The organism is Stenotrophomonas sp. 62841_Sma (assembly GCF_056482945.1).
In genome coordinates this window covers 873,248-930,918 of the sequence record NZ_CM151224.1, presented here as the reverse complement: position 1 = coordinate 930,918, position 57,671 = coordinate 873,248, and the positions used below count along the sequence as shown (strand labels likewise).

The 57,671-nt window shown below is 66.1% G+C and carries 51 protein-coding genes (2 of these 51 running past the window's edge); 18 read left to right on the top strand and 33 right to left on the bottom strand.

Annotated features, from left to right (window positions below):
• The 5 genes from ACZK5G_RS04240 to lpxH form a co-directional block, all read left to right on the top strand.
• On the top strand, positions 1-1,302 hold the 3' end of the coding sequence (locus ACZK5G_RS04240; protein WP_285303135.1) for a TonB-dependent receptor domain-containing protein. 1,668 nt of this gene lie to the left of the window's left edge; the window shows 1,302 of its 2,970 coding nt (coding positions 1,669-2,970); its start codon lies off the left edge, out of view; it ends in the stop codon at positions 1,300-1,302.
• A 337-nt stretch (positions 1,303-1,639) separates the two neighbouring features.
• Positions 1,640-4,564, top strand: coding sequence for a TonB-dependent receptor domain-containing protein (locus ACZK5G_RS04235; RefSeq protein ID WP_032129075.1), 2,925 nt, complete (start codon positions 1,640-1,642; stop codon positions 4,562-4,564).
• 145 nt (positions 4,565-4,709) lie between these two features.
• Positions 4,710-5,855 carry a glycosyltransferase family 4 protein gene (locus tag ACZK5G_RS04230; protein ID WP_478465422.1) on the top strand — a complete coding sequence of 382 codons (1,146 nt, stop codon included), beginning with the start codon at positions 4,710-4,712 and terminating at the stop codon, positions 5,853-5,855.
• A complete protein-coding gene (locus ACZK5G_RS04225) occupies positions 5,836-6,375 on the top strand; it encodes a phosphatase PAP2 family protein (RefSeq protein WP_049400923.1) in 540 nt (179 codons plus the stop codon). Before ACZK5G_RS04230 ends, ACZK5G_RS04225 begins: the two co-directional genes overlap by 20 nt.
• 67 nt (positions 6,376-6,442) lie before the next feature.
• Complete coding sequence (gene lpxH, locus ACZK5G_RS04220; RefSeq protein ID WP_253143531.1) at positions 6,443-7,189, top strand: UDP-2,3-diacylglucosamine diphosphatase; 747 nt, start codon at positions 6,443-6,445, stop codon at positions 7,187-7,189.
• A gap of 87 nt (positions 7,190-7,276) precedes the next feature.
• Here the strand turns inward: lpxH and ACZK5G_RS04215 are convergent, their stop codons facing one another.
• Complete coding sequence (locus ACZK5G_RS04215; RefSeq protein ID WP_032129071.1) at positions 7,277-8,530, bottom strand: zinc-dependent metalloprotease; 1,254 nt, start codon at positions 8,528-8,530, stop codon at positions 7,277-7,279.
• A 225-nt stretch (positions 8,531-8,755) separates the two neighbouring features.
• Between ACZK5G_RS04215 and ACZK5G_RS04210 the strand changes: the two genes are divergently transcribed.
• Complete coding sequence (locus ACZK5G_RS04210; protein WP_049400930.1) at positions 8,756-10,213, top strand: DUF2235 domain-containing protein; 1,458 nt, start codon at positions 8,756-8,758, stop codon at positions 10,211-10,213.
• Between the two features lie 68 nt (positions 10,214-10,281).
• Here the strand turns inward: ACZK5G_RS04210 and ACZK5G_RS04205 are convergent, their stop codons facing one another.
• The 7 genes from ACZK5G_RS04205 to ACZK5G_RS04175 form a co-directional block, all read right to left on the bottom strand.
• Positions 10,282-11,106 carry a ferritin-like domain-containing protein gene (locus ACZK5G_RS04205; RefSeq protein ID WP_121504057.1) on the bottom strand — a complete coding sequence of 275 codons (825 nt, stop codon included), beginning with the start codon at positions 11,104-11,106 and terminating at the stop codon, positions 10,282-10,284.
• 9 nt (positions 11,107-11,115) lie between these two features.
• Positions 11,116-12,582 carry an amidophosphoribosyltransferase gene (gene purF, locus ACZK5G_RS04200; RefSeq protein WP_032129068.1) on the bottom strand — a complete coding sequence of 489 codons (1,467 nt, stop codon included), beginning with the start codon at positions 12,580-12,582 and terminating at the stop codon, positions 11,116-11,118.
• Positions 12,583-12,612: 30 nt separating this feature from the next.
• Positions 12,613-13,392, bottom strand: coding sequence for a CvpA family protein (locus tag ACZK5G_RS04195; RefSeq protein ID WP_049400926.1), 780 nt, complete (start codon positions 13,390-13,392; stop codon positions 12,613-12,615).
• A 46-nt stretch (positions 13,393-13,438) separates the two neighbouring features.
• Entirely contained in the window at positions 13,439-14,467 is a 1,029-nt protein-coding gene (locus tag ACZK5G_RS04190) for an SPOR domain-containing protein (RefSeq protein ID WP_049400927.1), read from the bottom strand.
• An 81-nt stretch (positions 14,468-14,548) separates the two neighbouring features.
• Positions 14,549-15,820 carry a bifunctional tetrahydrofolate synthase/dihydrofolate synthase gene (gene folC / locus ACZK5G_RS04185; protein ID WP_049400928.1) on the bottom strand — a complete coding sequence of 424 codons (1,272 nt, stop codon included), beginning with the start codon at positions 15,818-15,820 and terminating at the stop codon, positions 14,549-14,551.
• A gap of 41 nt (positions 15,821-15,861) precedes the next feature.
• On the bottom strand, positions 15,862-16,506 hold the full coding sequence (locus tag ACZK5G_RS04180) for a histidine phosphatase family protein (RefSeq protein WP_010483945.1): 645 nt from the start codon (positions 16,504-16,506) through the stop codon (positions 15,862-15,864).
• A gap of 249 nt (positions 16,507-16,755) precedes the next feature.
• Positions 16,756-18,918, bottom strand: a complete 2,163-nt coding sequence (locus tag ACZK5G_RS04175; protein WP_478465419.1) for a S46 family peptidase — start codon at positions 18,916-18,918, stop codon at positions 16,756-16,758.
• 398 nt (positions 18,919-19,316) lie between these two features.
• Here ACZK5G_RS04175 and tdh point away from each other — a divergent pair, with 398 nt between their 5' ends.
• Entirely contained in the window at positions 19,317-20,339 is a 1,023-nt protein-coding gene (gene tdh / locus ACZK5G_RS04170) for an L-threonine 3-dehydrogenase (protein ID WP_010483949.1), read from the top strand.
• Between the two features lie 160 nt (positions 20,340-20,499).
• Here tdh and ACZK5G_RS04165 read toward each other — a convergent pair whose 3' ends face one another.
• Positions 20,500-21,195: a TorF family putative porin gene (locus ACZK5G_RS04165; RefSeq protein ID WP_423163956.1), complete on the bottom strand. Its 696-nt coding sequence runs from the start codon at positions 21,193-21,195 to the stop codon at positions 20,500-20,502.
• Between the two features lie 206 nt (positions 21,196-21,401).
• Here ACZK5G_RS04165 and kbl point away from each other — a divergent pair, with 206 nt between their 5' ends.
• Positions 21,402-22,610, top strand: a complete 1,209-nt coding sequence (gene kbl / locus ACZK5G_RS04160) for a glycine C-acetyltransferase (RefSeq protein WP_005408238.1) — start codon at positions 21,402-21,404, stop codon at positions 22,608-22,610.
• Positions 22,611-22,694: 84 nt separating this feature from the next.
• Here kbl and ACZK5G_RS04155 read toward each other — a convergent pair whose 3' ends face one another.
• From ACZK5G_RS04155 to ACZK5G_RS04140, 4 genes are all read right to left on the bottom strand, one after another.
• Entirely contained in the window at positions 22,695-23,030 is a 336-nt protein-coding gene (locus ACZK5G_RS04155) for a hypothetical protein (protein ID WP_049463434.1), read from the bottom strand.
• An 85-nt stretch (positions 23,031-23,115) separates the two neighbouring features.
• A complete protein-coding gene (locus ACZK5G_RS04150) occupies positions 23,116-23,925 on the bottom strand; it encodes a pseudouridine synthase (protein ID WP_197616478.1) in 810 nt (269 codons plus the stop codon).
• 20 nt (positions 23,926-23,945) lie between these two features.
• Positions 23,946-24,452 carry a hypothetical protein gene (locus tag ACZK5G_RS04145; protein WP_010483956.1) on the bottom strand — a complete coding sequence of 169 codons (507 nt, stop codon included), beginning with the start codon at positions 24,450-24,452 and terminating at the stop codon, positions 23,946-23,948.
• Positions 24,453-24,672: 220 nt separating this feature from the next.
• Positions 24,673-25,764, bottom strand: coding sequence for an OmpA family protein (locus ACZK5G_RS04140; protein ID WP_010483958.1), 1,092 nt, complete (start codon positions 25,762-25,764; stop codon positions 24,673-24,675).
• A 357-nt stretch (positions 25,765-26,121) separates the two neighbouring features.
• Here ACZK5G_RS04140 and ACZK5G_RS04135 point away from each other — a divergent pair, with 357 nt between their 5' ends.
• The 5 genes from ACZK5G_RS04135 to ACZK5G_RS04115 all read left to right on the top strand — a co-directional run bounded on the left by ACZK5G_RS04135 (position 26,122) and on the right by ACZK5G_RS04115 (position 31,989).
• A complete protein-coding gene (locus ACZK5G_RS04135) occupies positions 26,122-27,141 on the top strand; it encodes a zinc-binding alcohol dehydrogenase family protein (protein WP_071229155.1) in 1,020 nt (339 codons plus the stop codon).
• Between the two features lie 223 nt (positions 27,142-27,364).
• Positions 27,365-27,994: a membrane protein YczE gene (gene yczE / locus ACZK5G_RS04130; protein WP_478465416.1), complete on the top strand. Its 630-nt coding sequence runs from the start codon at positions 27,365-27,367 to the stop codon at positions 27,992-27,994.
• A gap of 512 nt (positions 27,995-28,506) precedes the next feature.
• A complete protein-coding gene (locus tag ACZK5G_RS04125; RefSeq protein ID WP_478465414.1) occupies positions 28,507-30,537 on the top strand; it encodes an FAD-dependent oxidoreductase in 2,031 nt (676 codons plus the stop codon).
• Positions 30,538-30,834: 297 nt separating this feature from the next.
• Positions 30,835-31,293, top strand: coding sequence for a cell wall hydrolase (locus ACZK5G_RS04120; RefSeq protein ID WP_004154513.1), 459 nt, complete (start codon positions 30,835-30,837; stop codon positions 31,291-31,293).
• A gap of 84 nt (positions 31,294-31,377) precedes the next feature.
• Positions 31,378-31,989: a glutathione S-transferase N-terminal domain-containing protein gene (locus tag ACZK5G_RS04115; protein WP_189720615.1), complete on the top strand. Its 612-nt coding sequence runs from the start codon at positions 31,378-31,380 to the stop codon at positions 31,987-31,989.
• Positions 31,990-32,056: 67 nt separating this feature from the next.
• On the opposite strand, the gene ACZK5G_RS04110 is transcribed toward ACZK5G_RS04115, so the two are convergent.
• From ACZK5G_RS04110 to ACZK5G_RS04085, 6 genes are all read right to left on the bottom strand, one after another.
• Positions 32,057-33,112 (bottom strand): suppressor of fused domain protein, encoded by a 1,056-nt coding sequence (locus ACZK5G_RS04110; protein ID WP_478465412.1) that lies wholly within the window; start codon positions 33,110-33,112, stop codon positions 32,057-32,059.
• A 46-nt stretch (positions 33,113-33,158) separates the two neighbouring features.
• On the bottom strand, positions 33,159-33,662 hold the full coding sequence (locus tag ACZK5G_RS04105; protein WP_478465410.1) for a hypothetical protein: 504 nt from the start codon (positions 33,660-33,662) through the stop codon (positions 33,159-33,161).
• Between the two features lie 217 nt (positions 33,663-33,879).
• Positions 33,880-35,760 carry a propionate--CoA ligase gene (gene prpE / locus ACZK5G_RS04100; protein WP_478465408.1) on the bottom strand — a complete coding sequence of 627 codons (1,881 nt, stop codon included), beginning with the start codon at positions 35,758-35,760 and terminating at the stop codon, positions 33,880-33,882.
• A 651-nt stretch (positions 35,761-36,411) separates the two neighbouring features.
• The gene (locus ACZK5G_RS04095) at positions 36,412-37,026 is read right to left on the bottom strand and encodes an RluA family pseudouridine synthase (protein ID WP_100437384.1); all 615 of its coding nucleotides are present in this window, start codon (positions 37,024-37,026) and stop codon (positions 36,412-36,414) included.
• 121 nt (positions 37,027-37,147) lie between these two features.
• Complete coding sequence (locus ACZK5G_RS04090; RefSeq protein WP_478465405.1) at positions 37,148-38,134, bottom strand: malate dehydrogenase; 987 nt, start codon at positions 38,132-38,134, stop codon at positions 37,148-37,150.
• Positions 38,135-38,252: 118 nt separating this feature from the next.
• A complete protein-coding gene (locus ACZK5G_RS04085; protein WP_004153629.1) occupies positions 38,253-38,744 on the bottom strand; it encodes a peptidylprolyl isomerase in 492 nt (163 codons plus the stop codon).
• Positions 38,745-39,016: 272 nt separating this feature from the next.
• Between ACZK5G_RS04085 and typA the strand changes: the two genes are divergently transcribed.
• Genes typA through ACZK5G_RS04070 form a run of 3 tightly spaced genes read left to right on the top strand, consistent with a single transcriptional unit; the run spans position 39,017 to position 43,007 of the window.
• The gene (gene typA / locus ACZK5G_RS04080; protein ID WP_032129766.1) at positions 39,017-40,864 is read left to right on the top strand and encodes a translational GTPase TypA; all 1,848 of its coding nucleotides are present in this window, start codon (positions 39,017-39,019) and stop codon (positions 40,862-40,864) included.
• Between the two features lie 11 nt (positions 40,865-40,875).
• A complete protein-coding gene (locus ACZK5G_RS04075) occupies positions 40,876-41,343 on the top strand; it encodes a DUF2127 domain-containing protein (protein WP_049422416.1) in 468 nt (155 codons plus the stop codon).
• A gap of 41 nt (positions 41,344-41,384) precedes the next feature.
• A complete protein-coding gene (locus ACZK5G_RS04070) occupies positions 41,385-43,007 on the top strand; it encodes an amidase (protein ID WP_478465403.1) in 1,623 nt (540 codons plus the stop codon).
• A gap of 56 nt (positions 43,008-43,063) precedes the next feature.
• Here the strand turns inward: ACZK5G_RS04070 and ACZK5G_RS04065 are convergent, their stop codons facing one another.
• Entirely contained in the window at positions 43,064-44,251 is a 1,188-nt protein-coding gene (locus tag ACZK5G_RS04065) for a mechanosensitive ion channel family protein (protein ID WP_329914167.1), read from the bottom strand.
• A 524-nt stretch (positions 44,252-44,775) separates the two neighbouring features.
• On the opposite strand from ACZK5G_RS04065, the gene ACZK5G_RS04060 reads away from it, so the two are divergent.
• Positions 44,776-46,127, top strand: a protein-coding gene (locus tag ACZK5G_RS04060) for an IS3-like element ISStma2 family transposase (RefSeq protein ID WP_478463888.1) whose coding sequence is annotated in 2 segments (ribosomal slippage) — positions 44,776-45,223 and positions 45,223-46,127 — 1,353 coding nt in all. Because the reading frame shifts where the segments join, the coding sequence is not laid out codon by codon here.
• Positions 46,128-46,275: 148 nt separating this feature from the next.
• On the opposite strand, the gene ACZK5G_RS04055 is transcribed toward ACZK5G_RS04060, so the two are convergent.
• Positions 46,276-47,667 (bottom strand): class II 3-deoxy-7-phosphoheptulonate synthase, encoded by a 1,392-nt coding sequence (locus tag ACZK5G_RS04055; RefSeq protein ID WP_032129763.1) that lies wholly within the window; start codon positions 47,665-47,667, stop codon positions 46,276-46,278.
• Between the two features lie 221 nt (positions 47,668-47,888).
• Between ACZK5G_RS04055 and ACZK5G_RS04050 the strand changes: the two genes are divergently transcribed.
• Entirely contained in the window at positions 47,889-50,015 is a 2,127-nt protein-coding gene (locus ACZK5G_RS04050) for a TonB-dependent receptor (protein ID WP_478465401.1), read from the top strand.
• A 64-nt stretch (positions 50,016-50,079) separates the two neighbouring features.
• On the opposite strand, the gene ACZK5G_RS04045 is transcribed toward ACZK5G_RS04050, so the two are convergent.
• From ACZK5G_RS04045 to rplF, 12 genes are all read right to left on the bottom strand, one after another.
• Entirely contained in the window at positions 50,080-50,586 is a 507-nt protein-coding gene (locus ACZK5G_RS04045) for a disulfide bond formation protein B (protein WP_010483974.1), read from the bottom strand.
• Between the two features lie 185 nt (positions 50,587-50,771).
• The gene (gene rplQ, locus ACZK5G_RS04040; protein ID WP_005408217.1) at positions 50,772-51,155 is read right to left on the bottom strand and encodes a 50S ribosomal protein L17; all 384 of its coding nucleotides are present in this window, start codon (positions 51,153-51,155) and stop codon (positions 50,772-50,774) included.
• Between the two features lie 191 nt (positions 51,156-51,346).
• A complete protein-coding gene (locus ACZK5G_RS04035; RefSeq protein ID WP_010483975.1) occupies positions 51,347-52,345 on the bottom strand; it encodes a DNA-directed RNA polymerase subunit alpha in 999 nt (332 codons plus the stop codon).
• 55 nt (positions 52,346-52,400) lie between these two features.
• Positions 52,401-53,030: a 30S ribosomal protein S4 gene (gene rpsD, locus ACZK5G_RS04030; RefSeq protein ID WP_004145446.1), complete on the bottom strand. Its 630-nt coding sequence runs from the start codon at positions 53,028-53,030 to the stop codon at positions 52,401-52,403.
• Positions 53,031-53,045: 15 nt separating this feature from the next.
• Positions 53,046-53,435, bottom strand: a complete 390-nt coding sequence (gene rpsK, locus ACZK5G_RS04025; RefSeq protein ID WP_004145443.1) for a 30S ribosomal protein S11 — start codon at positions 53,433-53,435, stop codon at positions 53,046-53,048.
• Between the two features lie 11 nt (positions 53,436-53,446).
• On the bottom strand, positions 53,447-53,803 hold the full coding sequence (gene rpsM / locus ACZK5G_RS04020; RefSeq protein ID WP_004154500.1) for a 30S ribosomal protein S13: 357 nt from the start codon (positions 53,801-53,803) through the stop codon (positions 53,447-53,449).
• A gap of 347 nt (positions 53,804-54,150) precedes the next feature.
• The gene (gene secY / locus ACZK5G_RS04015) at positions 54,151-55,518 is read right to left on the bottom strand and encodes a preprotein translocase subunit SecY (RefSeq protein WP_005408215.1); all 1,368 of its coding nucleotides are present in this window, start codon (positions 55,516-55,518) and stop codon (positions 54,151-54,153) included.
• Between the two features lie 7 nt (positions 55,519-55,525).
• The gene (gene rplO / locus ACZK5G_RS04010) at positions 55,526-55,969 is read right to left on the bottom strand and encodes a 50S ribosomal protein L15 (protein ID WP_004154498.1); all 444 of its coding nucleotides are present in this window, start codon (positions 55,967-55,969) and stop codon (positions 55,526-55,528) included.
• Between the two features lie 6 nt (positions 55,970-55,975).
• Complete coding sequence (gene rpmD / locus ACZK5G_RS04005) at positions 55,976-56,167, bottom strand: 50S ribosomal protein L30 (RefSeq protein WP_005408214.1); 192 nt, start codon at positions 56,165-56,167, stop codon at positions 55,976-55,978.
• The gene (gene rpsE, locus ACZK5G_RS04000; RefSeq protein ID WP_005408213.1) at positions 56,160-56,702 is read right to left on the bottom strand and encodes a 30S ribosomal protein S5; all 543 of its coding nucleotides are present in this window, start codon (positions 56,700-56,702) and stop codon (positions 56,160-56,162) included. Before rpsE ends, rpmD begins: the two co-directional genes overlap by 8 nt.
• 161 nt (positions 56,703-56,863) lie before the next feature.
• Complete coding sequence (gene rplR / locus ACZK5G_RS03995; protein WP_024957318.1) at positions 56,864-57,223, bottom strand: 50S ribosomal protein L18; 360 nt, start codon at positions 57,221-57,223, stop codon at positions 56,864-56,866.
• An 80-nt stretch (positions 57,224-57,303) separates the two neighbouring features.
• A protein-coding gene (gene rplF, locus ACZK5G_RS03990) for a 50S ribosomal protein L6 (protein ID WP_049401434.1) crosses the window boundary here: on the bottom strand, positions 57,304-57,671 show its 3' portion. 157 nt of this gene lie beyond the right edge of the window; only the last 368 of its 525 coding nucleotides appear in the window; the start codon falls outside the window, past its right edge; the stop codon is at positions 57,304-57,306.

Sequence of the window (57,671 nt, the reverse complement as noted above, 5' to 3'; positions counted from 1 at the left end):
GATGCCCTGGCCCAGACCGGCGCCACCACCAACCTGGCCGCAGGCCCGACCGGTGGCAGCTACAACGTGAAGGAAGCCTACCTGGAGCTCAGCGTGCCGGTGCTGGCCGACCTGCCCGGTGCGCGTGAGCTGAGCTTCAGTGCCGCCACCCGTTACTCCAAGTACAACACCTTCGGCAACACGCTCAACAGCAAGTTCGGCTTCAAGTGGAAGCCGATCGACCAGCTGCTGGTCCGTGGTACCTGGGCAGAAGGCTTCCGCGCCCCGACCATCAACGACCTGTACGGTGGTGGTTCGGAAACCTTCGCGCAGTTCAGCGATCCGTGCGACACCGTGTTCGGCTCGGCCAAGGGCAGTGCTGAAGTCCGCGCGCGATGCGCACGTGACATCGCCGATGCCGGCAACTTCCGCCAGCTGAAGCAGGGCAACACCCCGGTGACCACGGCGCAGGATGCGACCCCGACGCCGTTCGTGTCCGGTTCCAACCCGCTGCTGGTTCCGGAAACCTCGACCAGCAAGACGCTGGGCCTGGTGTGGAGCCCGACCTTCATCAGCAACTTCAACGTGGCGCTGGACTGGTGGAAGATCCGCATCGACAACACCATCGTCGGTGACAGCCCGAACCAGATCCTGAGGGACTGCTACGAGCAGGGCATCGAATCGCGCTGCAGCCGCTTCAGCCGTGACCCGTCCAACGGCATCGTCACCGGCCTGAAGTTCGGCAACCGCAATGCCGGCTTTGCCGAGACCGAAGGTTACGACCTGGATGTCAGCTACCGCGTCGACACCAGCTACGGCAAGCTGAGCGCAGGCTGGACCAGCACCTACGTCAGCAAGAACGTCTACCGCTCCACCAACGATGTCCGCGAAGCGATCACGCCGATCAACGGCGTTGCCAACACCATCGGCACCGCCACCAGCCTTGCGTTCCGCGTGCGCTCGAACCTGGTGCTGGGCTGGGATGTGGGTGACTTCGGCGTCAGCTGGACGGCACGCTACTACTCCGGTGTGAAGGAGCGCTGCCTCAACGCCTCGCGGTATGCGGACGAATGCTCCGATCCGACCTTCCTGGCTCCGTGGCTGAAGTCGCCGACCGCGTACAACGAGCGCGGTGCGGTGACCTTCCACGACGTGCAGTTCCGCTACAACCTGCCGTGGGATGCCACCGTTTCGGTGGGCGCGAACAATGTGTTCGGCAAGGAAGCGCCGGTGATGTACAGCAAGCCGAACTCGTCGTTCTCCTACTACGGTGGCTACGACATCGGTCGTTTCATGTACATGAAGTACCAGCAGCGCTTCTGATCCATCCGCGCTGTTGAAGCTCGACGACCACGGCCCTTCGGGGCCGTGGTTTTTTTCTGCCTCCGCGCAGAGTGTCGCTTTCCACATTGACCGTGATGCGTTCAATCAGGGACACGGCCCTCTGCGCTGCGTCCGCCGCGATGCCACAGGTTGGAGCAATCGATTGATTTGCTTCCGCTTTGTGCAGAAGCGTCACGGCCGTCTGCAGCGCTTTCGTCGCTTGCCCATACGTCTCCCCATCCATCTTCACTAGGTTCGAACATCCACCGCCGCGGTGGAGTTGACGCAGCCCCGCTTGGCTGTGTTCCGAAGACTTCGAAGACTGAGAGAGAGACCCATGACCATCCGTATTCCCGAGCTCGGGTTGGCGATCCGTCGTGCACTGGCGATGACGGCCACCACCGCACTGGCCGCCCCCGCATTCGCCCAGCACGCACCGGAAGCCACCACACTGGACCGTATCGAGATCACCGGTTCGCGCATCCGCCAGGTCGACCTGGAAACCGCGCAGCCGGTGCTGACCATCAGCCGCGCCGACATCGAGCGGCAGGGCTTCAATTCCGTTGCCGACATCCTGCAGAATCTGACCGCGACCGGCAGCCCGGCCTTGAGCCGTGCCAGCCCACTCAGTGCGGGCGAGGCCGCAGGCGGCAGCTACGTGGACATGCGCGGCCTCGGTGCACAGCGCACCCTGGTGCTGGTCAACGGCAAGCGCCTGGGCATGACCACTTCGGGTTACCAGGATATATCCAGCATTCCCGCCGCTGCCGTGGAACGCATGGAAGTGCTGAAGGACGGCGCCTCGGCCATCTACGGTTCCGACGCGATGGCCGGCGTGGTCAACATCATCACCCGGCGCAACGTCCAGGGCGTGACCGCCAACGTCTACCACGGGCAGTTCAGCGAAGGCGATGGTGCCCGCACCCAGTACGACGTGGTTGCCGGCTGGTCGAATGACCGCGCTTCGATCAGTGTCGCCGCCGAGCATGTCGAAGAAAAGGGCGTTTGGGCGAAGGACCGCGGCTTCAGCGCCTACACCTATACCGATCGTCATCCGGACGATGGCTGGACCACGGTCGGGCAGTGGGGGCGCATCGTCGGCTTCAAGGGCCCGGGCTGCAGCAGCGCCCGTGGCTGCAGCTATTCGCTCGATCGCGGCAGCCAGCCGGGCGGGCCGGACAGCTTCCACCTCAGTGACAACACACCGTTCACCGGTGATGTCAGCAACAGCAATGAACAGATGCACGTGCAGACGCCGATCAAGCGCGATTCGCTCTTCGTCGATGCACGCATGGATCTGAACGACCAGATCCGCTTCAACACCCAGCTGGCCTACAACCGACGCACCACCACGCGCCAGATTGCCGGCTATCCGTTCCAGTCCGGTGCGGCCGGCATCACGCCGATGTCCGCCGACAGCTGGTTCAATCCGTTCGGCCGCCACCACGGCTATGAACGCCCAAGCGACGTGCACTGGAACCGCCGCACCTGGGAGATTCCACGCGTCAGCACCAGTGAACTGACCACCTGGCAGGGTGTTGCAGCGTTTGAAGGCAGCTTCCAGTTCGCCGGTCGCGACTTCGATTGGGAAGCCGGCTACCAGTACAACCGCAGCGAGCTGGAGCAGCGTGCCACCGGCAACCTGCACAAGCAGCGCGTTGCCGATTCCACCGGTCCTTCGTTCTACAACCCGGCCACCGGCAAGGTGGAATGCGGTACACCGGATGCACCGATTGCCGGCTGCAAGCCCTGGAATCCACTGGTGCCGTATGGCCAGGATGACCCGTACGGCCTGACCGGCAATGGCGAACTGCAGGACTGGCTGTTCCCCGAGGAACTCACCCGTGGCCGCAACACCACCCGCAACCTGTTCGCCAGCCTCAGTGGCGGCCTTGCCACGCTGCCTGCCGGGGAACTGGGCTTCGCCCTGGGTGTGGAGAGCCGCCGCGAGGAGGGTCGCTTCATTCCCGATGCGCTGGCCCAGACCGGCGCCACCACCAATCTGGCGGCGGGCCCCACCGGCGGTGGCTACCGTGTCGACGAGGCCTATCTGGAGCTGAGCGTGCCGGTGCTGAGCGACCTCCCCGGTGCACGCCAGCTGACCCTGGACATGGCAACGCGCTACTCGGACTACACCACCTTCGGCGGAACCCTCAACAGCAAGTTCGGCATCTCGTGGAAGCCGATCGACCAGCTGCTGGTCCGTGGCACCTGGGCCCAGGGTTTCCGTGCGCCGACCATCTCGAATCTGTACGGCGGCGGCTCGCAGACCTTCACCACCGGCTTCCGTGACCCCTGCGATACGGTCTATGGCGCCGCCGCCAGCAGCCCGGAGGTACGTGCACGCTGCGCCGCCGACATCGCCAACGCGGACAGCTACCGCCAGCTCGGCCAGGGCAACGAGCCGATCACCGGCAGCAGTGGGCAGACGCCCCTGCCCTTCACCAACGGCTCCAATCCCGACCTGAAGCCGGAAACCTCGACCAGCCGCACGCTGGGCCTGGTCTGGAGCCCGACGTTTGCCGAAGGACTGAACATCGCGCTGGACTGGTGGAAGATCCGTATCGACAACACCATCGTCGCCGACCATCCCAACGACATCCTCCGCGACTGCTACGAACTGGGCATCGCCGAGCGCTGCGGCAGTTTCACCCGCGACCCGGAACTGGGCATCGTCAACACGCTCAACTATGGCAGCCGCAACAGCGGGTTCCGCCAGGCCGAAGGCTATGACCTGGAGATCGGCCACAAGATCGAAACGTCCTGGGGCACGCTGAGCGCCGACTGGAAGACCACCTATGTGGTCGCCGCGGAAGAACGGACCACCAACGAGGCGGATGCGCCGCCCATTCCCAGCAATGGCATCGCCAGCAACGGCGGCATCGGCTTCCGTGTGCGCTCCAACGCATCGTTGGGCTGGGAGCGTGGCAACCTCGGCCTTAACTGGGGCCTGCGCTATTTCTCCGCGGTCAAGGAGCGTTGCCTGGATGCAGCCACGTATCCGGGTGAGTGCTCGCACCCGGGCCAGCGCGCGCCGTGGTTCAGTGGCAGCCGTGACTACAACCGTCGCGGATCGGTCACCTTCCACGACGTGCAGGCGCGCTACAACCTGCCATGGGATGCGACCGTCTCGATCGGTGCCAACAATGTGTTCGGCCGCCAGGGACCGGCCATGTACAGCCAGCCGAGCGCCAACTTCTCCTACTACGGTGGCTTCGACATCGGTCGTTTCATCTACATGAAATACCAGCAGCGCTTCTGATCCACCGCGCCATCTGCACGACCGCCACGGCCCTTCGGGGCCGTGGCTTCGTACAGGGACCTGACCACCGTCATCCCGTGGTCGCAAAGCGGTCATATCGGCTACATCGCCAGGCCCGAGCATGCCGGAAACCCGGAGGCCCGCCATGCGCTATGCCATCGTCACCGAGACCTACCCGCCGGAAGTGAACGGCGTTGCCCTCACCGTGCAGGGCCTGGAGCAGGGACTGCGCAATTCCGGCCATGACATCGACCTGATCCGGCCGCGCCAGTCCAGCGAAGCGCTGGACTCCACACCGGGCACGCTGCTGGTGCCGGGCGCCGCACTGCCGCGCTACCCCGGCCTGCGCTTTGGCCTGCCTGCACCGATCAGGCTCAACCGCCACTGGCAGCAGCAGCGTCCCGATGCGGTCTACATCGCCACCGAAGGGCCGCTGGGCTGGTCGGCGCTGCGCACCGCGCGCCGCCTTGGCATTCCGGTCGCCAGTGGTTTCCATACCCGCTTCGACGAGTACCTGCCCGACTACGGCGTGGCCTGGCTGCAGGCTGCCGCGATGCGCTGGATGCGCCGGTTCCACAACCAGGCCGATGCAACCCTGGTGCCCACCCGCGAGCTGCAGCAGTTCCTCGGTGAACAGGGCTTCGAACGCGTACGCCTGCTGGCACGCGCGGTCGACAGCCAGCAGTTCGATCCGGGCCGGCGCGACCCGGCGCTGCGCGAGGAATGGGGCGTGGACGGCAACGGCCTGGTCGCGATCCATGTCGGCCGCATCGCTGCGGAAAAAAACCTTGGCCTGGCGGTGAAAGCCTTCCGCCGCCTGCAGCAGATCCGCCCCAAAGCCCGCTTCGTCTGGGTGGGTGATGGTCCGGCCCGCGAAAAACTGGCACATGAAAACCCCGATTTCATTTTCTGCGGCATCCAGCGCGGCGAAGCCCTGGCACGGCATTTCGCCAGCGGTGACCTGTTCCTGTTCCCCAGCCGCAGCGAGACCTTTGGCAACGTGACCCTGGAAAGCATGGCCAGCGGCCTGGCCACCGTCGCTTTCGACTACGGTGCGGCCCGCGAATACCTGCGTGATGGCGAGAACGGTGCGGCCGTGGAAAACGATGAGCAGTTCATCGAGGCAGCGGTGCAGCTGGCCGCCGATGATGCACGGCGCCGCGAATTCGGCAGCAGCGCCGCGCGTGCGATGAAGCGCCTGCATCCACAGCAGGTGGTTGCCGAATTCGATGCCCTGCTGGCCGAGCTGGCCCAGTCGCGGAGGAGCGGCCATGCGCACCACGCCGCTTGAGCTGCTGGCTGGCCGCGAGGCGCGGCTCTGCCGCCGGGCCAACCACTACTGCCGGCGTCGCCGCGTGCGTCGCCTGTTCTCGGTCATCAGCCGGCTCGGCGATGGCGTGTTCTGGTACGTGCTGATGGGCGCGCTGGTGGCGCTGGACGGCTTCGACGGACTGCGTGCATCGGTGCACATGGCCGCCACCGGCCTGGCCGCACTGCTGCTCTACAAAGGCCTCAAGCGCTGGACCCGGCGTCCCCGCCCGTATGCGGCCGATCTGCGCATCCGCGCCTGGGTGGCGCCGCTGGACGAGTTCAGCTTCCCCTCCGGGCACACTCTGCACGCGGTGTCGTTCACCATCGTCGCGCTGGCCTACTACCCGTGGCTGGCGCCGCTGCTGGTGCCGTTCACCTTCGGCGTCGCGCTGTCGCGGGTGGTGCTGGGCCTGCACTACCCGTCCGATGTACTGGCCGCCACCGGCATTGCCATCCTGCTGGCATCGGCCAGCCTGGCCTGGTTGCCGCTGCCGGTGTAGCCCCCGGGGTCAGATCCCTTCGGTAGCGCCGGGCCATGCCCGGCGGTGGATGCCCTAGAATGCCTGCATGACCACGTTGTTCATTTCCGACCTGCACCTGGACCCCAGCCGTCCGGAGATCACCGACCTGTTCCTGCGCTTCCTGCGCGAGCAGGCGCCCGGCGCCGATGCGCTGTACATCCTCGGCGACCTGTTCGAAGCCTGGATCGGCGACGACACGCCCTCGCCTGCTGCCGATGCGGTGGCCGACGCGCTGAAGGTACTTTCCGACAGCGGCGTACCGGTGTACTTCATCCGCGGCAACCGCGACTTCCTGCTCGGCGAAGACTATGCGCGCCGTGCCGGCCTGCGCATCCTGCCCGACCCGTGCGTGATCGAGCTGTACGGCCGCCCGGTGCTGCTGCAGCACGGCGACCTGCTGTGCACGGACGACATCCCCTACCAGCAGTTCCGCGCACAGACGCGCGACCCGGTGTTCCAGGCGCAGTTCCTGTCGCAGCCGCTGGCCGCACGCATCGCCTTCGCGCAGAAGGCCCGGGAAACCAGCCAGGCCCGCCAGTCGGAAATGAAGCAGGATGATCGTGCGCAGTTCGAGTCGGTAACCGACGTGTCACCCGCCGAAGTCGATGCCACCTTCGTGCGCCATGGCGTGGACACCATGATCCACGGCCACACCCATCGCCCGGCGGTGCACACGCTGCAGGCCGGTGGCCGCGCCTGCAACCGCATCGTGCTGGGTGACTGGTACGAACAGGGATCGGTGCTGCGCGTGGATGCCGGCGGCTGGTCGCTGGATACGCTCGCGCGCGAATGATGGATCGCGGGGTGCCAACCAAGGTTGGCATCTACCAGGGCAGGTGAACGCACCCGGGTAGACGCCGACCTCGGTCGGCGGTTGGCCTCAGCGGAAGGCCGCGATGGTGGCCTTGGTATTGACCAGCACGCGCTGGTTGTCGGCGGTGCTGGCATTGCCCATCGGGATGCCGTTGTAGTTGATGTTCGGGTTGGACCAGTAGTTCAGGCGCGGGCAGCCGGCCGAGCAGTCATAAGCCATGATCGTGCGCCAGCGCGAACCGGAGGACGGCTCGTAGCGATAACCGTGCCCATAGGCATAGGGCGACGTGCTGGGATCACTGGCGATATCGTGCCGCGCACTCTGCAGGTGGCCGATCTCATGCGCGAAGGAGTAATAGCCGGTCGCGCAGTCCCAGTACACCGCCGCGAACGCCGTCGATGCCGTCGAACCGATGCCCGAGGCCAACCCGCAGTAACTTGTGTTGTTGATCAGCAGCACGCCGACATCGGCCGCAGTGTTGTTGCGGCTGGTGTGGATGCTGTCCATGTAGCCGTCGCTGGTGTTGCGGAAGCGGGTCAGGTCGGTGGTGAAGTTGCCGGATTCGGTGTAGCTGGTGGTTTCATAGCCGGCCAGCTGCAGGGTGATGCCCACGTTGCTGTTGACGTAGCCCTGGTTGGATTCGGCCACCGCCAGCTGCACCAGCGACTGCATGTTGCCGCCATAGGCCGTTACCGCTGCATTGGTTGCCACCACCAGCACGCGGATGGTGGCCGGGGTACCGGACGAGGCCTGCGCGATGCCGATGCGGTCATTGTTGCCCATCGGGATTTTCGGCAGCTGGTTGTAGTCGGCCGGATGATCGGCCGGCATCCGCGATTCATCCACTTCCACCAGTACATGCCGGTTGCCCAGTGGGCGCAGGCGATACAGCTTGCCGTCCTTGCGGATCGAACCGGTGAGGGTGTTGCCCGAACGCACCAGGATCACTGAATTACCAGGATCATCCTGGCCGTTCGAAGTGGCGGCAGTCAGCCGATCGGACGGCGAGCGCAACTGGCCGTACCAGATGCTGCCGCCATCGGGCAGTGCTTCAACCTTGCTGCGTACCGCCTGCACGCGCTGGCCGAGCAATTCGAACTCCAGCTGCGGCTGCGCAGTGGCAGCAGCGTCGACACGCACTTCCTGTACCGTCGCGGTGGACGGGGTGGCCAGCAGCTTGCCCAGCGCGGGCTCGCTGTTTGCCGATGCGCGGCTGATGACCGTCACCGGCTCGAACAACGGTGCCGCATGCGCGGCCGCTGCCACCGACAAACCCAACACCAGGCCACCTGCCGCTTTGCCAATCGATCTGGACAACATTGCGTCGCTCCTTGAATGATGTGAACAGCGTTGATGCAGCACGCCCGGGTCTACCGGGTCTGGCCATCTGGCCTGCGCGGGTCGTGTGAATTCAATAGAAGATGGGAATGAAAATCAGGAACTGTGATCGACCGCATCTGCGTTAAGTAAGGTCAAAAGCGTCACTACACTTCGCCAATACACCGCTTTCGCGCTACCGTGACGCAGCCACGACGGGGAATGCACATGGCACCATCGCAGGACACGGACGAAGATGTCGGCTTGCTGCGGATCGGCCTGTTCTTCGATGGCACCCGCAACAACGCACACAACCTGGCACGCGGTCGCCCACAGGTTCCGCAGCCACGCCCGGCGCAGCTGCGCGCGGATGATGATTCGACCTACCAGAGCCGGCTGACCAGCAGCTACGACAACGGCCTGACCAACATCGCGCGCCTGCAGCAGCTGTATCCGGACAGCCGCCGCGATGCGATGGCCGCACCTTCGCTGTCGATCTATGTCGAGGGCGTGGGGACCCGCGATGATGCCGATGACGATCTGATCGGACTGGCCTTCGGCATCGGTGCCAGTGGCGTTCGCGCGAAAGTGCAGCGCGCGCTGCAGGTGCTGCTGCCGGCGGCACTGGCCGAGCTGTCCGCGCGCTGGCAGCGACCGCTGCGTGGCGTGCAGCTGGATCTGTTCGGCTATTCGCGCGGTGCTGCCGCGGCACGTGATATCGCAAACCAGCTGCAGGCCTGGGACAGCGCGCGCTGGCGCCAGCTGCTGCAGGGCGCCGGCCTGCCCTGCACTGCGGACTTCGCCGCCGTCACGCCGGTGCTGCGCTTCATCGGACTGTTCGACACCGTGGTTGCAGTCAATGGTGGCCGCGCCGATGAACACCCGCAGCTCGCCCTGCGCAGTGGCATCGCGGCACACGTCGTGCAACTGGCCGCGCGTGACGAGCATCGCCAACACTATCCATTGACCAGCGTCGCGCCAACGTTCACCGAGATCGCCCTGCCCGGCGTGCACGCCAACATCGGCGGTGGCTACAACCAGCTGGAAGAAGGGCCCAAGCTGCTCAGCCGTCCACGCCGGCAGCAGCTGCGTCGCCCAGCGGTTTCCGACTACCAGGTCCCTCCACTGGCGTTGCTGCAGGCCACCACGGCCTACGCCGAAACGCAGGCCGACGCCGAACGCTGGCGGCAGCAGCTGGGCGTGGGTGAAAAGGAGATCTGGGTGGACGTCTGGCACCAGTGGCAGCAGCAGCGTCGCGCCGGCAGCCGCAGCGTGCTGTTGTCGCCGGTGCTGTATGTGACCGCTGCGGTGGTGCTGCGTCGGCGCATCGACTGGCGTTACCAGCTGATCGCACTGCAGGTGATGCAGCAGCAGGCCATCGATGCTGGCGTGCAATGGACCGCCAATGCCGCTGGAGTTCCCGGCTGGGAACTGCCGTCCGCCCTGCAGCCGATTGCACGCCGACTGGTGGCCGGACAGCCGCTGACGCAGACACAGGAGGCGCTGCTGCGACGGCGTTACCTGATGCAGTCGGCGCACTGGAACTTCGATGCACTGGGCGACACCGCACTGACCTACGCCGCCGATGCCGGCGTCAGCGAACTGCCGTACCGGCCGGGTCCCGGCCTGTTCTACATCAACCGGCCAACGGTGGATGGCAAGCGCGTGGTGTTGCCGAACGCATGAAAAAAGGGGACGGAGGGGATTAAGTCGTTTGTGCCACAAACGACTTAATCCCCTCCGTCCCCTTTTCTTCAGCCGGCCTGTTCAACCAGGTTGGCCAGCTCATCCGCATCGAACCCGGCCAGCAGGCGCGCTTCGATGTTGAATGGCCCATGCAGGTAGCCGCCGGCGTACTCCACCAGCAGTTCCTTGAAGCGCGCACGCGGCTCGACAGCGGCGCGGTCGCAGTACCAGCGGTACCAGCGCGAACCGGCAGCGACGTGCGCCACTTCCTCGCGCAGGATCACTTCCAGCACATCGGCGGTTTCGCCATCGCCGACATTGCGCAGCTTCCCGATCATGCCGGGCGTTACGTCCAGGCCGCGCGCTTCCAGCACGCGCGGCACCAGCGCCATGCGTGCCAGGCCGTCATGGGCGGTCTTTTCGCACATTTCCCACAGGCCGTTGTGCGCTGGGAAATCGGCATAGTCGTGGCCATGCACCTGCAGGCGTTCGCGCAACAGCATGAAGTGCCGCGACTCGTCGTCGGCACAGCTGACCCAGTCGGCATGGAACGCCGGCGGCAGGCCGCGGAAGCGGTATACCGCATCCCAGGCCAGGTCGATCGCGTTGAGTTCGATATGGGCGATGGCGTGGATGAAGGCGGCACGCCCTTCCACACCGCCCAGTCCACGCCGCGGCACTTCACGCGGATGCACCAGCACCAGCTGCGCCGGCCGGCCGGGCATGCGGATCGGCTCCGGCGGCGGTGCATCGGCCGCCACCTTCAGGCGGCCAGCACGGAACGCGGCCGCATAGGCCTGGGTCAGCGCCACCTTGCGCAGCGGGTCGGCTTCGGCCAGGCACTGCTGCGCAGCGCGCAGCAGGTCGCCACCAACGTCGGGTACATCGACCACGCCTGGACCTCAGGCGCGGCGCTTGTGCTTGGCGTCGTCCGAACGCAGCTGCTGGATGCGCTCGAAGTAGCCCGGCTCGATACCCGTCGGGTAGTGGCCGTTGAAGCACGACGAATCGAAGTTGCGCAGCGCCGGGTTGCCCTCGCTCACCGCCGCTTCCATGTCTTCCAGGTCCTGGTAGATCAGCCAGTCGCAGCCCAGGTGGGCTTCGATCTCTTCCACGGTGCGGTTGTGCGCGACCAGCTCTTCGGCCGCCGGCATGTCGATGCCGTAGATGTTCGGGTAGCGCACCGGCGGTGCCGCGCTGGCCAGGTACACCTTGCGCGCGCCCGCATCACGGGCCATCTGCACGATCTGCTGGCTGGTGGTGCCGCGCACGATCGAGTCGTCCACCAGCAGCACCACGCGGTTGCGGAACTCCAGGTGGATCGGGTTGAGCTTGCGGCGCACCGACTTCACGCGTTCGCCCTGGCCCGGCATGATGAAGGTGCGGCCGATGTAGCGGTTCTTGATGAAGCCTTCGCGGTACTTCACCCCGAGCACGTTGGAGATCTCCAGCGCGGCATCGCGCGAGGTATCCGGGATCGGGATGATGGTGTCGATGTCGTGGTCCGGGCGCAGGCGCAGGATCTTCTCGCCCAGCTTGATGCCCATGCGCATGCGCGCCTTGTGCACCGAGACGTTGTCGATCATCGAATCCGGGCGCGCGAAGTACACGTATTCGAAGATGCACGGGGTGTGCTCGGCCGGCTCGGCGCAGATTTCCGAGAACAGCTCGCCACGCGCGGTGATCACCAGCGCTTCGCCCGGCTGCACGTCGCGCACGCGCTGGAAGCCCAGCACGTCCAGCGCGGCCGACTCGGAGGCCACGATGTACTCGTCGCCCTCGGCATGGCTGCGCTTGCCCAGCACCAGCGGACGGATGCCATGCGGATCGCGGAAGGCGACCAGGCCCAGGCCCAGCACCACGCTGACCACCGCGTAGCCGCCCTTGCAGCGGCGGTGCACGCCGGCCACCGCGCGGATCGCGGCTTCCGGGCTCAGCTGGCGCTGCTGCTCCAGTTCATAGGCGAACACGTTCAGCAGCACTTCGCTGTCCGAATCGGTGTTGACGTTGCGGCGGTCCTGCTCGAACACCTGCTGGCGCAGCGCTTCGGTGTTGATCAGGTTGCCGTTGTGGGCCAGCGCGATGCCGTACGGCGAATTGACGTAGAACGGCTGTGCCTCGTCCATGCCTTCCGAACCGGCGGTCGGGTAGCGCACATGGGCGATGCCGACGCTGCCTTCCAGGGTGGACATGGTGCGGGCATCGAACACATCGCGGACCAGGCCGGTGGCCTTCTGCACGCGCAGGCGGCTGCCGCTGGCGGTGGCGATGCCCGCCGCATCCTGGCCACGGTGCTGGAGAACGGTCAAGCCGTCATACAACTGCCCGGCGACGTTCTGGTTGCCGACGATTCCGACGATGCCACACATGGTGCGAGGTCTCCGCTGGGCTGTGCCCAGTTACAAGGAAGGTGGCCGTACCTGGCCGCGGTGGTCGCCGCGCGCGCGGTCGACGTTGGCCGGATCGCCCGGCTCGATACTGTCCGGCAGTGCAGGAGCGTCCGGGCGCACTTCGGCCGGATCGTAGGAATCGCCCTGTTCCGCTTTCGCAGGCCGCAGCCATCCGCTGCCTGCCACTACCTGGTTGAGGATGCCATTATCGCCTGCCGCGCCCGGCTTTCCCAACCCGGCGCCTGCGTTCTTGCCCAACTCCATCAATGCAGATGGGGACAGCGCGTCGGTCGGCAAGGCCTTGGGCAGCAGATCGGCCCCGGGAACCTCCCAGTGCGGCAGTTTGCTGTTCATCCAGGCCACGGTCGGGTTCAGCAACGGACGCACCGCCGAGCGCTGCCAGGAGGGTTCGGCGGTCAGCGGGGTGAAGCTGCCCAGCAGCAGCAGGACCGCGGCGATCAGGCCGCCTCGCACCGCGCCCAGCACCCCGCCCAGCAGGCGGTCCAGGCTGGTCAGCATGCTGCGGTGGACCAGGGCCTTGATGACCATGCCGATCACCGCGACCACGATCATCACGCCGATGCCGACCCCCAGGTAGCCACCGACGAAGTGTTCGCCTCCGGGGGCCGCCGGCGCGGCCCACCAGTGGGCGGCATCATTGCCGAAGGCGAAGGCCGCCCACGCGGCCAGCAGCCACGACAGGGTGCCGATGACGATTCCGACGAAGCCGCGCAGCATCCCCAGCAGGGTCGAGGCGGCGATCACGATCAGCAGCACCACGTCGATCATGGCGCCCCGCTCCTTCGGCGGCGCTGGCAACGGGGCTGCGCGTGGGTCATGGGTGCGGTCGCACCATGCCGGCCACGCCGACCTTGGCGGCGACCTGCGCCTTCAGCTGCTCGGCGTCAGCGCGGTTGGCCACCGGCCCGACGCGGACGCGATGCAGGGTGCCCTTGTCCGTGCGCACCTGCTCGACGAAAGCGCTGAAACCAGCGGCACGAACCTTGTCGCGCAGGGCATTGGCATCGTTGGCCTGACCGAACGCGCCCAGCTGCACGGCAAAGCCGACGCCGCTGGCAGCCGGTGCTGCCGGTGTGGTCGGCGCCGTCGCCGGCTTGCTGGCGGTGGCCTCCGGCTTCGGTTCGGGCTTCGGCGCCGGCTTCGGCGGTTCCGGCTTGGCGGCCGGCGGCGCGGTCGCCGTTGGCGTGCTCGGCGGCAGGCTTTCGCTGCGGACCGGGTTGCCGCTGGCCGAGGGCGCAACAGCTGCGGACGGGGTGCTGGCGCTCGGCGCAGCCGGTGCCGGGGTGGCCGCAACCGGGGCACTGCTGCCGGCCGCCGCGTCCAGGGTGATCACTTCGGCCTTCACATCCGCACGGATCTTCACCGCCTGCAGGCGGGCCGCTTCGGCCTGGGCACGGTCGGCGTAAGGTCCAACGCGCACGCGCCATGCCTGGCGGCCGTTGATGGTGGCCGTTTCGGCGAAGCCCGGCAGCTGCGAGCGCTTCAGGTAGGCGATCACCGCATCGGCGTCGGCCTTGCTGCCGTAGGCACCGAAGGTGACCGCATAGTTGCCGGCGGCGACTGCCGGCGAGGTGTCCACGGTCGGCGGCGTAGCCGGCGTGGCAGCCTCCTGCAGCGGCTTGGCCTGCCCGGTCTGCAGGCCGGTGGCACCACCGGCCGGGGCGACCAGCGGCAGCTCACGGGTTTCGAACTGGCCATCGGCCGGCGCATCCGGCGCGGCGATCGGCACATTGGCGACACCGCTGTCGGGTGCGGGTCCCTTGACCAGCATCGGCAGGAAAATCACGGCCAGTGCCACCAGCACGATGGCACCAATCAGACGCTGTTTCAGAGGCGTATCCACGTGAGGCAGGCAACTGTCCGGAGATTGCCGTCGATTATACGGGTGCCGGACCGGCCGGCGTCGGCGTTGGCTGAACGCGGATCAGGCGTCGCCCTGCAGCCACTGCAGGGCCGCAGCGGCGGTATGGAAGGAGCCGAACACCAGCACCCGGTCACCCCGCTCAGCCTGGGCCAGCACCTGCGCCAGCGCCTGTTCGACGCTATCGGCCAGCGGTGCCTTGGCCGCCACCGTACCGCTCAGGCGTGCCTGCAGCTGAGCGGCGCTCTGCCCACGCGGACCGTCCAGCCCGGCCAGGGTCCACTCGCCCACCACGTCCTGCAGGGCCTGCACCACACCCGCCGCGTCCTTGTCCTGCAACGCGGCGTACACCGCCAGGGTGCGGCCGGCTGACACTTCGGCCTTCAGCGCACGCGCCAGCTGGCCCGCCGCCTGTGGGTTGTGGCCCACGTCCACGCGGATCTGCACGCCGTCGCGCTCGAATGCCTGCATGCGGCCGGAGATACGCGCTGCTGCGATGCCCGCGGCCCACGCCGCACGCGGCACCGGCTTGTCCAGCGCGCGCAGGGCGGCGATGGCAGCACCGGCATTGGCCAGCTGGATCGGGCCGGCCAGCGCCGGGGTCGGCAGCTCCATGCGCAGGCCGACGTCGCGCCAGCGCCAGCGCTGGGCGTCGATCGGCTCGTAGAAGTAATCGCTGCCGCCGCGGATCGCGTTGGCACCGACCAGATAGGCACGCGCCAGCACGCTGGACGGCGGATCGGTCTCGCCCAGGATCACCGGCTTCCAGCCACGGATGATGCCGGCCTTCTCGGCGCCGATCGCTTCGCGGTCCTCGCCCAGCCACTCGGCATGGTCGATGTCCACGGTGGTGATCACTGCCACGTCGGCGTCGACGATGTTGACCGCATCGAGGCGGCCACCCAGGCCCACTTCCAGAACCGCCAGGTCCAGCCCGGCGTCGGCGAACAGCTGCAAAGCAGCGAGCGTGCCGTACTCGAAATAGGTCAGCGTGGTGTCGCCGCGTGCAGCTTCGACGGCATTGAACGCAGCAACCAGCGCCGCATCGTCCACGTCCTGCCCGTCGATGCGCACACGTTCGTTGTAGCGCAGCAGATGCGGCGAGGTGTAGGCACCCACCTTCCAGCCGGCAGCACGGCCGATGGCCTCGATGAAGGCCACGGTGGAGCCTTTGCCGTTGGTGCCACCGACCACGATGGTGCGCCCGGCCGGCGCGCCAAGACCCATCGCCGTGGCCACGGCGCGCACGCGCTCCAGGCCCATGTCGATGGTCGCCGGGTGCTGGCGTTCAATGTAGTCCAGCCAGTCGGCCAGGGTGGTCGGGGTGTTCGTCACGGCAGTGCTTCCAGCAGGTACAGGTGGTTCGGTGTGGCGGGTCAGAGTGCGCGGTGCTTGGCTTCGCCGAAGAACGGCGTGTGGTGGGCACAGTCGTTCAGGCGCACCACTTCCAGGCTGTCAAGGTCGGCGCCTTCGAGCAGGTTGAGCGTGGTCGGCGCCTGGCGGAAGGTCCACAGGCGGGAAATCGGCAGGCCCAGCACCTTGCACAGGATCACGCGGTTGACCGCGTCATGGGCGACCACCAGCAGGGTGTCGTGCTCGCCAAGGCCTTCGGTGGCGCGGGCCAGGCCGCGCCAGCTGCGCTCCAGCACCAGGCGCAGCGATTCGCCGCCGGGCATCAGCACGGTATCCGGCTCCTCGCGCCAGGCCTGCAGGCGCGACGGATCCTTTTCATTGATTTCGCTGGCCAGCAGGCCTTCCCACTCACCGTGGGCGATTTCCTGCAGCTCCGGCTCGGTCAGCAGCATGTCGGCACGGGCGGCGCCGAGCGCCAGCTGCGCGGTGCGCTGCGCGCGCGACAGCGGCGAGGCGACGGCACGGGTGATGTCCACCGAGGCCAGGCGGGCACCCAGTGCCTGGGCCTGGGCTTCACCGATCGGCGAAAGCGGAATATCGATCTGGCCCTGGTAGCGGCCTTCGGCGTTCCACGGCGTTTCGCCGTGGCGGGCAAGCAGGATGCGCATGCGTGCAAGGGGTCCTGGGGGGAGGAGGTTTCCGCGTTTCGTTCACATCCTGTGAAGTACGCGGAACAGGGATGATACCTGTTCGGCGCACCCGGCCGGGCCGGGCATGAAAAAACCCCGCGACGTGGGTCGCGGGGTTTCGGAAACTCCGGCTATCTGGTCGAGGTTGCCGGCCAGCGGCCGGCACTACCCTCGGTACAGGCAGTAGATCCACGCCATGTGTGGATGGACCGCCCCGAACCGCGAACCTTAGTTGACCAGGTTCAGTTCCTTCAGCAGCTGCGGCGCCGGCGCCACTTCCTGCATGATCCACTGCATGTAGCGGCTGTCGACGGCGATCATGCGGGTCATCACCGGGTCGAACACCCAGTTGGAGCTGACCGATTCCCAGTTGCCATCGAAGGCCAGGCCGACCAGCTTGCCGTTGGCATCCAGCACCGGCGAACCCGAGTTGCCGCCGGTGATGTCCAGGTTGGACAGGAAGTTCACCGGCACCGAGCCAATGCGCTTGTCTTCCAGGCCGCCGTAACGCTTGGCCTTGACCGCATCGAGCAGCGCCTTCGGCGAATCGAACGGATCTTCACCGGTTTCCTTCGCCGCCACGCCTTCCAGGGTGGTGAACGGGGTGTACTTCACGCCATCCTTGCCATAGCCCATGACGTTGCCGAAGGTGATGCGCAGCGACAGGTTGGCGTCCGGGTAGACGAACTCACCCTGGCTCTTCTTGTAGTCGGCCACGGCCTGCAGGTACAGCGGACGCGCGGTCAGCGATTCGCCTTCGCGGATCTTCTTCTGCTCTTCCTGCTTCAGCAGTGCCGGCATGACGGCCACGGCGTACTGGATGGCCGGATCGCTGCTGGCTTCAAACGCGGCACGGTCGGCCTTGAACCACTTCAGGCGATTGTCCAGGCTGCCCAGCTCGGTGCCGCCCAGCTTGTTCACCAGCGACTTGACCGCAGCGGCATCGCTGCCGGCCAGCCACTTGTTCAGCACTTCGTTGTCGCGCTGCGCGGCCGGCAGGGCCACGTACTGGTCCAGCCAGTAGGTCTGCAGCTGCTGGTCCATCTTTGCCACGTAGCGACGGTCCATCTGCTTCAGGCCACCTTCGATGGTGGTCAGGTCGCGTTCCTGGTAACCGGCCTCGCGCTCGGCATCCGGCTTGCTGCGTTCGATCGACAGGCGGTACAGGGTGATCGCTGCGCCAACGGCCGAGGTGTTGTTGAACTGGCCGACGAACAGGTCGCGTTCGCGGGTCGACTTGCTGGTATCCAGATGCTTGAGCAGCTGCGCGTGGGCGGCCAGGGCCGGCTTGCCGGCAGCGCCCTGCTTCTTCAGCCAGGCCAGCACGGCGGCTTCTTCAGCCTGCTTCTGGCCGGCGGCGTCGATGCGCTTGAAGCCTTCCAGCTGGCCCAGGTAGTTCTTGGCCACGTTGTTCATGCTGGCGGCGGTCGCTGCGTACTTCACCTTGACGTCGGCGTCGGCCTTGCCGGCATCGGCGATCATCTTAAGCACCGCGTTGTAGTGCTTGGCGATGGTCGGGTAGGTGAAGCTGGCGGTTTCGTTGAACTCACCGGCCAGTGCATAGCGGTTGGTGCGGCCCGGGTAGCCGGCCACCATCACAAAGTCGTCGGCGCCCAGCGGCTGGTCGGCGAACTTCAGGAAGTGCTTGGGCTGGTACGGCACGTTGTCGGCGGCGAAGGCGGCCGGCTTGCCGTCCTTGCCCACATAGGCCCGGTAGAACGAGAAGTCGCCGGTGTGGCGCGGCCACATCCAGTTGTCGACGTCGCCACCGAACTTGCCGACGCTGCCCGGGGGGGCGTAGACCAGGCGCACGTCCTTGATTTCCATGTTGCGGAACAGGCGGTAGGTGTTGCCGCCGGAGAAGCTGTACAGGCGGCAGCGGAAGCCGGCGTCGGCTTCACAGGCGGCGACCTGGGCCTTGTCGAAGGCGTCCAGCGCGCGGCTGCGGGCCAGCGGGTCGTTGCCGGCGCCGGCAATGGCGGCCTTGGCCTGGGCGGTGACGTCGGTGATCTGGTCGAGCACGAACACGCGGGCGTTCGGGCCGGCGCTCAGTTCGTCCTTCAGGGTCGGCGCATTGAAGCCGTCCTTGATCAGGTTCTTCTGCGCGGTCGAATTCAGCTGGATGGCGCCATAAGCGCAGTGGTGGTTGGTGACCACTAGGCCCTGCGGCGAGACGAAGCTGGCGGTGCAGCCGCCGAGGGCAACGACGGCGCCCATCGGGTCGCCGGTCAGGTTGGCCAGCTGTTCCGGGGACAGCTTCAGGCCGGCCTTCTGCAGCGGGCCGGCGATTTCCGGCAGCTGCTGCGGCACCCACATGCCTTCAGCGGCATGGGCGACCTGGGCCAGCCCGAGGCTGGCGACGATGGAGAATGCAAGCAGGTTCGAGCGCATGGAGCGGCCCCTGGTAGTGGAACCTTCGATTGTAGCCCGCCGCCCTGCCCCGCCCCGAACCCCGGAAGTCATGGGCCTGCTTCTTGCTCTGCCACGCGCACGTCGGCCGCGCACACGGAAATCGTCCAGAGGGGGCGTGGTCACCCTGGACGGGACCGTTGGCGCCATGGATGGCGCCATCGAGCACCATGGAGGGGCTTTTGCGTGTCCTGGCCAGGTGACCACGCCCCCTTTCCCGGATCAGGGAGGCGCCGCTGTTCGCAGCACGTTCGAAACGCCCGCCGGCACACGCCTTTCGTTCCGCCACTGCACCCGCAGCGCAACATGGGAAATCCGCGCGGCACCCTATAATCCGCGCTTTCCCCCTGATGAGTTCCACCCCGATGGCGCAGCAAACGATGAAGGCCCTGGTCAAGCGCGAAGCGGCCAAGGGCATCTGGCTGGAAGAAGTTCCGGTGCCGACCCCGGGTCCGAACGAGGTCCTGATCAAGCTCGAGAAGACCGCGATCTGCGGCACCGACCTGCACATCTACCTGTGGGACGAGTGGAGCCAGCGCACCATCAAGCCGGGCCTGACCATCGGCCACGAATTCGTCGGTCGCGTCGCCGCACTCGGCTCGGCCGTGACCGGCTATGAAATCGGCCAGCGCGTCTCGGCCGAAGGCCACATCGTCTGCGGCCACTGCCGCAACTGCCGTGGCGGCCGCCCGCACCTGTGTCCGAACACCGTCGGCATCGGCGTCAACGTCAACGGCGCCTTCGCCGAGTACATGGTGATGCCGGCCAGCAACCTGTGGCCGATCCCGGACCAGATTCCGTCCGAGCTGGCCGCGTTCTTCGATCCGTACGGCAACGCCGCGCATTGCGCGCTGGAGTTCAACGTGATCGGTGAAGACGTTCTGATCACCGGTGCCGGCCCGATCGGCATCATCGCCGCCGGCATCTGCAAGCACATCGGTGCACGCAACGTGGTGGTGACCGACGTCAACGACTTCCGCCTGAAGCTGGCCGCCGACATGGGTGCCACCCGCGTGGTCAACGTGGCCAACCAGTCGCTGAAGGACGTGATGAAGGAACTGCACATGGAGGGCTTCGACGTCGGCCTGGAAATGAGCGGCAACCCGCGCGCGTTCAACGACATGCTCGATTGCATGTACCACGGCGGCAAGATCGCCATGCTCGGCATCATGCCCAAGGGCGCTGGCTGCGACTGGGACAAGATCATCTTCAAGGGCCTGACCGTGCAGGGCATCTACGGCCGCAAGATGTACGAGACCTGGTACAAGATGACCCAGCTGGTGCTGTCCGGCTTCCCGCTCGGCAAGGTGATGACCCACCAGCTGCCGATCGACGACTTCCAGAAGGGCTTCGACCTGATGGAAGAAGGCAAGGCCGGCAAGGTGGTGTTGAGCTGGAATTGACCCTTCGGGTCAATTCCCCCGCAGGTTTCCTTATCCCCGCGCCGTCGGCGCGCCCCCTTGAACAACAAGGGGGCTCTCCCCCAGCCGGGGTAAGGCATGCGGCTGAAATTGAAAAAGGCGCCCATTGGGCGCCTTTTTCGTGGACATCAGCGAAGGCGCATCAGTTACCGATCGCGACGCTCAGCATCACGCGGCTGTGGGCCAGCTTGCCGGAGTTGTCGCGGCCGTTGCCGTCGGTGCCGTAGTAACCCAGGCCGACCTTGGCCATCCCGAACTGGCGCTCAACGCCGACATTCCAGTCGGTGTAATCCTTCGCGATGCCGTCTTCAAACGTGCTGCGGCCGACATTGGCATTCAGGGTGAAGTCCTTCGGCAGGCCCCAGCTGCCACCCAGGCCGAAGTACCAGCCATCGGTGCTGCTGTTCCATACATCGTTGGTGTAGGCCACCGTCAGCTTGTAGGTGTCATCCAGCGTGGTGGTGGTGATCAGCTCGTTGTAGTTCTGGTGGCTGGACTTCAGGTAGGTGTAGCGGTTCAGCAGCACGTCGACGTTGACGCGCTCGGTGACGTCCACGCCGTAGCCGATCAGGTAGTCGACCTCGGTCTTCGGATCACCTGCACCAAAGTCCACGCCCGAACCCCAAACGCCGGCATACAGGCCAACCGGGCTGGTGTAGGTGAAACCGGCCTGCAGGGTCGGATCCTCGTCGGTCTGCGACACACCACGGAACAGGTAATCGGAAACAGCGGTGACGTTCCAGCTGTACGGCGATTCGTTTTCCTGGGCGCTGGCGGCGAACGGGGCGGCCAGGGACAGGGCAGCGGCAATGGCGAGGCAGGCACGGGCGTGCTTCATGAGCGTCTCCGGTGGGGGCGGTGGCGTGGAAGGCGGGGAGCGGGCGTAGCGGCCGGAACGGGACAGCTCCGGTTCACGAATTTTTAACCAGTTTGCTATTGCGATGCAACATGTGCCGGCCGTGGCGATGCCCCATCCGGGCCGGTCGGCAAGCGACGATGCCCGGTAGAATCAGCGGTTTCCCCGTTCAGAGCCGTGCCCACGCCATGACCGACGCCTCCTCCGCCCTGACCCGCCACTACGCCGAGGAACTGGACGCCATCCGCGCCCAGGGCCTGTTCAAGTCCGAGCGGATCATCACCAGCCCGCAGTCGGCCGAGATCACCCTCGAGGACGGCCGCAAGGTGCTGAACTTCTGTGCCAACAACTACCTGGGCCTGGCCGACCATCCGGACCTGATCCAGGCCGCCAAGGATGCGCTGGATACCCACGGCTTCGGCATGGCCTCGGTGCGCTTCATCTGCGGCACCCAGGACCTGCACAAGCAGCTGGAGAAGCAGATCGCCGACTTCTTCGGCAAGCAGGACACCATCCTGTACGCGGCCTGCTTCGATGCCAACGGCGGCCTGTTCGAGCCGCTGCTCGGCGAGAACGACGCGATCATTTCCGATGCGCTGAACCACGCCTCGATCATTGACGGCGTGCGCCTGTGCAAAGCCAAGCGCTTCCGCTATGCCAACTGCGACATGGCCGACCTGGAAGCCCAGCTGCAGGCCGCCGACGCCGCCGGCTGCAAGACCAAGCTGATCACCACCGACGGCGTGTTCTCGATGGACGGCTTCATTGCGCCGCTGGACGAGATCACCGCGCTGGCGAAGAAGTACAACGCGCTGGTGCACATCGACGAATGCCACGCTACCGGCTTCCTCGGTGCCACCGGCCGCGGCTCGGCCGAAGTGAAGGGGGTGCTGGAAAAGATCGACATCATCACCGGCACCCTGGGCAAGGCCATGGGTGGTGCACTGGGCGGCTTCACCTGCGCCAGCGCCGAGGTGATCGAGCTGCTGCGCCAGCGTTCGCGCCCGTACCTGTTCTCCAACTCGCTGCCGCCGCATGTGGTGGCCGCCGGCATCAAAGCGTTCGAGATGCTGGCCGCCGCTGACGATCTGCGCGACACCCTGGTGGAAAACACCCGCTACTTCCGCGAAAAGATGGTCGCCGCCGGTTTCGACGTGAAGCCGGGCGTACACCCGATCAGCCCGGTGATGCTGTACGACGCACCGCTGGCGCAGAAGTTCGCCGAGCGCCTGCTGGAAGAAGGCATCTACGCGATCGGCTTCTTCTTCCCGGTGGTGCCCAAGGGCCAGGCCCGCATCCGCACCCAGATCAGCGCCGCGCACAGTCGCGAGCATCTGGACCGCGCGATCGATGCGTTCACCCGCATCGGTGTCGAGCTGGGCGTGATCAAGGGTTGATCCCCACCGGCCAAAGCGTGCCGACCAAGGTCGGCACCTACCGGGCGTGAGGGCGTGCCGACCAAGGTCGGCACCTTCCCGGCATCACTTCTTTTTCTTCTTGCCCTTCGGCTCGTCCTTGCTGGCCACCACCACCGGCTTGGCGGCAGCATCCTGGCCGTTACCCTTGGCAACGCGGATGCCATTGGCCTTCATCCAGGCATCGAACTCATCGGCGGTCATCTTCTTGTCGCCGTTGCTCATCAGGAAGCGGTAGCTGCCGCGACCATCCAGCTCCGGGGTCTTCACTTCCACCACCGGGGTCTCGGCCGGCATTTCCGCCTTGGCCACCTTCTTGTGGCCACCACAGGCGGTCAGCAGCACCATCGGCAGCAGCAGGCCTGCGCAGCGCAGGGTTTGGTTGAGGGTCGGGTGGTACATGGGCAGGCTCCGTTCGGGAAATTCAGCAGCCAGACGCCCCCTACGCCTGGAACGGTGGCCGGCAACCGCCGGCCGCGGGCGATGATCAGCCCGGTGCAGCGGCCCCCAGCCGCTGCTGGTCACTGACCTCCAGCACCCGCCACTGGCCCTTGCCGAGATCGCCGAGCTGCAGCCCGCCGATCGCAACCCGGACCAGGCGCAGCACCTGCAGGTCGAAGGCCGCCAACAGGCGGCGGATGTGGCGGTTGCGGCCCTCGTCGAGGACCACCTCCAGCCACGCGGTCTTATCGCCGCTGCGCAGCACGCGCACAGCCTGGGCGACGAGGAACTCGCCCTCGTCGTCCACGCCGGCCTGCAGGGCCGCCAGCGTGGCGTCATCGGGCAGGCGGTCGACCTGCACGTGGTAGGTCTTGTCCGGCCCGGTCTGCGGGTCGGTCAGGCGCGCCGCCCACTGCGGATCGTTGCTGAACAGCAACAACCCTTCACTGGCCTTGTCCAGGCGCCCGACCGGCGCGATCCACGGCAAACCGGCACCATCGAAGCAGCGGTACACGGTATCGCGGCCACGCTCATCCTGCGCGGTGGTCACCACCCCACGCGGTTTGTTGAGCATCAGGTACAGGCGCTGCGGCGCGCCCATCGGCTGGCCATCGACCTCGATCGGCGGCGCCGGCTGCCCAATCGGGAATTCGGGATCCCGCACGATGCGGCCGGAGACGCGCACGCGGCCATCGGCGATCCAGCGCGCGGCCTCGCTGCGCGAACACACACCGGCCTTGGACAGCACGCGCGCCAGGCCATGACGGACACCGGCGGCTGTGGCAGCGGGAGTCGCACGCCCACGCGGTGCGTGGGAGCGGGCGGCGGGGGCGGCAGGTGGGCGGCGCGTGCGCAAGCCTCTGCTCCCCGCGGTGCTTACTTCTTGTCGACCGGCTTGGTCTCAGCCGGTGCTTCGGCCGGGGCCGGAGTGGCGGCCGGAGCCGGACGCGCCTTGACCACACGCACGCCACGCGCCTTCATCCAGGCGTCGAACTCTTCGGCGGTCATGCGCTTGCCGTTCTGGCTCATGTCGAAGCGCCAGGGCGTGTTGTCGAATTCGGTCTGCGGCTTGTAGGCCGCCGGATCGTTCGGCTTCACTGCCGGGGCGCTCGGAATGGCCTTGGCGATGTTCTGGCAACCATCGATGCGCAGGCGCTGCAGCACCTGGTCCAGCGACTGCGACGGATCGTAGTTGCTGCTCAGCACGCCGGCCGGCATGCCCAGCTGGTTGCCACGGATGTAGAGCTCGTCGGCCACCGGCGCGATGGTCGTGGCCGGCAACGGCAGCGGCGAGGCGCTGGTGTTGACCGAGCAATCGACCGCAGCGTGGGCGGCGGGAACCAGGGCCAGCGCCAGGAAGGCGGCCGATGCAGAGCGCAGCATGAAGGGCATCCAGGAAAGGAAGTGACGCGGCGAGTTTAGCAATGCCGCGACAGCTTTCAAGCGCCACTTTCAATGAATACGGCAACTCATTGGTTTTACGGATAAAAACCCGACGAACGGTTGTTCCCGGACCGACGGACACACGGATTCCGGGCCGCAGAAACAACAAGACCCGGCCGAAGCCGGGTCCTGCTGTGTCCTACTGGCAGAGCGTCAGAACTTAGTTCTGGACGTTCAGCTCGGTACGACGGTTCTTGGCGCGACCTTCCGGGTTGTCCGAACCATCCGGGTTGGTGTTCGGAGCAATCGGACGGCTCTCGCCGTAGCCGATCGGGCCGACCAGGCGACCGGCGTCAACGCCGTTCTTGGTCAGGTAGTTGTACACGGCGGTAGCGCGACGCTCCGACAGCTTCTGGTTGTAAGCGTCGGTACCCTTCGAGTCGGTGTGACCGGCAACTTCAACGCGCAGATCCGGGTAACGCTTCAGGATCTCGGTGGCTTCGCTCAGGATCGCCACGGCGTCCGGACGCAGGTTCGACTTGTCGAAGTCGAAGTTGACGCCCTTCAGGTCGATGGAGACCGGAACCGGGCAACCGTCCGGACCGATGGTCTGACCCGGCTGCGAGTTCGGGCACTTGTCGTCGCAGTTGTTGACGCCGTCACCGTCGTCATCCAGGTCGGCGCAGCTCGGGGCAACCGGAGCCGGAGCCGGAGCAGCCGCGACCGGAGCCGGGCCCAGCGGGATCACGACGCCGACCGAGGCCAGCACGTCACCGAACCAGTCTTCCTTCGGAGCGGCAACGCTCTGGTCGTCGAAGTCAGCGCGGTAGGCCACTTCGGCGCGGACAGCAACGCGCTTTTCGAAGGTGGTCTGCAGGCCGACGCCCAGCTTGGCGGCAACGTTGCCGTCCTTACGCTGGCGCGGACCGTTGGCATTCAGCGCCGGGTACTCTTCTTCCGACTTCTGGTAGCCCAGGCCACCGACGATGTACGGGTTCCAGCCGCGGCCTTCCTTGATGAAGTGGCGACGCAGGTCCAGCGAGACGCCGTACTGCGACCAGTTCAGGTCCTTGTTCGAATCGAAGTTCGGGTTCTGATAGTTCAGCTCACCGTCCAGCGACCAGTTCGGGCTGATGAACTTGCCCAGGCCCAGGGTCACGAACGGAGCGTCATTGGTCAGACGGTCGCTGTCCTGGAAGTTGAAGCCGGCCGAACCGGTCAGGTACCAGCGGTCATCGAACTCCTGCGCCGAAGCTGCCTGGGCAAAAGCCAGGCCGCCCAGCAGCGCGGCAGTAAGGATCTTCTTGTTCATTGAGTACAGCTCCTATTTCGGGGGTATGAAACCGGTAGAGGCATGGGCCAGCACAAGTGCGTCGATGTACGACAGCCGATTCAGCACGCCACCGCCGCGAACATTATGCTCAGGCGGGTGAAGGCCATGTTAACAGTCCCGTAACATGTGAAGTGTTGCGCCCGACCGTCCGCCGGTCCGACGTTGAAACCCTATACAGGATGATGAAAATCCGCAAGACCCCCACGCTGCAAGGGTTTGACGGGGTTTAGACGGGGAAAACGACATATTGCGCGGCGCGCTGCATCAAACGGTTCAGCGCGTCTGCGGAAACGTGAGGAACCTTATGATGGAGCCACGAACCCAGCCGGAGCCGTGATGAAAGCCGTCGCCCTGAGTCGTGAATCCGCCCCTGCCCTGTGCGATATCCACCTGCCTCCGCCGCTGCCTCCCCGGGGCCGTGACCTGCTGGTCCGGGTCGAGGCGGTTTCAGTCAACCCCGTCGATGGCAAGCAGCGTGCCAGCACGGATCCGGCCACGCTCCAGGCACCCCGCGTGCTGGGTTGGGACGCTGCCGGCGTGGTCGAGGCGATCGGCGACGAGGCGAGCCTGTTTGCCTCCGGTGACGAGGTTTATTACGCAGGCGATGTCACCCGCCCCGGCTGCAATGCGCAGTACCACTGGGTGGATGAACGCCTGGTCGCGCGCAAGCCAACCACGCTGGATTTCGCTGAAGCCGCAGCGCTGCCGCTGACCACGCTCACCGCCTGGGAGCTGCTGTTCGAGCGCATGCCGCTGCGGCTGGACGATCGCCGCCACGCCGGCCAGCACCTGCTGGTGATCGGCGGTGCGGGCGGGGTCGGCTCGATGGCAATCCAGCTGGCCCGCCATGCGGGTTTCGAGGTGATCGCCACGGCGTCGCGCGAGGCCTCGGCCGACTGGTGCCGGCAGATGGGTGCCCGGCACGTGATCGACCACCGGCAACCACTTCAGGCCCAGCTGCAGGCGCTGGGCATCGACACGGTGCAGGTCGCACTCAACCTGGCCGACACCGATCACTACTGGGACGAACTGGGCCTGCTGCTGGCGCCGCAGGGACATGTGGGCCTGATCGTCGAGCCGCGTGGGCCGCTGCGCATCGGCGATCCCTACAAAGCCAAGTGCATCGGCATCCACTGGGAGTTCATGTTCGCGCGCTCGCGCTTTGCCACTGCCGACTGCATCGAGCAGCACCGCATCCTCAGCCGCACGGCCAGCATGATCGATGCCGGCCAGCTGCGCGGCACCCTCAGTGAAAGCCTGGGCCCGATCAATGCGGCAAATCTGGACATCGCGCATCAGCGCCTGGCCAGCGGACGCACGGTGGGCAAGCTGGCGCTGGCAGGCTGGGGCGACTGAGCCAGGCTGGAGCGCCGATGTAAAGCCGAGCCCATGCCCGGCCGTGCGGTCTGATCGTAGCGTCGAGCGTGCTCGACTGATTCATCAGGAGCAGTCGAGCAAGCTCGACTCTACAGAACGGAGCAGATCCCGCCTGTGGCAGCGAATTGGCTGGCATCTGTATCTATGGAAGTGACTGAATCGGGATTACGGTGGAAACAGATTACCCTCCCCCGAGACCGCCATGCCGACCGCCCTGCCCTTGCGCCTGCTGCAACTGATCACCGGCCTGTTCCTGTACGGCTTCGGCGCCTCGCTGATGATCCGTGCGGCCATCGGCGTGGCGCCCTGGGACGTGCTGTCGCAGGGCATCGCCGCGCAGACGCCGCTGTCGTTCGGGCTGGCCACCAACGTGATCGGTGCACTGGTGTTGCTGCTGTGGTGGCCGCTGCGGCAGAAGCCGGGTGTAGGGACCGTGCTCAACGTGATGCTGATCGGCCCCTCCGCGCAGTTCGGGCTATGGCTGCTGCCGCCGGCCGTCGGCCTTGGCTGGCAGCTGACGATGTTCTGCGCCGGCATGCTGCTGGTCGCGCTGGCCACCGGCCTGTACATCGGCGCCAGGCTTGGCCCTGGCCCGCGCGACGGCCTGATGACCGGCCTGCATGCCCGCACCGGCTGGCCGATCTGGAAAGTGCGCAGCCTGATCGAGGGCAGCGTGCTGCTGCTGGGCTGGTGGCTGGGCGGCAATGTTGGGCTCGGCACCCTCGCCTTCGCCCTGCTGATCGGTCCGCTGTGTGGTGTCACGCTGGGCTGGTTCGGGATCGGTCGCACCCCGGTAGTGCCGGCCGCCGGCCGGCAGCCACAAGCACCCTGATCTGCCCAGGATGCCGGCCAGCGGCCGGCACTACCCCCCGGAGTTCGGGGGGAGCGCCGCAGGCGCGGGGGCGTGGAGGCCGGTAAGTGGGGCCCGCGGTTCGCGCAGCGAATTGCGGGAGCGACAGCACGCATGTGCCGAGCGTACCCGGCCAGCGGCCGGCACTACCGCCCCCGGAGTTCGGGGGCAGCGCCGCAGGCGCGGGGGCGTGGAGGCCGGTAAGTGGGGCCCGCGGTTCGCGCAGCGAATTGCGGGAGCGACAGCACGCATGTGCCGAGCGTACCCGGCCAGCGGCCGGCACTACCGCCCCCGGAGTTCGGGGGCAGCGCCGCAGGCGCGGGGGCGTGGAGGCCGGTAAGTGGGGCCCGCGGTTCGCGCAGCGAATTGCGGGAGCGACAGCACGCATGTGCCGAGCGTACCCGGCCAGCGGCCGGCACTACCCAAAGGCCGGCCCTTGCCCCGGCCGCCGTTTCGCGGCACGCTTCGCGCTTCCGTACGCAAGCGTATCGACAATGTCGCCAGCCAACGAAAGCGCCTACCCCCATCTGTTCGCCCCGCTGGACCTGGGCTTCACCCAGCTGCGCAACCGCGTATTGATGGGCTCGATGCACACCGGCCTGGAGGATCGCGCCCGCGACTTCCCGCGGCTGGCGGCCTACTTCGCCGAACGCGCCGAGGGCGGTGTCGGCCTGATCGTCACCGGCGGCTTCGCGCCGAACGTGGTCGGCTGGCTGAAGCCGTTCGGCGGCAAGCTGTCCTGGCCCTGGGAAGTACGCCCGCACCGTCAGCTCACCGCCGCCGCGCACCAGCACGGCGCGAAGATCTGCCTGCAGCTGCTGCATGCCGGCCGCTATGCCTACCACCCTTTGTCGGTGGCGCCGTCGAAGCTGAAGGCACCGATCAACCCGTTCACCCCGCGTGCGTTGTCGGCCAGCGGCGTCGAGCGGCATATCGCCGACTACGCACGCAGCGCGAAGCTGGCCCGCGAGGCTGGCTACGACGGTGTGGAAGTGATGGGCTCGGAGGGCTACCTCATCAACGAGTTCATCGCCCCGCGCACCAACAAGCGCACCGACCGCTGGGGCGGCGATGCCAACCAGCGCATGCGCTTCGCGGTCGAGATCGTGCGCCGCATCCGCGAGGCCTGTGGCCCGGACTTCATCATCATCTACCGCCTGTCGCTGGTGGACCTGGTGGAAGACGGCAGCAACTGGGAGGAGATCGTGCAGCAGGCGCAGGCCATCGAGGCCGCCGGCGCGACGATCATCAATTCCGGCATCGGCTGGCACGAAGCCCGTATTCCGACCATTGCCACCTCGGTGCCGCGCGCCGCCTTCGCCGGGGTCACCGCCAAGCTCAAGCCGCATGTGAAGGTGCCGCTGGTGGCGACCAACCGCATCAACATGCCCGACGTCGCCGAGCGCATCCTCGCCGGCGGCGGTGCCGACATGGTGTCGCTGGCGCGTCCGCTGCTGGCCGACCCGCAATGGCCCAACAAGGCCCGTGCCGGCCGCGCCGAGGCGATCAACACCTGCATCGCCTGCAACCAGGCCTGCCTGGACCACGTGTTCGAGAACAAGCTGGCCAGCTGCCTGGTCAATCCGCGCGCCGCCCACGAGACCGAGCTGGTCTATCGCCCCACCGCCACGCCGAAGAAAGTTGCCGTGGTCGGTGCTGGCCCGGCAGGCCTGGCGTGTGCCACCGTCGCTGCACAGCGCGGCCACCAGGTCACCCTGTTCGATGCCAACGAGGAGATCGGCGGCCAGTTCAACGTGGCCAAGCGCATCCCCGGCAAGGAAGAGTTCCACGAGACCCTGCGCTACTTCCGCCACACGCTGGCCGAAACCGGCGTGCAGCTGCGCCTCGGCACCCGCGCCGATGCCGCCACCCTGGCCGGCTTCGACGAGGTGGTGCTGGCCACCGGCATCACCCCGCGCAAGGTCGACTTCCCCGGCGCCGACCACGCCAAGGTGGTCAGCTACCTGGACGTGCTGCTGGGCCGGGTTGAAGTGGGCACCAATGCGGCGATCATCGGCGCCGGCGGCATCGGCTTCGATGTCGGCGAGTTCCTCAGCCACGCAGGTGAGTCCCCCTCCCTCGACCCGCAACGCTGGATGGCCGAATGGGGCGTGGACAGCGCGTTCGAGGCCCGCGGCTCGCTGGGCCGGCCCGAGGTCGAGGCGTCACCGCGTCGGCTCTGGCTGCTGCAGCGCAGCCCGGGCAAGCCCGGCGCGCGACTGGGCAAGACCACTGGCTGGATTCACCGCGCCACACTGAAGGCCAAGGGCGTGCGCATGCTCGGTGGCGTCGAGTACCTGGGCGTGGACGACGAAGGCCTGCGCATTCGCGTGGAAGGCAGCGAGCAGCTGCTGCCGGTCGACCACGTGGTGATCTGCGCCGGGCAGGAACCGAACCGTGCGCTACAGGCCGAACTGCAGGCCGCCGGCATCAACGCGCAGCTGATCGGGGGTGCCGATGTGGCCGCCGAACTGGATGCGAAGCGGGCCATCAACCAGGGCAGCCGGGTGGCCGCCGCGCTCTGATGAGCGCCTGAATGGGGGGCGGAATGTGATTTCCGTCACCCCTGCCGAACCTGAATGTCAAGCCGGGCGGTTCACGATGCGTTCGGCTATCCCCCCCTACCTTGCGCCATCTTTCCGCTCACCAGCCAGTTTCCGGTGAGCCGGCGCAGCCCCCTCGATCGGTACTGATCGTTTCTTTTGGGGCTGCCCACGGGGCGGCCCCGATGGCCGCCTCCCCATGACGCCAAGTCGTACCCCGCCTCCTGTCGCCCCGCGGCCGGAACCGGAGCGTGCGGCCCATACGGAGCAAGGAGTTATATGAAACTGGCCTGGATTCTCTGGCTGTCGCAGTTGTTGCCTCAGCCGGCCGCTGATTCATTGTGTTTGAGCACCACCGTTTACCTGGAAGCCCGCGACCAGACCCTGCGTGGCCAGCAGGCCGTCGCCGAGGTCGCCCTGCGCCGCCTCGACAGTGGCCTGTGGGGCGACTCCATGTGCCAGGTGGTCACCGCGCGCAAGCAGTTCGCACCGACCATCGTCTCGCCCGGCACCCAGCTGGGCAATGATGCGGCCTGGAGCGAGGCGATGAACGTGGCCTTCGACGCCGAGCGCAACTGGGCGCTGCCGGCCGGCGAGCGCCGCGAGATCGTGCCCGGTGCCAGCCACTTCGCCGCGCTGTCCATTGCCAGCCCGAACTGGCGCAATGCCTACCAGGTGGCCACCATCGGCGATCACACCTTCTATAAGGTGCAGAACCTCAAGCCGCGGCAGTCGTAACGATCCGTGCTGGCGGCAGCGTTGCCGCCCGCTGGCAAGCTCTGGGATAGTGGGCGTTTCCCGCCCGCATCACCTGGAGTTCCCATGAAGCTGTACAGCAAGCCCGGTGCCTGTTCCACCGCCGACCACATCGCCCTGCAGTGGACCGGCAAGCCGTTCGAGGTTGAACTGCTGAACAAGGACACCCTGAAGGGCCCGGAATTCCTCAAGATCAATCCGGCCGGTGCCGTCCCCGCACTGGTCGACGGCGACTTCGTGCTGCTGCAGAACGCCGCGATCATGGGCTATATCGCCGACAGCTTCCCGCAGGCCGGCCTCGGCGGCGACGGCAGCCCGCGCCAGCGCGCCGAAGCCACCCGCTGGCTGGCCTTCGTCAATTCCGATGTGCATCCGGCCTTCTCGCCGCTGTTCGCGCCGGGCAAGTTCATTGCCGACGAGAGCCAGTTCGATGCGATCCGCGCCGCCGCGCACAAGCGCCTGCGCGCCCTGTTCGAGACCGCCGACAAGCAGCTGGCCGACAAGCCGTGGCTGGCCGGCTTCCGCAGCTTCGCCGACCCGTACTTCTACATCACGCTGCGCTGGGCCGCCGGCACCAAGGTCGACCTGTCCGGCCTGGACAACCTGGCCGCCTACAAGGCGCGCATGGATGCCGATGCCGGCGTGCAGGCCGCGCTGAAGGCCGAGGGCCTGGCCTGAGCCAGACCATGGGTCGGAGCCGTCTGCACAGCAGACGGCTCTGCCCCCATCGGTGCAATCGCCACACTCAGCCGATCTGGCGGATCACTTCGCCCTTGGCATCGCGCAGGTACGTCGGCACCACTTCGATGCGCAGCGCCGCCGCCACCGGGTAGATGCCGCGCTCGGCCCGCACGCCTGCCAGCGCCTGCAGTCCCGACTCGTCCAGTGCCCAGCGCGCGCTGCCGGCTGATACCTCGCCGGTTTCACCGAGCGCGGCCGGAATGAATTCCCACTGCCGCTCGCGGCTGACCAGTTCCAGCGATTTGCCGTGGCGCAGCCGTAGCGGCAGCAGCTCGCTCACGCTGGCCACCTGGCCCGCACCGAGCACCAGGGTGGTGACGCCCGCCTCCTGCCGCCAGTCCAGCGTCTCGATGAACAGCATGCCGGTGCTGGAGCCCTCGCGCTCGCTGCCGGTCTGCACCTGTGCAGCCAGTGCCGGATCCTCCAGCAGGTTGCCGCGATGCAGGTCGCTGATCCACAGCGGCATCGCCGGTTGCAGCGCCTGCAGCACGCCACGCGTCGACCAGCGCTTGACCGCTTCCATCTCCTCATCGGTCAGCCCGACCAGCTGCAGGAACTGCAGGTGGCCATTGGCGGTGTCGCGTGCGGGCAACTGCGGATCTGCGACGAAGGCCAGATGGCACAAGCGCGTGTTGGTCTCCAACGCGATCGGGCCGTTGGCGTTGAGGTGGTGGCCATCCTCGAACACGTTGCCACTGCCGAACACATAGCGCGCCAGGTTCTGCAGCAGGTTCATCGGCCACACCGGCGGCGTGCTGCCGGCGTTCTCACCGGCGTCGGCAGCGAGGCGGAAGGTCAGCTCGAAACCATAGCCACTGGCGGTGGCATCACTGCTCTCCTTGGCGTACAGCTCGGAGAAGCCGTAGGTGATGTAATGCCAATGCGGTACCGGCGCATCCGCCCAGTACACGCTGATGCCATCGAGCGGATCCTGGCCACCGAGCGTGTACGGAAGCGCGGTGCCGAAGTGACGCGGTTCCTGCCCGGCATACAGCGGCGCCAGCGCCGCATTGATCGCGTCCCAGCCGGGGGTATCGGTGTCGTCGTGGTCGTCCTGCACGCGGGACTCCTTGTGGGGAAGTGAACCGATCACTTTACGCGGTGGCTCAGGCCTGCACGACCTCGCCGCCACCATTGACCACGGCCGCCTGGGTCTCCTGCCACCAGCGCTGCGCCAATGCCGGGCTGCGCGCCTTGCCCACCGCCGCCAGCAGTTCCGGGCACAGGCGTTCCAGTGCCAGCGCATCGGTGCAGCGTTCGATCTTCAACTGCATGAAATAGCCCTTCAGGCCCAGATGCCGACGCACGGCCTCACTCATCGCGTCGTACAGCTGCTGGTACAGCGCCGGGTCCTGTTCACGGCCGGTGCTGATGCTGCGCGTCGGTGCGGCTTCGACACTTCCGCCGATCACTTCGATCAGGCCCTGCGCGGCCAACTGCTCCAGTGCATCCGGCGGTGCCCGCAGGCCTTCGAACAGGTCGCGCAATTCAGTGTCATCGCGATGGCCGTCGACCATCAGCAGGATCGAACGCAGTGCCGCCGGCAGGCGCCGACCACGGTCCTCGATTTCCTGGCGGCCAGCGGCCGTCTTGGCGTGCAGCAAAGCCATTGCCTCCCCCCAATCTCTCGATGCGCAATGCCAGCGCGCCCTGGCGGGCGCGCTCCCCTGTGTGCCATCCCCGGACGGCACGCGCCTTCCCCGGCGCGCACCGCGTATTGCAGGTCGATGACAGGCCGAGCTTAGCGCAAGTGCTGCGGGTAGTGCCGGCCGCTGGCCGGCAACATCAGGATTGATGGGGTGCCGGCCAGCGGCCGGCACTACCAGGTCAACGGCCCAGCGCGCGGCGGATCTCCTCCAGCGCACTGGGATCATCCAGCGTCGACAGGTCACCCGGGTCGCGCTGTTCGGCCAGCGCCTGCAGCGAGCGCCGCAGCAGCTTGCCGGATCGGGTCTTGGGCAGCGCATTGACCACGTGCACGTGCGCCGGGCGCGCGACCGCGCCGAGCGAGGTGGTCACCGTCGCCATCATCTCGGCCACCACCGGCGCCGGATCCTCGCCATCGAGCCCCTGCTTGAGGGTGACGAACACCAGCGGCACCTGCCCCTTCAGCTCATCCTTGACCCCGATCACCGCCGCCTCGGCCACACGTGGATGGCTGGAGATGGCTTCTTCAATCTCGCGCGTACCCAACCGGTGACCGGCCACATTGATCACATCATCGGTGCGACCGAGGATGAAGGTGTAGCCATCGTCGTCACGGATCGCCCAGTCCAGCGAGCTGTACAGCAGCTCCTTGAAGTGGCTGAAGTAGCTCTGCAGGAAACGGCTGTCGTCGTTCCACACCGTGCTCATGCAGCCCGGCGGCAGCGGCGGCGACACCACCAGCACGCCCTTCTGCCCCGGTGCCACTTCCTCGCCGGTGTTCTCGTCGATCACCTTCATCCGGTAGCCGAGATTGGGGAACCCGGGCGAGCCGAAACGCACCGGCTTCATCTCCAGGCCCGGCAGCAGGGTCAGTGCCGGCCAGCCGGTTTCGGTCTGCCAGTAATTGTCGATGATCGGCTTGCCGAGCGCTTCGCTGATCCAGTGCGCGGTGGGTTCGTCCAGCGGCTCGCCGGCCAGGAACAGGTACTTCAGCGCGCCCAGGTCGTGGCGATGGATGAAATCCGCGTCGTGCTTCTTCAGCACGCGGATGGCGGTGGGCGACGAGAACATCGTGCGCACGTTGTACTGCTCGCACAGCGCCCACCAGATGCCCGGGTCCGGATTCGTCGGCAGCCCTTCGTACAGCAGCGACGTACAGCCACCGATGAGCGGGCCGTACACGTTGTAGGAATGGCCGACCGCCCAGCCGACGTCGGAGGTGGAGAACATCACCTGGCCCGGCCTGCAGTCGAACACCGTTTCCATCGACTGTGCCATCGCCACCGCATAGCCCCCCACATCGCGCTGCACGCCCTTCGGCTTGCCGGTGGTGCCGGAGGTGTACAGCAGGTAGCTCGGCTCGCTCGCTTCCAGCCACTGCACCGGCACGTCGACTTCACCGATCTGCGCACGCAGCTCGGCGTAGTCCACATCGCGGCCCGGCACGCGTGGTTCGGCGGCATCCAGCCCACGCGACACGATCAGCACGTGCGGCGGTGGCGACGTGGCTTCGGCGCAGGCTGCATCGACCATCGGCTTGTACGGAATCAGCTTGCCACCGCGCATGCCGGCATCGGCGGCGATCAGCAGCTTGGGCTTGGCATCGTCGATGCGCAGCGCCAGGTTGTGCGCGGCGAAGCCACCGAACACCACCGAGTGCACCGCACCGATGCGCGCGCAGGCCAGCATCGCGAACACGGCTTCGGCCATGTTCGGCATGTAGATCACCACGCGGTCACCGTGACCGACGCCGAGGTGCTTGAGCACGGCGGCGAAGTCGTTCACTTCGCGATACAGCTGGCGATAGGTGATCTCGCGGGCGCTGTTGGTTTCGGTGGAAATGGCGACCAGTGCGAGCTGGTCGGCGCGCTCGGCCAGGTGGCGGTCGACGGCGTTGTAGCAGAGATTGGTTTCACCACCGACGAACCAGCGCCGGAACGGCGGGTTGCTGTAGTCGAGCACCTGCTGCGGCGGTTTGTGCCAATGGATGCGCTTGGCTTCCTCGCCCCAGAAGGCCTCCGGCTCGTCGATCGAGCGACGGTAGGTTTCCTCGTAGTTCATGACGCAGCCCTCCCAGACAAAGTCATGGGTTCGAGGATAGTCCGGCGCTGGCGCGCGGGCCGCCCTACCTTGGTAGGGGGTGGGGTTTTGTTCTGCAGGGCTTGCAGCCCTGCACCTGCAGAATCAACGTCAACGTCAACGTCAACGTCAAAAGCGGGGCCATTGAGGGATGGCGGGGTGGGTCCGGTTGCGGGGGGCGCCGTAAATCCGTCCATGGCGCTCACGCCCCCGCAACCGGACCCACCCCGCCTTCGACAGTTTCCTGCGATCTGTCGGAAAGGCGTATTGCTCTGGTAGATGTCGACCTTGGTCGACTGCTCTGGTGGGTGTCGACCTTGGTCGACACGGTAGATCCACGCCATGCGTGGATGATTCATTCGATATCTGAGAGAAAAATCGTGTCGACCAAGGTCGACACCTACCAACAGCCGCGCGGAACAAAGCCGCAGTTACCAACAGCCGCGGGAACCTGTCGAAGGTGGGACGGTGTCGGAGTGCGGGGTGTCAGCCGCATGGATGCGGCTGCCAACCCTACAGGGACGTACTTGCGGCGTCCCCGCACTCCGACACCGTCCCGCCAACCCACGGATAGCCCGCTTCTGACGTTGACGTTGATTCTGCAGGTGCAGGGCTGCAAGCCCTGCCGAACCCCTAGAACGGAGTCGCGGACTCGAACGCGAGCGCCTCGCCCGTCACTGGATGGGTGAACCGCAGGCTGCGCGCGTGCAGGTGCACGCGTAGCGCCGGTGCTGCACCGTACAGCACGTCACCGACGATGGGATGGCCGAGACTGGCCATGTGCAGGCGCAGCTGATGGCTGCGGCCAGTGATCGGTTCCAACGCCACGCGGGTGCGCTGCGCTTCAACATCACGTGCCATTACGTGCCAACGTGTCAGCGCCGGTTTGCCGCGTTCGTGATCGACCATCTGCTTCGGCCGGTTCGGCCAGTCCACGATCAACGGCAGGTCCACTTCGCCGGCATCGCCTTCAAGCAGCCCCTCCACGATCGCTTCGTAACGCTTGCCAACCTGGCGCTGCTCGAACTGCATCGACAACGCCACCTGCATGTCCTTGCCGCGCGCATGCAGCAGCAGGCCGGAGGTCACCTGGTCCAGGCGATGCACGGTCAATGCATCCGGGTACAGCGCCTGCAGGCGCGCGACCACGCAGTCCTGGTTCTCGGCGCTGCGGCCAGGCACGGACAGCAGGCCGGCCGGCTTCTCGGCCACCAGCAGCGCGTCGTCGATGTAATGCAGGTGGATCATCAGTTCCTGTATTCCTCAAACAGAAACGGGGAAGCCTGAGCTTCCCCGTTGCTGCGTGCCGACCAACGGTCGGTACCTACCTTGATGGAAGACGTACCGGCTCGCGCCGGTACCGCCTGCATCAGCCCAGCAGGTGGGCGACGCCGGCGCGCTCTTCTTCCAGCTCGGCCAGGGTCTTGTCGATGTACTTCTGGCTGAAGTCGTCGATCGGCAGATCCTTGACCAGGGTGTACTTGCCGTTCTCGGTGGTCACCGCGAAGCCGAAGATCACGCCTTCCGGAATGCCGTAGGAACCGTCGGACGGCACGCCCATGGTGACCCACTTGCCGTTGCTGCCCAGCACCCAGTCACGCACGTGGTCGATGGCTGCGTTGGCGGCCGAAGCAGCCGAGGACGAGCCACGGGCTTCGATGATCGCCGCGCCGCGCTTGCCGACGGTCGGGATGAAGGTGTTGGCGTTCCACTCCTGGTCGTTGATCGCATCGGCGATCGACGCACCATCAGCGGTGGCGAAACGGTAGTCCGGGTACATGGTCGGGCTGTGGTTGCCCCACACGACCAGCTTCTCCATGCCAACGACCGGCTTGCCGAGCTTGGTCGACAGCTGGCTCAGCGCGCGGTTGTGGTCCAGGCGCAGCATGGCGGTGAAATTCTCCGGCTTCAGGTCCGGGGCCGACTTCATCGCGATGTAGGCGTTGGTGTTGGCCGGGTTACCGACCACCAGCACCTTCACGTCACGGCTGGCGACCTTGTTCAGCGCCGCGCCCTGGGCGGTGAAGATCTTGGCGTTTTCCAGCAGCAGGTCCTTGCGCTCCATGCCCGGGCCACGCGGACGTGCGCCGACCAGCAGGGCGATGTCGGCGTCCTTGAACGCGACTTCGGCGTCATCGGTGCCGACCATGCCGGCCAGCAGCGGGAAGGCGCAGTCTTCCAGCTCCATCATCACGCCCTTCAGGGCGGCCTGGGCCTTGTCGACCGGCAGTTCCAGCAGCTGCAGGATGACCGGCTGGTCCTTGCCCAGCATTTCGCCGGAGGCGATGCGGAACAGCAGGGCATAACCGATCTGGCCGGCGGCGCCGGTCACGGCAACACGAACGGGTGCTTTCATGGGGGTTTCCTCTTGCTTGCAAGCGTTTGATGGGACGCCGCGGGCGTGGCCACGAAGGCCTGGCGGGCGGCGGGGAACAGGGAAACGGCCACCCGAGGGTGGCCGTTTCGAAGGGGGATCAGGCGGCGAGGTGCTTGTTCCACTCCGCGACGCGCTCGGCCTGGGCGGCCAGCACGGCGTCGACGTCGCCTTCCAGGGTGATCGAATGGATCACGTCGCCCTGCTTGACCGAATCGACGATGGCCTGGCCTTCCAGGACCTTGCCGAAGACGGTGTGGCGGCCGTCCAGCCAGTCGGTCTTGATGTGGGTGATGAAGAACTGGCTGCCGTTGGTGTTCGGGCCGGCGTTGGCCATCGACAGCGAGCCGACCTCGTGCTTCACGCCATTCTTCTCGTCTTCGAACTTGTAGCCCGGGCCGCCGGTGCCACGACCCTGCGGGCAGCCGCCCTGGATCATGAAGTCGGCGATCACGCGGTGGAAGATCAGGCCGTCATAGAAACCGTGCTTGACCAGGTTCACGAAGTTGGCCACGGTCAGCGGCGCCTTGTCGGCGAACAGCTCGACCTTGATCGGGCCCTGGGTGGTGTCGAAAGTGGCGATGAGGGACATGAAGATCCTTGATGCAGAGGGGAACGCGTCTAGCCACCTAGTTTACACCTGCCTCGTGGCGGCGGCGGCTTCGACCATGGGCGCAGATCCGGGCTTCAGCCACGGGACGGGGTGCCCCGCGGTGCAGGCCAGGCGGCCTCGACCGGCGCCGCGGCCCCCAACTGAATGGGCCCCATGACGGGTGTGAAATCCACCTTTTCGCGAATCGTCAAGTTCGACGTATAATGTTGGACTTCTTTTTCCAAATCCGGCGCCGACTGGCCCCCTTTCGTATGTCCATCGAAAATCTTCGCAACATCGCCATCGTCGCCCACGTCGACCATGGCAAGACCACCCTGGTCGACCAGCTGCTGAAGCAGTCCGGCACCCTGTCCGAGCGTACCGTCCTCGCCGAGCGCGTGATGGACAGCAACGACCAGGAAAAGGAACGCGGCATCACCATCCTGGCCAAGAACACCGCCATCACCTGGGAAGACAAGAAGACCGGCATCAAGAACCGGATCAACATCGTCGACACCCCCGGCCACGCCGACTTCGGTGGTGAGGTCGAGCGCGTGCTGTCGATGGTCGACACCGTGCTGATCCTGGTCGATGCGATGGACGGCCCGATGCCGCAGACCCGCTTCGTGACCCAGAAGGCCTTCGCGATGGGCTTCAAGCCGATCGTCGTGGTCAACAAGGTCGACCGTCCGGGCGCCCGTCCGGAATGGGTGATCGACCAGGTCTTCGACCTGTTCGACAAGCTCGGCGCCACCAACGAGCAGCTGGACTTCCCGATCGTCTACGCCTCCGGCCTGAACGGCTACGCCGGCCTGGAAGACACCGTGCGCGACGGCGACATGACCCCGCTGTACGAAGCGATCATGCAGCACGCGCCGCGTCCGGAAGTGGACCCGGAAGGCCCGTTCCAGATGCGCATCAGCCAGCTGGACTACAACAACTTCGTGGGCGTGATCGGCATCGGCCGCATCCAGCGCGGCACCCTGAAGAAGAACATGCAGGTCGCGGTCATCGACCGTGAAGGCAAGAAGCGCAACGGCAAGGTGCTGCAGGTGCTGGGCTTCATGGGCCTGGAGCGCATCGAGCAGGATACCGCCGAGGCCGGCGACATCGTGGCCATCTCCGGCATCCAGGAGCTGACCATCTCCGACACCATCTGCGCTCCGGACACCCCGGAAGCGCTGCCGGCGCTGACCGTCGACGAGCCGACCATCTCGATGACCTTCCAGGTCAACAACTCGCCGTTCGCCGGCAACAAGGACCTGTCCGGTGGCAAGTTCCTGACCAGCCGCCAGATCAAGGACCGCCTGGACCGTGAAAAGGTCCACAACGTGGCCCTGAAGGTCGAGCAGCTGGAAGACGCCGACAAGTTCCTGGTCTCCGGCCGTGGCGAGCTGCACCTGTCGGTGCTGATCGAGAACATGCGTCGCGAAGGCTACGAGCTGGCCGTGTCGCGCCCGGAAGTGATCATCAAGGAAATCGACGGCCAGATGATGGAGCCGATCGAGCAGCTGGTGGTGGACATCGAAGAAATCCACCAGGGCGGCGTGATGGAAAAGCTGGGCACCCGCAAGGGCCAGCTGAAGAACATGGAATCGGACGGCAAGGGCCGTGTGCGTCTGGAGTACTCGATCCCGGCCCGTGGCCTGATCGGTTTCCAGAACGAGTTCAAGACCCTGACCCAGGGTTCGGGCCTGCTGTTCCACGTGTTCGACCACTACGGCCCGAAGGAACAGGGCGCGATCGCCAAGCGCATCAACGGCGTGATGATCGCCAATGCGCCGGGCACCACGCCGGCCTACTCGCTGGGCCCGCTGCAGGAACGCGGCAAGCTCTTCGCTGCTGAAGGCGACAACGTGTATGAAGGTCAGCTGGTCGGCATCCACTCCAAGGACAACGACCTGACCGTCAACGCGATCAAGACCAAGCCGCTGACCAACATGCGCGCTTCGGGCAAGGACGATGCGATCCAGCTGACCCCGGCGATCAAGTACTCGCTGGAACAGGCCCTGGACTTCATCGAAGACGACGAGCTGGTCGAGATCACCCCGAAGGAGATCCGTCTGCGCAAGAAGTTCCTGACCGAAAGCGACCGCAAGAAGGCTTCGCGCGGCGGCTGAGCCAGCACCCCGTGAACCTGAGCGGCTACAACCCGGATCCACACCGGCATCCGGGTCTCCATGTCATCGCCCTGCTCGAAGCGAGCAAGGCGATGCTGGCGCTGTTGGCCGCCACCGGGCTGGAAGTGCTCGGACCGCAGCCGCTACGGCACGGCATCATGGCCCTGATCCGGCGTTTCAGCCTGGATCCGGACCATGGCACCCTGCCCTCGCTGCTGCACATGATCAGCCCCGACGCGGTCCACCTGGCCGCGGCGGGGATGATCGGCTACGGCCTGCTGCACCTGGTCGAAGCCTGGGGCCTGTGGCGGGCCAAGGCCTGGGCCTCCTGGCTGGGCTGCCTGACCGCCGCCCTGTACCTGCCTTTCGACATCTTCGCGATCATCCGCCACCCCGGCTGGCCGTCGTGGACGATCCTGGCGATCAACCTGATCGTGGTCTACGTGCTCGCCCGCGACCTGCGCAAGCGCCACCGCTGAGCACCGGCTACACTGGGGATTGGAGCCGACCAAGCCGCCCCATGCGCCCGTCCTTGCCGCCTCTGCTGACCTGCCTGCTCGCCGCGCTGCCGGCGCTGCTTTCGGCTGGCTGCAGCCCGGCCACGCCCAGCGCGCATGCGGCCGAACCTGCGAGCCGCAACGTGCCGTTCCCGTACGCCGAAACCGATGTCGCCGACCTGCAGGCGCGGATGACCGCCGGGGAACTGGACAGCACCACCCTGACCCAGGCCTACCTGCAGCGCATCGCCGCGCTGGACCGCACCGGGCCGCGCCTGCGCGCGGTGATCGAGCTCAACCCCGGTGCCCTGAAGGAAGCCGCCGCGCGCGACCGCGAACGCCGTGACGGCCGCCTGCGCGGCCCGCTGCATGGCATTCCCCTGCTGTTGAAGGACAACATCAACGCCGCGCCGATGGCCACCAGTGCGGGTTCGCTGGCCCTGCAGGGCTTCCGTCCGGACGATGCCTACCTGGTGCGCCGGCTGCGCGACGCCGGTGCGGTGGTGCTGGGCAAGACCAACCTCAGCGAATGGGCCAACTTCCGCGGCAATGCTTCGATCTCCGGCTGGAGCGCGCGTGGCGGCCAGACCCGCAACCCCTATCGCATCAGCCATTCGCCGTGTGGTTCCAGCAGCGGCAGCGCGGTGGCCGTGGCCGCCAACCTGGTCAGCGTGGCGATCGGCACCGAAACCGACGGCAGCATCGTCTGCCCGGCGGCGATCAACGGCGTGGTCGGCCTGAAGCCGACGGTCGGCCTGGTCAGCCGCGACGGCATCATCCCGATCTCCTTCAGCCAGGACACTGCCGGGCCGATGGCACGCAGCGTCGCCGACGCTGCCGCCGTGCTGACCGCGATCGCCGGCCGCGATGATGCCGACCCGGCCACCGCGACCATGCCCGGCCGCGCGGTCTACGACTACACCGCGCGACTGGACCCGCAGGGCCTGCGCGGCAAGCGCATCGGCCTGCTGCAGACACCGCTGCTGAAGTACCGTGGCATGCCGCCACTGATCGAACAGGCGGCAACCGAGCTGCGCCGCGCCGGCGCCGTGGTGGTGCCGGTGGAGCTGCCCAACCAGGGCGCCTGGGCCGAGGCCGAGCGCACACTGCTGCTGTACGAATTCAAGGCCGGGCTGGAGCGCTATTTCAGCACCCACCGCGCACCATTGCGCAGCCTGGCCGAACTGATCGCCTTCAACCAGGCGCACAGCAAGCAGGAACTGGGCCTGTTCGGCCAGGAGCTGCTGGTGGAGGCCGATGCCACCGCCGGCCTGGCCGACCCCGCCTATATCCGCGCCCGCAGCGATGCGCGCCGGCTGGCCGGCCCGGAAGGCATCGATGCTGCCCTCGCCGCCCACCAGCTCGATGCGCTGGTGGCGCCGACCACCGGCGTGGCATGGCCGATCCGCAGCGAAGGCGACGACTTCCCCGGTGAAAGCTACAGCGCCGCCGCCGTGGCCGGCTATCCCAGCCTCACCGTGCCGATGGGGCAGATCGATGGTCTGCCGGTGGGTCTGCTGTTCATGGGCACCGCCTGGAGCGAGCCGAAGCTGATCGAGATGGCCTACGCCTACGAACAGCGCACGCGCGCGCGGCGCCCACCGCACTTCGATACCGACGCACTGATCGACGCTGGCGAGCTGTGATCCGGTAGTGCCGGCCGCTGGCCGGCAGATCCGGAGTTGCCGGCCAGCGGCCGGCGCTACCGTCCGGGTTCCGGCTCCACCGGCACGATCGCCGCCTCACCATCTTCAGCACCCGGCGAACGCACATCCGCGGTGCGTGCACGTGGACCACGCGGCATATCCAGCTCATCCTCGTGTTGCAGCCGCGCACGCACCTGCGGCAGCGACTGCGGATGCTCGCGCGCGAGGAAATCGAGCATGCGCTCGCGCACCAGGCAACGCAGATCGAAGGCATCGCCCGAGCTGCGCGCGCTGACCAGCAGGCGCACCTGGATCGCACGCTCGCTGGTCTCGGTCACCTGGGTCACGCAGACCCGGCCATCCCACAGCGCTTCGCCACGGCAGATGCGTTCCAGCTCAGCGCGGATCGCGGCAATCGGCGCACGGTAGTCCAACCACAGGAACGCGGTGCCGAGCAGATCGGCGCTGCGCCGCGTCCAGTTCTGGAACGGGTTTTCGATGAACCAGGTCAGCGGCACCACCATCCGTCGCTCATCCCAGATGCGCACCACCACATAGCTGCTGCCGATCTCCTCGATGCGGCCCCACTCGCCCTCGACGATCACCACGTCATCCAGCCGGATCGGCTGCGTCACCGCGATCTGCAGGCCAGCGATCAGGTTGCCGAACACCGGCTTGGCCGCGATACCCGCCACCAGGCCGATCAGGCCTGCCGATGCCAGCAGCGCGGTGCCGATCTTCTGCACCATCGGGAAGGTCAACAGCACCAGCGATGCGCCCAGCACGATGATGCCGCCCATCAGCACGCGGCTGAGCACCCGCGTCTGGGTCTGGATGCGGCGCGCTTCCAGATTGTCGGAGACATCGATGGGATGACTGCGCAGGATCGCGCGCTCGCCCGCCGCCACCGCGCGTACCAGCAACCAGATGAAGCACGCGGTCAGCGCGATGTGCAGCACATGCTGCAGGTTGCCCAGCACCGGATCCTGTAGCGGCGTGGCCTGCAATGCGGGAATCAACAACAGCAGCGGCCATGCAGTGGCCAGTGGCAACCCGAGCACGCGACCGATGCGTGCACGCCGGCGATCACGCCCTTTCAATCGATGGTAGATCCAGAGGATCAGCCACGCGCCGATGCCGCCCACTACTGCTGCCAATCCCAATGGCCATGCGTAGGCCTGTGCGCTTTGCCAGTGCACCGTTGCCACCTCCACTCGAACAGCCAAGCGGACAGCCTCGCGCATGACGCATGAGTGTCACGTCAGTCGTTCGTAAGAAGGGTGTTGGTCGGCAGGGCTTGCAGCCCTGCACCTGCTGCGAGCTGGAGCAACAGCAACAGCAACAGCAACAGCAACAGCAACAGCCGAAGCAGAAGCGGGTTTCCTGCGGGATGGCGGGGTGGGTCCGGTTGCGGGGGGCGCTGCAAGTACGTCCATGTAAGCTCGGTCGCCGCATCCATGCGGCTCACGCCCCCGCAACCGGACCCACCCCGCCTTCGACAGATTCCCGCGATCTGCAGTAGATCCACGCCATGCGTGGATGAATCTCCATCGGAATCGAATATTTCGAATTGGAATCGAAATGCATCCACGCATGGCGTGGATCCAGCGTGTCGACCAAGGTCGACACCTACCAACAGCCGCCGGAATCTGTCAGAGGCGGGGCGATGTGGGTAGGCAGGACCGTTGGCGCCATGGATGGCGCCATCGAGCCCCCATGGTGAAGTGACCCCCGGGAGTTGGACACCAGATCCAACCCCGAGGGATACATGAACAAATACGACGCGCGTTTCAAACTGCAGGTCGCCAAAGAGGCCTGCAAGACCTCCACATCGGTCAAAGCCATTGCCCGTCGCCACGGCCTGGAGTTCTCCACGGTCAGGCGCTGGGTGGCGACCTATCGGCTGCATGGTTGGCGGGGATTTCATCGCCATGCCCGGTCCTATGACCTCCCGTTCAAACTGGCTGTCCTGGAGAAAATGAGCCAGGACGGCATGTCCGGGCGGGAGGCCACCACCTACTTTCAAATTGGCGATGCCGGCGCGGTGGGGCGATGGCGGCGCCTGTATGCTCAAGGCGGTGCCCAAGCGTTGGCACCCCCTCCGCCGCCGCCCCGAAAGCCGATGAAAAAGACCCGTTCGTCCAAGCCACCTGAGGATATGAGCCGCGATGAGCTGCTCAAGGAAGTCGCCTATCTGCGTGCGGAGACCGACTACCTAAAAAAACTCGATGCCTTGATCCGGGAAGAGCAGGCGGCGCAGGACGCAAAGCGCAAGCCGTCCAGGGATTGAGGCAGGTTCATACGCTGTCGCTTCTGCTCGAAGCAGCTGAGCTGTCACGCAGTACGTTCTATTACCAGAACCATGTCCTGGCCCATCCGGATCAGGATGAGGCAGCCCTGTGCGAGCGCATCCGTGCAATCTACGATCAAAGCCAAGGGCGCTATGGCTATCGCACGGTGACGCTGGAATTGGCCAATCAGGGTCATCGGACCAATCACAAGCGGGTTCAGCGCCTGATGGGGGAGATGGGACTGAAATCGCGGGTGCGTGTGAAGCGCTACCAGGCCTTCAAGGGGGCGGCCAATGTTGTGGTTGGCAATGACCTCAATCGCCAGTTCCATGCCGAGCGCCCCAACCAGAAGTGGGTGACTGACGTGACCGAGTTCAAGGTGCAGGGCATGAAGCTGTACCTGTCGCCGATCATGGACCTCTACAACGGTGAAATCGTGGCTTATCAGATCAAGCGTCGGCCCGTATTTGATCTGGTGGGCCAAATGCTGGAGGAGGCCATCAAGAAGCTTCCCCCGGATGAGCGCCCCATGATCCACTCCGACCAGGGCTGGCAGTACCAGCATGAAAACTACCGGCACATGCTGGAAAAGCACTCGTTGAAACAAAGCATGTCCCGGCGCGGCAACTGCCTGGACAATGCGGCGATGGAGAGCTTCTTTGGGACGCTGAAGTCGGAATTCTTCTACCTGAACAGCTTTGACAGCATCGAGAGTCTGGAAGCTGGGCTGGTGGAATACATCCAGTACTACAACGAAGAGCGCATCAAACTGAAACTGAAAGGTCTGAGCCCGGTAAAGTACCGGGAGCAGGCCCAATCGGCCGCCTGACCCCGTCCAAGTCTCGGGGGTCACTTCATGGATGGGTTTACGGCGTGTCCTGCCTGCCCACACCGCCCCGCCAACCCACGGAATGCCCGCTGTTGACGTTGACGTTGACTGCAGCAGGTGCAGGGCTGCAAGCCCTGCCGAAAATCCCTTACCGCACTTGCTCCTGCTTGCGCACGATCGCCATCGCGATCTCCAGCGACTGCTCGTAGTTCAACCGCGGGTCCACCGTCGAGCGGTAGGCGCGCTCCAGGTCACGTTCGGTCAGTTCGCGCGCGCCACCGGTGCACTCGGTCACGTCTTCGCCGGTCAGCTCCAGGTGCACACCGCCCAGTCGCGTACCTGCGGCCGCGTGCAGATCGAACGACATCTCCACTTCGCCACGCACGTTGTCGAAGCGGCGTGTCTTGAAACCATTGGCAGTGCTTTCGGTGTTGCCATGCATCGCATCGCACACCCACAGCACGCGGCGGCCATCGCGCTTGACCGCATCCAGCAGCGGCGGCAGCTTCTCGGCGATCTGCGCTGCACCCATGCGGTGAATGAAGCTCAGTCGACCCGGCTCGTCATGCGGGTTGAGCACATCAATCAGGCGCAGCAGCTGGTCCGGCGTCACCGACGGGCCGACCTTGATCGCGATAGGGTTGCGCACGCCACGCAGGTATTCCACGTGCGCGCCATCGAGCGCGGCCGTGCGCATGCCGATCCACGGGTAGTGCGTGCTCAGGTTCAACCAGCCCTGCTGGCGCGGCACCTGCCGGGTCAACGCCTGCTCGTAGGGCAACAGCAGCGCTTCATGCGAGGTGTAGAAATCGATGCGGTTGAGGTTGTGCACGCGGGCCCCGGCCAGGGTCTCCATGAAATGCACTGCATCGCCGATCGAGGCCACCATCTTCTGGTAGTCGGCGGCCAACGGCGAATGGCTCACCCATTCCAGGTTCCAGTACTCGGGGTGGTGCAGGTCGGCGAAACCGCCGTCGATCAGCGCACGCACGAAGTTCATGGTCATCGCCGAGTGCGCGTGGGCCTGCAGCATCCGCTTCGGATCCGGCAGCCGCGCCGCTTCGGTGAAGGCCGGCGCGTTGATGACATCACCGCGGTAGCTGGGCAGGGTCACGCCGTCGCGGGTCTCGGTATCGGCCGAACGTGGCTTGGCGTACTGGCCGGCGAAACGGCCGACGCGGATCACCGGCTGGCGCAGGCCATGCACCAGCACCAGGCTCATCTGCAGCAGCACCTTCAGCCGGTTGGAAATGGTGCCCGATTCGCAGTCGCTGAAGTTCTCCGCGCAGTCGCCGCCCTGCAGCAGGAAGCGCTTGCCTTCCTGCGCCTCGGCCAGCTGCTGCTTCAGCGCCAGGATTTCCCAGGAGGTGACCAGCGGCGGCAGCCGCTTCAGTTCGTGCAGAGCGGCGTCCAGCGCCACCGGGTCCGGGTAGGTCGGCATCTGCAGCGCGGTCTTGCCACGCCAGCTCTCCGGCGACCAGGCGGCGCCAGTGGCGGCTGCGGCGGGATCGGGCACGGGCGGAACGGCGGACAGGCTCATTGCAGACTTCCGGGATGGGGGGCGGTCATGGTCGCAGAGCCAGCCGCTGGCGCAAAGGGCCGACCTGCTCGGCCAGGCCGCCTGAACGGCAGGGAAAGGCCGATGCGAGCAGCCAGATCCAGCATGGTCAGCCGCTCAAGGCAGGCGCATGATCTGTTACGGAGTAACACTTCCACGTCATGGACCGGCCCCTTCCACGCCCTGCCATCACTCTTCCCATCATGAAGCCCTCGCCCCTCTCTACCGGCATCACCTTCGCCCTGGCCCTGGCCAGCCTGCCCGCCTTCGCGGCCGCCGCCGATGGCGCCGGGCCTGCGGTCAAGGACCTGGACACGGTCACCGTCAGCGCCCAGCTCGACCAGGCCCGCAACGCGCTGTCGCCGGACATCGGCAGCAGCCAGTACCAGATCACCGCCGAGGACATCCAGAAGCAGCCGCTGGGCGCCTCCGCGCCGCTCAGCCAGGTGCTGCTGCAGGCACCCGGCGTGGTCCAGGATTCCTATGGCGGCGTGCACGTGCGCGGCGACCACGCCAACCTGCAGTACCGGATCAACGGCGTGTTGCTGCCCGAGTCGATTTCCGGCTTCGGCCAGACCCTGGATGCGCGCACCATCAAGAGCATCCGCCTGATGGACGGCGCGTTGCCGGCGCAGTTCGGCGAGCGCACCGCGGCGGTGGTCGACATCACCACCCGCAATGGCGCCGAGCTGGGCAACGGTGGCAGCGCCGGACTGACCACCGGCTCGTTCGGCAAGGTGAACCCGAATGCCTCCTGGTGGGGCAACCAGGGACGCTGGAGCTGGTTCCTGACCGGCAACTACGACCAGAACGAAGTCGGCCTGGAGAATCCGACCAACTCGCGCAAGCCGCTGCACGACGATACCCACCAGGGCAAGGCCTTCGCCGACCTGACCTACCTGGTCAACGAGAACACCCGCCTGAGTGTGTTCGCCGGTTTCGCCAACAACCGTTTCCAGATTCCGGTCAATCCAGGGCAGACGCCGCAGTTCGGTTACCTGGACACCACCACCTTCGATTCCAGCCAGCTGGATGAGACCCAGCGCGAGACCACCCGCTTCGGCATGCTGGTACTGCAGGGCACGCTGGGCAGCACCGCCTACCAGCTGTCCGCCGGGCAGCGCTACAGCGATGTGGCGTTCAATCCGGACGTCATCGGCGACCTGGTGTTCAGTGGCGTCGCCTCGCAGGTGCAGCGCAGCAACCGTGCCAACACCCTGCAGGCCGACTTCTCCACACCACTGGGCAACGACCACACGCTGCGCTACGGCTTGTACGGCAACTACGAGAACGCACGGGCCAGCAGCAACAGCTGGGTGTTCCCGGTTGATGACGGCGGCCAGCAGTCCAGCACCACGCCGCTGCTGATTCCTGATCACAGCGCCTTCCATGCCAGCACGCTGGCGTTGTACGTACAGGATGAGTGGAAAATCGGCGACGACTGGACCGTCAACTACGGTCTGCGCGGTGACCGCTACAAGGCCTTCGGCCGCACCGAGGGCCAGCTCAGCCCGCGCGTGGGCGTGGTCTGGAATGCCAGCGACAGCACCACCGTGCATGCCGGCTATTCGCGCTATTTCACGCCACCGGCCAGTGAACTGATCGCCAGCAGCGACATCGCCCTGTACGACGGCACCACCAACCAGCAGCCCAGCGGTGGCAACAACACGCCGCTGGCCGAGCGCAGCGACTACTACGACATCGGCGTCTCGCAGCAACTGGGCGAACACCTGACCCTTGGACTGGATGCGTACGACCGCCGCGTCGCCCGCCTGCAGGACGAAGGCCAGTTCGGCGCCGCCTACATCTACTCGACCTTCAACTACCGCCGCGGACACATCCGTGGTCTGGAGTTCAGTGCCGACTACAGCAACGGTCCGTTCAGTGCCTACTTCAATGCCGCGCTGAACAAGGCCATCGGTACGGATGTCATCACCAGCCAGTACAACCTCGATCCCGAGGCGCTGGCCTATGTGGCCAACCACTGGATCCACCTGGACCACGACCAGAAGCTGACCTCGTCGGGTGGCCTCAGCTACGCCTTCGCCGGGCACAACCGGATCGGGGCCAACTACGTGTTCGGCAGTGGCCTGCGTTCGGACATCGAGGGCGTACCCAACGGTGGCGAGCTGCCGTCCTACCTGCAGGTGAACCTCAGCGCCGGGCACGACTTCAACGTCGACAGCGGCCATCCACTGCATGTGCAGCTGGCGGTGATCAACGCGTTGGACCGCAGCTACCAGCTGCGCGATGGCGGTGGCGTCGGCGTGTTCGCCCCGCAATGGGGACCGCACCGCGGCGCCTACCTGAGCCTGCAGCAGGATTTCTGAGATAGTGCCGGCCGCTGGCCGGCATTCCCGCGGTGTGCCGGCCAGCGGCCGGCACTACCCTGCTTCAGCGCTTGACCTTGCGCAGCGACACCACCAGCGCCCACAGCGCCAGCAGCACGAACCACACGCCCGACCACATCGGCATGGTCAGGCCCAGGAAGGTCCAGTCGATGTTGCCGCAGTTGCCGGTACCGGTCAGCACCGTGCGGAATACTTCCAGCGGCCCCATGGTTTCGCTCAGGAAGGCCAGCGGCGGGCCACAGGTGGACCCCATTTCCGGCGGCAGCATCTGCACGTAGACGTGGCGCGCGGCGATGCCGACACCCACGGCCGCGGCAATGAAGGCCAGCACGCCATAGGTCGCGCGTCCCGGGCGGTTGGACGGACCATGCAGTGCACCGATCAGGAACAGCAGGCCAAGCGCGGCGAACGCCAGGCGCTGGAAGATGCACAGCGGACACGGCTCCAGGCCCATCTTCAGCTGCAGGAAGATCGCGTAGCCAAGCAGGCCCGCGCAGATCAGGAAGCCCAGGAAGAACTGGGCGCGGAAGGGCCAGCGCAGTGGATTCATCGTCAACGCTCGAATGGATCAGGCGCCAAGCGTAACCGAGAGTGCGCGCCATTCGAACCGCCACAGGTGACGCCTGTCGGAACGGTGTGGGTCAGAGCCCTTTCTTGCGGAAAGGGATCCGACCCCGGAAACGCAAAAGCCCGGCAGAGGCCGGGCTTTCGCTGTGTCGCATTGGAGCGGTCCGATTACTCGGCCACTTCCTCGGCCACGACCGGACGGTCAACCAGCTCGACGTAGGCCATCGGCGCGTTGTCGCCAGCGCGGAAGCCGCACTTCAGCAGACGCAGGTAGCCGCCCGGACGGTTCGCGTAGCGCGGGCCCAGGATGGTGAACAGGTTGCCCACGGCTTCGTTGTCGCGCAGGCGAGCGAAGGCCAGACGGCGGTTGGCGACGGAGTCGACCTTGGCCAGGGTGATCAGCGGCTCGGCAACGCGGCGCAGTTCCTTGGCCTTCGGCAGGGTGGTCTTGATCAGCTCGTGCTTGAACAGCGAGGCAGCCATGTTCTTGAACATCGCTTCGCGGTGGGCGCTGGTACGGCTGAACTTACGGCCAGACTTCTGGTGACGCATGGTGATATTCCTTGGTTAATGATGAGACTGTGCGGATCGTTGTCGCCATCCTGGCGTTGCTGCGCGGACTGCGGTTGGTCCTGGCCACCCGTCCTGGGCGACCTGCCGCGCGAACCTGGGGTTCGTCGTGGCATGGTGTGTTGCGTTGAAGGCCCCACCGCGAACGGTGGAGCCTTCAGGCATTACCGATATCAGCCCAGCATGCCGTGGCTGGCGACACCGGCCGGCGGCCAGTTCTCCAGCTTCATGCCGAGCGACAGGCCGCGCTGAGCCAGCACTTCCTTGATCTCGGTGAGCGACTTCTTGCCCAGGTTCGGGGTCTTCAGCAGCTCCACTTCGGTCTTCTGGATCAGATCGCCGATGTAGTAGATGCTTTCAGCCTTCAGGCAGTTGGCCGAACGCACGGTCAGCTCCAGATCGTCGATCGGGCGCAGCAGCACCGGATCCACGCCGTTGTTGGCCGGCTTGGCTGCACCGCGGTCGCGGTGGGTGAAGTCACCGAACACCGACAGCTGGTCGCTGAGGATGTCGGCGGCGGTGCGCACGGCTTCCTCGGCGTCGATGGTGCCGTTGGTCTCGATATCGATGACCAGCTTGTCCAGGTCGGTACGCTGTTCGACGCGGGCCGCTTCCACGGCATAGGCGACGCGGCGGACCGGCGAGAACGAGGCATCCAGGACCAGACGGCCGATGGCACGGGTTTCTTCGTCCGGACGACGACGCGCGGCGGCCGGCTGGTAGCCGAAACCACGTTCGATCTTCAGACGCATGTTGATCGCCGTATCCTTGGTCAGGTGGCAGATCACGTGTTCGCCGTTCAGGATCTCCACATTGTGGTCGACCTTGATGTCGGCAGCGGTGACAACGCCCGGGCCCTGCTTGGACAGGGACAGGGTGGCGCTGTCGCCGGAGTGCATACGGATGGCCACGTCCTTGAGGTTCAGCAGGACTTCGAGCACGTCCTCCTGCAGACCTTCGACCGTGGTGTACTCATGCAACACGCCGTCGATTTCGACTTCCGTGATGGCGAAGCCCGGGATGGACGACAGCAGCACGCGACGCAGGGCATTACCCAGCGTATGCCCGTAACCCCGCTCCAAAGGTTCGATAACGACCTTTGCACGGGTGTCGGTAAGGCGTTCGATCTGCGGACCGCGAGGACGCAGAACCTGGTTGGCGGTAACCGTCATGTTGCGGGTTCTCCTAGTGAACCCCCGGCCGTCGCCGGGGGCTCTCCAATGTGAATTACTTCGAATACAGCTCGACGATCAGCGCTTCGTTGATGTCCGCAGGCAGATCCGAACGATCCGGAACAGCCTTGAAGATGCCGGTGAACTTCCCGGAATCCACTTCAACCCACGACGGGCTCAGGTCATGCTGGGCGGCGACGGTCAGGGCTTCCTGGACGCGCAGCTGCTTGGCAGCCTTTTCAGACAGAGCGATGGCGTCGCCAGCCTTGACCTGGTACGAAGCCAGGTTGACCGACTTGCCATTCACGGTGACGCCGCGGTGCGACACCAGCTGACGGGCAGCCGGACGGGTCACGGCGAAGCCCATGCGGTAGACGACGTTGTCCAGGCGGGTTTCCAGCAACTGCAGCAGGTTCTCGCCGGTGTTGCCCTTCTTGGTCGAGGCCTTCTTGTAGTAGTTGCGGAACTGACGCTCCAGCAGGCCGTAGATACGCTTGACCTTCTGCTTTTCACGCAGCTGGGTGGCGTAGTCGGACAGCTTGCCCTTGCGGGCAGTGGCGCCGTGCTGGCCGGGCTTCTGCTCCAGCTTGCACTTCGAGTCCAGCGCACGCGCCGGGCTCTTCAGGGACAGGTCGGCGCCTTCGCGACGGGCGAGCTTACAGGTAGGACCGATATAACGAGCCATTTCTTATCGCTCCCTTTAGACGCGACGCTTCTTCGGCGGACGGCACCCGTTGTGCGGGATAGGCGTCACGTCGATGATGTTGGTGATCTTGTAGCCGACGTTGTTCAACGAACGCACGGCCGACTCACGGCCCGGACCCGGGCCCTTGATGCGGACTTCCAGCGACTTCACGCCGTAGTCCAGCGCAGCACGACCGGCCTTTTCAGCAGCCACCTGGGCAGCGAACGGGGTCGACTTGCGCGAACCGCGGAAGCCAGCGCCACCGGAGGTCGCCCACGACAGAGCGTTGCCCTGGCGGTCGGTGATGGTGACGATGGTGTTGTTGAACGAAGCGTGGACGTGGGCAACGCCGTCGGTGACGACGCGCTTGATCTTCTTCTTGGTCTTAGCAGCGGGCTTAGCCATTTCTCAGTCCCTTACTTCTTGATCGCCTTGCGCGGACCCTTGCGGGTGCGGGCGTTGGTACGGGTGCGCTGGCCACGCAGCGGGAGGCCACGACGGTGACGCAGGCCGCGGTAGCAGCCCAGGTCCATCAGGCGCTTGATCGCGATGCCGATCTCACGGCGCAGATCGCCTTCCACGATGTACTTGCCGACTTCGGCGCGCAGGCGCTCGATTTCCGGCTCCGACAGATCGCGGATCTTGGTGGTCGAAGCAACGCCTGCGACTTCGCAGACCTTCTTCGAACGGGTACGGCCGATGCCGTAAATGCTTTGCAACCCGACCCAGACGTGCTTCTGGGCTGGCAGGTTGACGCCTGCAATACGCGCCATGACGCGGTTCTCCAGCTGAGTGATGGCCGACAGCGCACCTCGGGCACGCCAATCCGGCAGGATGGATCAAAAAAGTGAACTAGCGATACTAACAAGGTTCCGGTTTACATGGAAGCCCGTGAAACCATTGGTTTCATGAACCCGGCCTGGGGAGTGTGCCCAGGCTCCGGCGCCGGATGGGGTTGGACCTGGGGTTTCCCCCGGGGCCGCCCGCGCTACTCCAGCGCAGGACCACCTCATCACACCCCCACCCGGAACCGCTGCGGGGGCCGCCCTTCGTTTGTGTGGCCGGAGTCCGCGAAGCGGAGGGACCATCACGTCAGGAAGACGAAAGTATAACAGGCCAATCAGCCGCGGGCAAAACCGCCGCGGTTGCCGCCCTTCAGGTTGGCCTTCTTCAGCAGGCTCTCGTACTGGTGGGACATCAGGTGCGCCTGCACCTGGGCGATGAAGTCCATCACCACCACCACCACGATCAGCAGCGAAGTACCGCCGAAGTAGAACGAGGCGTTCAGCTGCGTGCGCATCAGTTCCGGCAGCAGGCAGACGATCACCAGGTAGGCCGAGCCGGCTGCGGTCAGGCGGGTCAGCACGCCGTCGATGTAATCGGCAGTGGCCTTGCCCGGACGGATGCCCGGAATCAGCGCGCCCGACTTCTTCAGGTTGTCGGCGGTTTCCTGCGAGTTGAACACCAGCGCGGTATAGAAGAACGCGAAACCGGTGATCAGCGCAGCGAACACGATCATGTGCAGCGGCTCGCCCGGGCCCAGGGCATTGGCAACCTTCTGCAGGACCTGGCCGAAGCTGCTCTGGTTGGCAGCCTGGCCGGACCACATGGCCAGGGTGGCCGGGAAGGCCAGCAGGCTCGAGGCGAAGATCGCCGGGATGACGCCGGCCATGTTGAGCTTCAGCGGCAGGAACGAGGTCTGGTTCATGTACGCGTTGCGACCGCCCTGGCGGCGCGCGTAGTTGACCGTGATCCGGCGCTGGCCACGCTCGACGAACACCACGAAGAAGGTGAAGGCGAGCACGACGATGGCGATCAGCAGCAGCTGGATGAACTGGATGTTGCCGTCGCGGTAGGCGTCGAAGGTGTGGATGATCGCACCCGGCAGGCCAGCGACGATACCGGCGAAGATGATCAGCGACACGCCGTTGCCGATGCCGCGCTCGGTGACCTGCTCACCGACCCACATCAGGAACATGGTGCCGGCGGTCAGCGCGACCACGGCGGTGAGCACGAAGCCCATGCCCGGCGCGTACACGACCGGAGCGCCCGACGGCGAGACCTGGCCCTGCAGGGCCAGCGCGATCGAGCCGCCCTGCACCACTGCCAGCAGCACGGCGCCGATGCGCGAATACTGGGTGATCTTGCGGCGGCCGGACTCACCTTCCTTCTGCATCGCCTTCAGGGCGGGGAAGATGTGCACGGCCAGCTGCATCACGATCGATGCCGAGATGTACGGCATCACGTTCAGCGCGAAGATGCTGAAACGGTGCAGGGCGCCGCCCGAGAACATGTTGAACATGTCCACGATGCCGCCGCCCTGCTGTTGCATCATGGCAAGCATGGCATCGGGATTGACGCCCGGCACCGGCACGTAGCAGCCGATGCGATAGACGATCAAAGCCCCGACGACGAACAGCAAACGTTGGCGAAGTTCAGTGAACTTGCCCATTCCGCCCGCGAGGTTACCGATGCCAGCTTGCGCCATGATTTTCTTACTCCGTTACGCTGCCGCCGGCAGCTTCGATCGCAGCCTTGGCACCCGCCGTGGCAGCGATACCCTTCAGGGTGAACGCCTTGGTCACTTCGCCCTTGACGACGACCTTGGCCTTCTTTGCAGTGCTCGGGACCAGCTTGGCAGCACGCAGGGCGGCGAAGTCGATCTCACCGGCCGGCAGCTTGTCCAGCGCGTACAGCAGCACTTCAGCGGTGTCCTTGGCGATCGGCGAACGGAAGCCGATCTTCGGCAGACGACGCTGCATGGGGGTCTGGCCGCCTTCGAAGCCAGCCTTGATCTTGCCGCCACCCTTGCGGGCGAACGAACCCTTGTGGCCGCGGCCGGCAGTCTTGCCCAGGCCCGAGCCGATACCGCGACCGACGCGGGTACGCTCGGTGCGGGCGCCCGGTGCCGGGCTCAGTTCATTGAGACGCAGAGTCATGGTCGATTACTCCTCAACCTGGACGAGGTACTGAACCTTGTTGATCAGGCCGCGCACCTGCGGGCTGTCCTTCAGTTCACGCACATCGTTGAGCTTGTTCAGGCCCAGGGCACGCACCGACAGGCGGTGACGCGACTGGGTGCCACGCAGGCCACGCACCAGGCGGACCTTGACAGTCTTGTTGGACTCATTAGCCATGGTTGAGTTCCTCCACCTTCTTGCCGCGCTTGGCCGCGATGCGGGCCGGCGACTGCGCAGCAGACAGGCCCTTCACGGTGGCACGCACCAGGTTGATCGGGTTGCGCGAACCGGTGGCCTTGGCCAGCACGTTCTTCACGCCAACCGCTTCCAGCACGGCGCGCATGGCACCGCCGGCGATGACGCCGGTACCTTCCGAAGCCGGCTGCATGAACACGCGGGCTGCGCCGTGACCATCCTTGATGGTGTGCCACAGGGTGCCGTTGTTCAGGTCAACGCTGACCAGGTTCTTGCGGGCCTGTTCCATCGACTTCTGGATGGCGACCGGCACTTCGCGGGCCTTGCCATAGCCGAAACCGACCTTGCCTTCGCCGTCGCCGACCACGGTCAGGGCGGTGAAGGTGAACTGGCGGCCACCCTTGACGGTCTTGCTGACGCGGTTGACCGCGACCAGCTTTTCGATCATGCCGTCGTCGATCTTCTCTTCGCGGTTACGGTCGCGATCGCGACCCCGCTGCTGACGCTCTTCTGCCATGTTGATTCCTTGGTTGTTTGGGTATGTACGGCTCGAAGCCGCTTATGGTTGTGGCGTGACGCGGCGTTCCGGTGGGCCGCTGCAGAAGAGCGGCGCCGTCCAGCCTCACTCAGGCTGGCGAGCAGGCAGGCAGGAGGCCAATGACCCCCTGCCCTTGTCCCTTAGAACTGCAGGCCGGCTTCGCGGGCCGCTTCTGCCAGGGCCTTGATGCGGCCGTGGTAGCGGTAGCCCGAACGATCGAAGGCAACCTTCTCGACGCCGGCGGCCTTGGCGCGCTCGGCGACGATACGGCCGACCTTGGCGGCGGCATCGGCGTTCTTGCCGTTCTTCAGGCCTTCCATGACGTCGGTCTGGGTGGTGTTGGCGGCAGCCAGCACCTTGGAACCGTCGGCGGTGAAGACCTGGGCGTACAGGTGCTGGCCGGTGCGCAGCACCGACAGGCGGGCGACGCCGAGCTCACGGATGTGGGCGCGGGTCGACTTGGCGCGACGCAGGCGGGCGATGTTCTTGTTCATTTTGATTATTCCTTGAAAGCTGAAGGAAGAGCTTTTCCCTGAGAAGTCCGCACAGGGATGTGCGGGCTCTTGCGAGGGACTCGCGCTTATGCCTTCTTGGCTTCCTTACGGATGATGACTTCGTCGGAGTACTTCACGCCCTTGCCCTTGTACGGCTCCGGCTTGCGGAACGCACGGATCTTGGCGGCAACTTCACCGACGACCTGCTTGTCAGCGCCCTGGACCAGGATCTCGGTCTGGGTCGGGGTCGACAGGGTGATGCCTTCCGGCGCCACGAACACGACCGGATGCGAGAAGCCCAGCGACAGGCTCAGGTCCTTGCCCTGCATGGCAGCGCGGTAACCCACGCCGACCAGCTCCAGCTTGCGCTCGAAGCCTTCGGACACGCCCTTGACCATGTTGGACAGGATCGCACGCACGGTACCGGTCAGTGCGACCAGCTCGGCGTTCTCGG

Bases quoted from the DNA above. Each gene is read 5' to 3' on its own strand.
- ACZK5G_RS04235 (WP_032129075.1), top strand. From the start codon at position 1,640: ATGACCATCCGTATTCCCGAGCTCGGGTTGGCGATCCGTCGTGCACTG.
- ACZK5G_RS04230 (WP_478465422.1), top strand. From the start codon at position 4,710: ATGCGCTATGCCATCGTCACCGAGACCTACCCGCCGGAAGTGAACGGC.
- ACZK5G_RS04225 (WP_049400923.1), top strand. From the start codon at position 5,836: ATGCGCACCACGCCGCTTGAGCTGCTGGCTGGCCGCGAGGCGCGGCTC.
- lpxH (WP_253143531.1), top strand. From the start codon at position 6,443: ATGACCACGTTGTTCATTTCCGACCTGCACCTGGACCCCAGCCGTCCG.
- ACZK5G_RS04215 (WP_032129071.1), bottom strand. From the start codon at position 8,530: ATGTTGTCCAGATCGATTGGCAAAGCGGCAGGTGGCCTGGTGTTGGGT.
- ACZK5G_RS04210 (WP_049400930.1), top strand. From the start codon at position 8,756: ATGGCACCATCGCAGGACACGGACGAAGATGTCGGCTTGCTGCGGATC.
- purF (WP_032129068.1), bottom strand. From the start codon at position 12,582: ATGTGTGGCATCGTCGGAATCGTCGGCAACCAGAACGTCGCCGGGCAG.
- ACZK5G_RS04195 (WP_049400926.1), bottom strand. From the start codon at position 13,392: ATGATCGACGTGGTGCTGCTGATCGTGATCGCCGCCTCGACCCTGCTG.
- ACZK5G_RS04180 (WP_010483945.1), bottom strand. From the start codon at position 16,506: ATGCGCATCCTGCTTGCCCGCCACGGCGAAACGCCGTGGAACGCCGAA.
- ACZK5G_RS04175 (WP_478465419.1), bottom strand. From the start codon at position 18,918: ATGCGCTCGAACCTGCTTGCATTCTCCATCGTCGCCAGCCTCGGGCTG.
- tdh (WP_010483949.1), top strand. From the start codon at position 19,317: ATGAAGGCCCTGGTCAAGCGCGAAGCGGCCAAGGGCATCTGGCTGGAA.
- ACZK5G_RS04165 (WP_423163956.1), bottom strand. From the start codon at position 21,195: ATGAAGCACGCCCGTGCCTGCCTCGCCATTGCCGCTGCCCTGTCCCTG.
- kbl (WP_005408238.1), top strand. From the start codon at position 21,402: ATGACCGACGCCTCCTCCGCCCTGACCCGCCACTACGCCGAGGAACTG.
- ACZK5G_RS04155 (WP_049463434.1), bottom strand. From the start codon at position 23,030: ATGTACCACCCGACCCTCAACCAAACCCTGCGCTGCGCAGGCCTGCTG.
- ACZK5G_RS04145 (WP_010483956.1), bottom strand. From the start codon at position 24,452: ATGCTGCGCTCTGCATCGGCCGCCTTCCTGGCGCTGGCCCTGGTTCCC.
- ACZK5G_RS04140 (WP_010483958.1), bottom strand. From the start codon at position 25,764: ATGAACAAGAAGATCCTTACTGCCGCGCTGCTGGGCGGCCTGGCTTTT.
- ACZK5G_RS04135 (WP_071229155.1), top strand. From the start codon at position 26,122: ATGAAAGCCGTCGCCCTGAGTCGTGAATCCGCCCCTGCCCTGTGCGAT.
- yczE (WP_478465416.1), top strand. From the start codon at position 27,365: ATGCCGACCGCCCTGCCCTTGCGCCTGCTGCAACTGATCACCGGCCTG.
- ACZK5G_RS04125 (WP_478465414.1), top strand. From the start codon at position 28,507: ATGTCGCCAGCCAACGAAAGCGCCTACCCCCATCTGTTCGCCCCGCTG.
- ACZK5G_RS04120 (WP_004154513.1), top strand. From the start codon at position 30,835: ATGAAACTGGCCTGGATTCTCTGGCTGTCGCAGTTGTTGCCTCAGCCG.
- ACZK5G_RS04115 (WP_189720615.1), top strand. From the start codon at position 31,378: ATGAAGCTGTACAGCAAGCCCGGTGCCTGTTCCACCGCCGACCACATC.
- ACZK5G_RS04105 (WP_478465410.1), bottom strand. From the start codon at position 33,662: ATGGCTTTGCTGCACGCCAAGACGGCCGCTGGCCGCCAGGAAATCGAG.
- prpE (WP_478465408.1), bottom strand. From the start codon at position 35,760: ATGAACTACGAGGAAACCTACCGTCGCTCGATCGACGAGCCGGAGGCC.
- ACZK5G_RS04095 (WP_100437384.1), bottom strand. From the start codon at position 37,026: ATGATCCACCTGCATTACATCGACGACGCGCTGCTGGTGGCCGAGAAG.
- ACZK5G_RS04090 (WP_478465405.1), bottom strand. From the start codon at position 38,134: ATGAAAGCACCCGTTCGTGTTGCCGTGACCGGCGCCGCCGGCCAGATC.
- ACZK5G_RS04085 (WP_004153629.1), bottom strand. From the start codon at position 38,744: ATGTCCCTCATCGCCACTTTCGACACCACCCAGGGCCCGATCAAGGTC.
- typA (WP_032129766.1), top strand. From the start codon at position 39,017: ATGTCCATCGAAAATCTTCGCAACATCGCCATCGTCGCCCACGTCGAC.
- ACZK5G_RS04070 (WP_478465403.1), top strand. From the start codon at position 41,385: ATGCGCCCGTCCTTGCCGCCTCTGCTGACCTGCCTGCTCGCCGCGCTG.
- ACZK5G_RS04065 (WP_329914167.1), bottom strand. From the start codon at position 44,251: ATGCGCGAGGCTGTCCGCTTGGCTGTTCGAGTGGAGGTGGCAACGGTG.
- ACZK5G_RS04055 (WP_032129763.1), bottom strand. From the start codon at position 47,667: ATGAGCCTGTCCGCCGTTCCGCCCGTGCCCGATCCCGCCGCAGCCGCC.
- ACZK5G_RS04050 (WP_478465401.1), top strand. From the start codon at position 47,889: ATGAAGCCCTCGCCCCTCTCTACCGGCATCACCTTCGCCCTGGCCCTG.
- ACZK5G_RS04045 (WP_010483974.1), bottom strand. From the start codon at position 50,586: ATGAATCCACTGCGCTGGCCCTTCCGCGCCCAGTTCTTCCTGGGCTTC.
- rplQ (WP_005408217.1), bottom strand. From the start codon at position 51,155: ATGCGTCACCAGAAGTCTGGCCGTAAGTTCAGCCGTACCAGCGCCCAC.
- ACZK5G_RS04035 (WP_010483975.1), bottom strand. From the start codon at position 52,345: ATGACGGTTACCGCCAACCAGGTTCTGCGTCCTCGCGGTCCGCAGATC.
- rpsD (WP_004145446.1), bottom strand. From the start codon at position 53,030: ATGGCTCGTTATATCGGTCCTACCTGTAAGCTCGCCCGTCGCGAAGGC.
- rpsK (WP_004145443.1), bottom strand. From the start codon at position 53,435: ATGGCTAAGCCCGCTGCTAAGACCAAGAAGAAGATCAAGCGCGTCGTC.
- rpsM (WP_004154500.1), bottom strand. From the start codon at position 53,803: ATGGCGCGTATTGCAGGCGTCAACCTGCCAGCCCAGAAGCACGTCTGG.
- secY (WP_005408215.1), bottom strand. From the start codon at position 55,518: ATGGCGCAAGCTGGCATCGGTAACCTCGCGGGCGGAATGGGCAAGTTC.
- rplO (WP_004154498.1), bottom strand. From the start codon at position 55,969: ATGACTCTGCGTCTCAATGAACTGAGCCCGGCACCGGGCGCCCGCACC.
- rpmD (WP_005408214.1), bottom strand. From the start codon at position 56,167: ATGGCTAATGAGTCCAACAAGACTGTCAAGGTCCGCCTGGTGCGTGGC.
- rpsE (WP_005408213.1), bottom strand. From the start codon at position 56,702: ATGGCAGAAGAGCGTCAGCAGCGGGGTCGCGATCGCGACCGTAACCGC.